Source organism: Bacillus coahuilensis m4-4 (assembly GCF_000171615.1).
In the GTDB taxonomy this organism is placed as follows: Bacteria; Bacillota; Bacilli; order Bacillales; family Bacillaceae_K; genus Bacillus_T; species Bacillus_T coahuilensis.
On record NZ_ABFU01000058.1, the window covers coordinates 1 to 57,671 of the forward strand.

Below are 57,671 nucleotides of genomic sequence, written 5' to 3' on the forward strand. Positions count from 1 at the left end.
GAGCGGCACGCTTCACCGGTCGCATCTCCATCCTCCCCGCTATTCCTGATAAGTGGCGCGCTTTCCAAAACGCGTCACGATCCTCCCATTTTATCCTAGATAAGTAAGTGGCGCACTCCCTTCCATGACCACATACCCACAACACTCCCAACCATATATGGTATGGTTTAAAAAGAAACCCATCCGCTAGAATAGGAGTCCATACAAGGGTCGTAAACAGAAATCAAACATACTGGAGGTCACCACCATGTTCATTATGGGGTTAGATTTATCAGGACCAAGCAATCATAAGGATACAAGCTTAGCTATTTGCACCAATGAAGAGGGCACACTTCAGGTAATGGAGCTTTTAGAGGGGGTAAGCGATGTTACGATTTTAGAAAGGGTCGAATGTTATAGTCGATTAGGTGAGGTAGCTATTGGGATCGATTCTCCATTATCCTATGAGGATGGAGGTGGTGACAGGCCAAGTGACCGAGCTCTTCGACAATTCATCGTCTCGATAGGGATGAAATCTGGCTCTATTATGCCTCCGACCATGAATCGCATGGTGTATTTAACGTTAAGAGGGATTCGATTAACACGTGAGATTGAGGCGAATTTTACCGGTGTAAAAATAGCGGAGGTTCACCCTGGAGCGATTTTAGGTGCGAGGATAGTTCACGACTCTCAGTGGCATGACCACATTTTAAACTATAAAAGTGAGCCTAGAAGGCTAGGAGAACTACTAGATTGGTTAGAGGATCAGGGACTTCAACATATTCCTAGGGGAAGAGTAACGACAAGCCATTGTTTCGATGCCCTCGTAGCGGCATTTGGGGCGTGGCACTGGGCGGACCCTTCCCTTGGACCTGCTTGGCTGTTCCCAAAAGAATTGCCTCTTCATCCCTATGATTTTTGTTGCTAACGGGAGATGGCTCAGACACCATCAAAGTACAAATGAAGATGTGATTTACAGCCGGGATTAAACGATGAATGGCAAGCGGGACAGGCAGAGTTACTCTGTAAATACTCTCCTATCGTCCATTCTGTTTGACAATGCCCACAAAGCACTACTTTCTCCTGTGCGTCCTGTATAGGATGGAATCGTACAGGCTCATGGTCGGTTAATACTTGGTGACATTCGTAGCATGGGTAATAGGTGTCACAGCACTTAAACTTTAGCGCAATAATATCCTGAACTGTATGATAGTGACGGCAGCGCGTTTCTTTGTCCATATTGATCCCTTTTTAGTTTTTATTTTTGACATGAGCCTTTCTACTCCTTTTCCTTTTATTGTAGCATGTCAGAAACCGAATTCTATTGGAATAACAAAAGAACACCCACAATAGGATGTTCTTCAACAGCAATTATTTAAATAATTTCAAATACTCCCCGTACCCTTCCTCTTCCAATTGCTCCTTTGGAACAAATCGAAGAGCGGCAGAATTGATACAATAACGAGCACCCCCATGCTCCATTGGCCCATCATCAAACACATGACCAAGATGACTATCGGCTTCTGAACTACGAACTTCAATACGTCTCATGCCATGTGACGTATCCAATTTTTCTTCTAAATCTTGTCGCTTCAGCGGTTTCGTAAAGCTCGGCCAACCGCAGCCCGCATCGTATTGATCCGTTGTACTAAAGAGCGGGACACCCGAGACGATATCGACGTAGATGCCGTCTTTTTTATTGTCCCAGTATTCATTTCGAAAGGGAGGCTCTGTCCCGTTTTCTTGCGTAACATACCGTTGCATTTCATTAAGTTTATCTACCTCAGAACGGTAATCCTTTTTCCAGTTCTCACGGATAAATCGTCCTCGCCCTGAGCCTTCACGGTACATTTTATAGTGGAAGCTATTCTTTTTATAGTAATCTTGATGCTTTTCTTCTGCGCGGTAAAACGGCTTTGCCGGCAGAATTTCTGTCACAATCGGCGCATTGAACTTCTTAGATGCTTCAAGTTCCGCCTTCGATTGTTCCGCTAACTCACGTTGTTTGTCATTATGGTAAAAGATTGCGGTACGGTACGAATCTCCACGGTCATTGAACTGTCCCCCTGCATCCGTTGGGTCAATTTGTTGCCAAAACAACTCAAGCAATTTCGTATAGGGAAACACGTCTGGATCGAACTGGATTTGAACCGCTTCGTAGTGGCCCGTTGTATCAGAGCAAACTTCTTCATACGTAGGATTTTCAGTATGACCACCCGTGTAACCTGAGACAATTCCATGGATGCCAGGTAGTTCATCAAACGGTGATACCATGCACCAGAAGCATCCTCCGGCAAAGGTAGCTAACTCCAATTGTTCGTTCTCGTTCATACAACATCCTCCTTATAGTGGAAATACTATGGTACTAAGCTCTTGTAATGATTGTACTTCATCTTTTACACCTAACGCTCGTAAATAGCTTGGAATATCAGCATACTGATGAAGAAGTAGATATCTTAATAATTGATGCTGTAATGCTACTCCAAGCTCCTTCTCATGGAATCCGTAGCTTAGTAAAAAGCGTTTGGTTAATCCTTCTTCTTGGTTTAAATTAAAGACAATAGGCCCAAGCAAATCATAAAGACGGTCTCCTAAAAAACAGTCTGCAAAATCTATTAACCCACTTAACTCTCTAAATCCATTCGAATCGGTCATCATCAAATTAAATGGCGTATATTCACCTGTTAATAGACGCCAATTTTCCTTAGAGTCTACCGTAAAATCTCCCAAAAATGCAGGGATTTGCTCAATTAAATGTGCTCTTAAGCCTGTGTTTCTGTGATACTCTTTTATATTCTCTAGACGGCGCAGGCAAAACGAGTCAAATTCACTCGGAACATGTTTAAAATCTTCACCTGGCTGTGCGTGAACCTTAGAAATAAGGTCTCCTAAATCCTCTGCCACTTGAGCTTTTTCATTCTGTGATAAATCGTCCCAGCAATCGAGAAGTAGCTCACCTCTTAGCTGACTCATCACAATATATAAGAGCTCTTCTTCAAGCTCTCCCGATCCTATAAGCGTTGGAATGGATACAGGAAGAGAGTCCTTATGAAGGTTTAACAGAACATCCACTTCTGAACGGTAAATTTCCCGTTCAAACAGGGAAAATAACTTCACAACAACTCTTCGATCAATGGAGTACACCATCATCGTCCCCGTACTAAATTTCTCTATAGAGGACCAAGTCAGGTGTTCTATTCGCAGCACCTCTTGAACCTTTTGTTCCCACCATCCCCTGTCTTGTTTCTTTTCTTCAAACTCCGTCCAATTTTTCATGATTTCATCTTACTCCCCTACTTTGTTAAGAGAGTTTTCTATACATACTCGTAAAAATCCTTCTTTCATTTACAACCGCTGACAATAAGGACAATAGTAAGCCCTTCTGGAAGCAGCCATCATTTTTTCAATTTCTCTCCCGCATTGAAAACAGGATTCTCCCTCCCTATTAAATACCCAGTGTCGGTACTTTGATCGCTTGACTCCTTGTTTCTTTAATCGTTCAACAAGCTCTAGGTTGTTCGTAATTCCTCCCATTTTATACGATTGGACCATCAGATGAATCGTGGACTCTGCCAAACTTTCTAACTGAGAGAGGGAGCAGTCCACGGGGCGAAGTGTGGGATGAATTCTCGCCATATAGAGGATTTCAGAGCGTAGGTAATTCCCAATCCCCGCTATAAAGGCCTGATCCAAAAGAAGCCCAGACCACATACGCCGGTAGAATCGCTTCTGATGGAAACGCTCCACTAGTTCCTCTGCTGTCACTCGCTCACTTAAAATATCAGGCCCCACCTTCTTGATAAAAGGATGGTTCTCTACCTCCTCATTTCTTAGTACGTCAATATCTGAAGCGCTATATAAAAGTGCTGATTTCTTCTCATTATGTATGGCCATCCGCAGGACCCGATTGGTTTTCGGATAGTTGTAGACATTTCTACTATACCAGCGACCGTACAGTTGATTATGAGAATAAATCGTATAGCCATTGTCTAACCTGATAAGCATGGCTTTTCCTTTTGTATCGACACGAATACACGTTGCCCCGCGAAAAAGTTCTTCGAATTCCTCGAGGTGAGGGAAAGCAAAATACATCTCTTCAATCGTTCTTCCTTTGATGGCTTTTTCCACCTGATCTGCTGCTCGTCTAATTTCAGGACCTTCCGGCATAAAACCTTCCCCTTTTTACCCGTATCTTCCCTTTCCTTTACTCCCTTAACCATTTATCCGAGCTCATGAAGAATAAGTGAAATCAATATCCCTACAGCTGTAAGCAACCCTACCAAAGGCCCTCCTTCTTCATGGGCTTCAGGAAGCATCGTAGAACTCACCATCGCTATAATCCCTCCACCTGCAAAGGCACTAAGTAGACTCTTCACCGTACTTGAAGCATAGTCATGTAAAAGGGCTCCCCCTAAGGAGCTAAAGGCTGAAAGAAAAAGTACAATGCTCCATAAGAATAAAATCTTCCTTTTACTGTATCCGTTTCTTGCAAGTCCAACAGAGCTTGACAGACCTTCTGGAAGATTACTAATAAAAATGGCTGTAACAAGGGCAAAGCTAATGGAACCACCGCTAATAAGGCTAAGCCCTATCATGGCAGACTCTGGGATGGCATCTAGTAACGTACCAAAGAAAATGGCGAGACCACTTTGATCTTCTTTTTCCTCTACCTCCTTAGATCGCTTACGCTTTCCTCCTCCTCGGCTAGAAATCCAAGTATCAAAAAGCGTAAACACCAAGGCTCCACTTAAAAAGCCAATGGAAGAAGTTACAATTCCATCTTCCCTAACCGCCCCGCCTAGTAGCTCGTAGGCCGTTGCCCCAATTAATGCGCCTGTCCCAAGTGCCATAATCATCGCAATCCACTTTTTAGGGAGATGAACATATAAACCAATCCACGAACCAATAAATGTAGCAGAACCTGAAATTGCTCCCCACATTAAGGCATTCCACATCGTGTTGCCCCTCCTGTATAGATGGTCAGACGTATCTTCTTTATCTTCTATCTACTTCTCCAAAATATACGAAAGGAACAAGGTCAGGAAAACATCTTCTTTACCAGTTCTGCAAACTCGTCAAACAAGGAACCTTGTACCCCTCTTTCTTTCATAGCCTGTACAAGGGATTCATAGTACCACTGTTGCTGATCCTTCCCCCTATTGAACCGGTCCCAAATTCTGTCTCCTACAACTAAATAATCTTGATACGACGAAGATAAATTATGTATTTTGTCAGCTAAAATAACGGGAATCGCCTTCTCATCTACATGTTTCATCTTTAGAATGGTTTCTTGTTTTCGCTCCTCCTACGAAGCTGACTTATCCGATTCAGAGCAAGCCCTGACTAAGTTGGCAATCTCTTCTCCAAATTCCTTCTCTACTATGCTATAGGTTACGTCTGTATCCTCTACCGTATCATGTAAAAATCCCGCCACAACTTGCTCGACCGTTGCCCCTTCTTTTTGGAGCATCATACTAACGGTAAATGGATGGGTGATATACGGGATATCCGTTCCTTTTCGGTACTGACCATCGTGGGCACAGGCTGTAAATTGAATGGCTTTGTCCACACTATTCATGTTGATTTTCCCCTCTCTAAGCAATGTATACTTTATAATAGGTTGAGTCGGTACGATAATGTACAGGAGGAGGTGCTCTATGAAAGAAATTATTTTATTTATTGCTGAGGTTGTAAATGAGCTTCATGACTTTTTTATTTATTTTACCAATAGTCTCGGTCTAGAGTTAAATGATAAGCAGCTGCATTTGTGGATTATGGGGATTATCGGGATCCTTTTCTTTTTTGGAGTACAAATTGTGTTTAAATGGTTGTCCAAGTGGAGTATTACGGCTATTTCGTTTATTTATACATTTACAGTTATGGTGGTCATTGTCTTTGCCATTGAAATTCAACAGAAGATCACGAACCGTGGAAATATGGAGTTCGCAGATGCCGTTATTGGCCTGTGGGGATTTTTATTGTTTTTCATAGCCTTTTTAATCATCAAAGGGCTGATGGCACTCGGAAAATGGATGGTTAAAAAAATGCGTGTTCGATATGATGGAAAGCATTTTAAAGGGTAAAAAGGAAGAGAATCCAGGGGTCTCTTCCTTTTTTTCTATCTACTATTAAACCCCAACGACCGTTCGTTCTACTTGCTTAAGTTCATAAAAAGCCCCTTTTTTCTCCATTAGTTCAGAAAAGGTTCCAACTTCCTTCACTTTTCCTTTTTCCATCACAATGATTCTGTCCATTTTTTCAAGCTGTGTTAAACGGTGACTAATGATAATGACCGTATTCTCTTCTCCTTGATGGAAAAGTTCATGGTATATCTTTTGTTCTGTTAATAAGTCTAGAGAGGAGGTTGGTTCATCAAGGAGCCAAGTGGATTCACCTTTTAGTAACGCGCGAGCAATCGCTACTCTTTGCTTTTCTCCACCTGATAGATTCCCTCCTTTTTCTAACACCCGATTGTCTAATGAGAAATGCCCTAGATTGACTCGTTCGAGTGCAACCTTCATCTCTTCAGGAGATAGATTCTCTTTTGCAATCCTCAGATTATCTTCAAGTGTTCCATGGAAGAAGTGATTTTCTTGCAACACTACATTGGTCAGAGCCCATAGTGACTCACGGTCAATGTCCTTAACATTCTTGCCGTTTATCTTCATCGTTCCAGTTGTTGGCTCAATGATTCCAAGAAGAAGTTGAAATAATGTGGATTTACCCGAACCACTAGGACCCACGATGGCCGTTTTACTTCCTTTCGGCAATCGAATCGTTACATCCGAAAGAGCTTCTCTCTCTTCCTCAGGGTAGGTATAGTGAACATGATTCAGTTCGAATTCAAAGGCTGTACTAGCAAGCTTTTCCGTCCCTTTCACTCCTTCTTCACCTTTTACTACTGAGTATAATCGGTTGGCTGCATGACGATTATCCTCTAAATGGATGGGAAGTATGGCCATCGGGACGGCATTCTCAAATACAGTAAGAGAAAGCATCACAAGCATGGCAAGAAAGACGCCATTTAATTGTCCAGTACTGACTAAGTAAGCACCAACCAATAACATGGTCCATGAAATGAGTAACGATACCCCTAGGTTCATTGTCTGATTGGCTACAGATTGAATGCTTTGTTTTTCTTGTTCTTTCACATAGCTTTGGCCAAGCTGCTGTACTTCCCTTTCCTTCGTGTCTAACTTTTGATAAATTTTTAGCTCCCTAAACCCGTAAAGTAGCTCCGTTGCCTCCGTTGACAGCTCACCACGACGAATTCTCATCAACTCCTGCACTCCTCTTTGTCTGAACGCAAAATAAGCAGGAATAAGAAAAGACGTCAGAAATAAACCAGCGAGTAGGACTAGCGCTAAATATAGACTGTAAAAGGTAGTAAAAAAGATGGTGCTTAAAAAAACAAGAACTAGCACGATCGGTGGATAATAGACGCGTAAAAAGAAGTTTTGAAGACTGTCTACATCTCCTACGATTCTAGATAATAGATCCCCACTTCGGTATTTTCGGAAAATCCCTGGCGCTAACGGTTCAAGCTTCTCATAAAAGTTCACACGCAAATGACTTAGGATGGTAAATGTTGCTCGGTGAGAGAAATACCGCTCACCATACCGGCTCACGGCTCGCGCTATTCCGAATAACTTTAATAAGGCGATAAGAACCGTCAATGTATATAAGGGAGGAGTTAACGCTCCCTTAGAAATAAGATAACCACTGGACGAAAACAGCCCCACAGCTGTAATTCCAGCGACAAATCCGCACGCAATGGATAGGAGGACATCTCGTTTTTCTCTTGCAATAAGCTTCATCATGATGTGTACATCTCTCACAACGCCACTCCTTCCTGCTGTGTACGAATCATCTCACGATAATCTTGAACCGTCTCTAGTAATTCTTCATGTGTTCCACATCCAAGCACTTGACCATTCTCAAGGAAAAGAATCCGATCCGCTTCTTGAATCGTATGAAGACGATGGGCAACGGTAATGACCGTCGAATATTCTGACAGCTCTTTCATGCTTTTTTGAAGGATCCTCTCTGTTTGAAGATCAAGACCTGTCGTGGGTTCATCAAATAAGATAAGACTCGGTTTCTTTAAAAAGGCTCGGGCTAAGGCAACCCGCTGCTGCTCTCCTCCTGAAAGACCTCGACCGCCTTCTCCAATCTCTGTCTCCACCCCGTGCTGAAAAGACTCAATCATCTCCATTAGTCCTGCTTTTTTACACGCTTCAAATAACTCGGTATCAGACACTTCACGGTCTGTTCCTATCACAATATTCTCCCGAATTGTTCCTGAGAATAAATAAGGAGATTGAGAAATATACGTAATACGACGGAACCACTCAGACTCCCTGTAATGGGATAAGGGAATACCGTTTACAAGTAGCGTCCCACTAGTAGGTGGAAGGAGGCCTGCAATTAGGGATAATAGTGTGGTTTTCCCTGAGCCTGTTCTTCCAACAACGGCTATATTCTCATACGGCTTCAGCTCGGCTCCCACTTCTTTTAACTGAAATCCATCTCCGTACTGGAAGGATAGATCTTGTATTTCAATGGATAGTGGTGAAGTAGCAACCATGACACGATCTCCCCAAACAGGCTTATTCACTGGAACTGAAAACTGTTCTGATATCTTTTTCGCAGCACCCATACTCCCGCGTCCTGTATGAAAGGCGCTGCCTAACTCTTTTAACAGCTGATAAAATTCAGGGGCTAGAATTAAAATGAAAAAAGCTGTTGAAAACGTAACGGTTTGAAACACGACAAGTCTTAGCGCAATTTCAAGAGCAATCAAGCCTATACTTAACATGGAAATAAACTCAAGCTTCAATGAAGAGTTGAAGGCAACCTGAAGAACCTTCATCGTTGAATCTCTAAAGCCTTCACTACTTTTTCGAATCTCATCTCGTTGCTTTTTCCCTTGTCCGAACAATTTTAATGTCGACAGACCTTGAAGGGTATCAAGAAACCTACCAGAAAAAAGCGTCATTTGTTCTAGCTGTTCCTCTGACTTCTTTTGCGTATTAATTCCTACAACAATATAAAAAATAGGAATAAACGGTGCTGTTATCATCATGATAAGTCCAGAATAGATATGCTGAGTCGACACCGCCACTAGGATCATCAGAGGCACAATGGACGTTTGAATCACTTGTGGTACATAGCTTTTAAAATAACTATCGATCTCATCCACGGCATCCACAAGTAAGCTCACTTTCTCTCCTGATTTTCCTTCTAGGGCTCCTTGAAGTGGATTATCTTTATAGGAAGATAACAGCTTCTCACGAAACTGATTTTTCACCTTTGAGGCCATCTTAATCCCGATATAGCCATTTCCATATGAGAGTGTAGCCCGCAATAAAAGTACACCCAGTAAACCACCTAAATACGGAACTACTTCTTGAATAGAAGCCCCCTCTAGGAATACAAGCTCAACGATTCTCATAAAGAAATAGGCTTGGGCAATAATGGTAGCACCTGATAAGACAGCAAGGCACATGAGTAGCCATCTCGCCGCTTTTTGAGATTTAGCAATCGTCTTTAATGGGTTCAAACTAGGCACATCTCCTTTTAATCAACATGAAGTGTATTATAATTGTGAAAACATTCACATGTAGTATTAAATGAATATACAACTATAGTACCCTTTTACACACAGTACGACAACTAATAATGCTTAAGGAATCTTTGTAAAATATGGTAGTGGTAGATAGGCATTTGACAGATACCCTTGTAAACTAATAGAAAAAAGGAGTGAGCACGATGAAGGCAGTTCAGTTTAGAGTGGCAAGACCAACAAATCAAATGGATAAGCTCATCACATTTTATGAACAAGGATTAGGGCTTTCGTGAGTAGGTGAATTTCATGATCATAATGGATATGACGGGATTATGTTTGGGATCCATGGGACTCCCTATCACGTTGAATTCACCTCTCATAAAGATGGAAGTCCATGCATAGCACAGACGAAGGATCAATTACTCGTATTCTATATTGAAGAATTGAGAGACATTGTCTCCATCACAGCGCGAATGAAAAACATAGGTTATGACCCATGCACACCAGAAAACCCCTACTGGGAAGATAAGGGAATTACATTTGAAGATGACCATGGTTTTCGAGTGGTGCTAATAAATACAGGGGGACTCTCTTACTAATTTTGGACGGACAGGTTTTAAATAAGAAGAAAGTGGGCAAATGTTATCCAACGATAACATTGAAATGAGGACGTATCTATGGAAATGAACAGCTTACTTTTCACTCTTATTACCTGTGTATTCTTCATGGGGTTAGTAGCTTGGATCTCCTATCAAAAAACGAAGGGATCTGTCAATGATTCCACTGGCTACTTTTTAGCAGGTAGGGGATTAACGGGAACGTTTATTGCTGGTTCCCTGTTACTCACAAACCTGTCCGCTGAACAATTAGTCGGGTTAAACGGACAAGCTTTTCGTACGAACCTGTCCAATATGGCGTGGGAAGTCACGGCTTCCTTCGCCATTATCATTATGGCGTTATACTTGCTACCAAAGTATTTAAGCAGCAATTTTACCACCATTCCAGAGTTCTTGAGTAGACGCTTTGACGAAGGGGTTCGTCGTTACACGGTAATCCTATTTATGCTAGGGTATGTATTTGTGACCATTCCATCCATGCTGTATTCAGGTGCTCTAGCTGTTTTAAAGCTTTTTGATGTTCCTACTCTACTGAATATTTCCTATACCGGTTCTATTTGGCTGATCATTTGGATTATTGGAATTATTGGAAGTATTTATGCGATCTTTGGTGGGCTTAAAGCCGTTGCCGTTTCAGATACGTTAAACGGAATTGGGTTATTAATTATCGGAATACTTGTACCGTTTCTAGGATTTTATGCCCTAGGCAGTGGCGATATTTTATCTGGAATGAAAGAAATTACGGTATCCTCTCCTGAGAAATTAAACTCCATCGGAGACAGCTCTGATTCTGTTCCGTTTCTGACCATTTTTACCGGTATGATATTCGCCAATCTTTTCTACTGGGCGTCTAACCAGTACGTTATTCAACGTACTCTAGGGGCGAAAAGCCTTGCCGAGGGACAAAAAGGGGTTGTCATTTCAGGGTTCTACAAGCTACTTGTACCCTTTATGATGATGCTTCCAGGAGTCATTGCCTTTCATCTTTACGGAGACTCTTTACGCAGTGTAGATTTAGCTTACCCTGCCTTGATTGCGGATGTACTTCCGTGGTATTTAACTGGATTCTTCTTAGCTGTATTACTTGGTGCTGTTTTAAGCTCGTTCAACTCCCTTTTAAACAGTGCAGCTACATTATTTGCGTTAGATATTTATAAGCCTGTCTTCAATCCGAAGGCAAATGATCAACGATTGATACTTGTGAGTAAGTGGTTTGGCGCATTTTTAGCCGTCATTACCATGTGTATCTCCCCCTTATTAGTCAATGCCACAGATGGACTATGGGATTTAATTCGACGATTCACAGGGTTTTTCAACATTCCGATTATCGCGGTTTTACTCGTAGGATTGTTAGCGAAACGAGTGCCTCCGTTTGCAGCCAAGCTTGTCATTGTTCTTCATGTATTTACCTATTACATGATTGTTTGGGGAACAGAGCAATTATTCGGATTAGCACTGTCTATTAACTTCATTCACGTATATGGAATTTTATTTGTGGCAGAAGTTGCCTTAATGCTACTTATTGGATGGATTCGTCCAACTGAGAGAGCGTACGTATTTAAACCAGATGCACAGGTTAGCTTAACACCATGGAAATATGCATTACCAATGAGCATTGTGTTACTTTCTGCCGTTACAATCACGTATGTATTGTTCTCTCCGATAGGTCTTGCCGCTGAAGGAACTATTGTCTCTACTATGTTCTGGCCAGTTGTACTTGGAATCATCATAATCACGGTATTGCTGTATTGGTTATCTCTCGCAAGATGGAATCAACACTATGCTACGTATTTAAAAGATGATACGATTCCAAAGGTAAATGGCACTACGAAAGTAACAGCTCAAGGAAAATCTGTTGAGCAGGTATAAGAAGAAAAGTAACCCAAAGAGGTAGCCTCTTTGGGTCTTTTTTGTTCGCTCGTTCACCATTTTTAGGAGGGAATTTCATGGAGGTTCGAGGTTACAGTTGCAGGTTTTGGGTAATCTTTCATCTATTAAATCCAGCTTCCACGGCGATGATGACGCTTGCGTCCGTTATCATCGTCCATTGCTCCAGCTACTAAATCGTTAATTAAGCAGCGACGGACCCCACGACAGAAATCTTCACCATCAATAAAGGCGTTAACTTTCACTTTGAAATTCTCATCAAATGCGCCTAATACATCATTGTTATCATTGTTTCGGTAGCATCCCATTATTCTTTCACCTCCTTCTCTATTACTATATGAGGTAGAGTAAAATTTGAATGGTTGAATATACTCACGCTAGTAAAATATGCTATACCCTAGTAAATTAAATCCAGCTTCCACGGCGACAATGACGCTTGCGTCCGTTATCATCATCCATTGCTCCAGCTACTAAATCGTTAATTAAGCAGCGACGGACTCCCCGGCAGAAATCTTCACCATCCACAAAGGCGTTAACCTTTACTTTGAAATCCTCATCAAATGCTCCTAACACATCTCCACGATTATTTTGGTAATTACAGCATCCCATCAGTTCTTCACCTCCTTAACTTTATAGTGCAATATATGCAAGACTAGTAGGAAAGGAAGGACAACTATACTAGATACTTAAAAAATCCACTAGAATACTAGAATAGGAGAATCAATCATTCTTTTTTCTTTTGATTCAGAGATTCTTTTTCATGATTTGATAATTTCTCTCACTATTTTGATAATTCCTTGAGGTTTTAAAGGTTGTCTCGAACTTCAAACCTATTCTGCAAGATCTCATTTGGAACACTGGCTATGCCGCTTCTCTCTACTTTTACATCCTCTCTTCAACACAAAAACCCCGCCTCAATAGGCGGGGCACACATGATCATGATTTCTACTACAGTTTTCTAGTCTTTCTCTTATTTCCACGATACTTCTTATATAAAGGGTAAAGAATAGGTCCCCATTTCATTAAGCGCTTGAAAAGTTTCGCCATGGGATTACCTCCTTTTATTCTTCTATATACCTCTTTAGCACTATACCCAAACTATGTTATCCATATCTTATGACCCGTAGCTGCACAATTTAAAAACATCATTTCTATTTTCTTTATAGCCCATCCAAATTATATTTTAGTTGACCCTATCCTTATAATACATACAACAGAATTTAACATTGAAGGTGAATAACATGAGCTTACAAAATCATAGCTACTATTTTGAAGAGTATCCCCTTCTCGCCATTGTGCCCATAGGAAAGAAGAACAAGCGTATTCGTTCAATAGGACATAAAACAGAGCGAGCATTTTTAGAGAGATTTCAAGAGACACTCCGAGAGCTATCTCTACAAACAGCACAAAAACAACAAATCCAACGATTTTTATCACTGGAAACGGAAGCCTATTTTCCTCTATTCTTCACAAGTGAAGAGAAGCTTTTGCCTACCATCCTGAAACCTGAGCACATACTTTGGACGTACTTTTCCCCTCAGCACGGGATTCCATTGAAGAGTGAATGGATGTACCCAGTGGATCTCACTACCCTGTCTCGTCCTAAAATGAAAGAGTTCCTTAAAAGCGCACTAGAGGAATATACTTTTTGTGCCAATCTTTCTTTCCTATCAAAAGAAGATTGGGTGAATAAAATCGTTGACGCCTATCACAACCACCCATTTGTTCAGCTAGCTGAACAGAAAAAGACGGTCGTAAATAGTGTAGAGAACATGAATCGCTCTTCCTTATTATCATTATTGTCTCCTCCAGAAGATGTAGCCTTCTGGAGACAGCGGGTGGACATTATTATGAGACCTTATCGCATGATGCCCGTTTGGTGCCATCATGAAAAGAACCTTACACCACGGTACGTCGATCAGGCGATACAGTGCGAATGCGTGGAGTGCGGTAAGGTATGGATATATGATGTAGAGTCAGGAAAGATAACGTTCGAAGGTGATCCTCCCTTTGAACAGGCTGTGAAAAGAATTCATACGGTTGAACGTCAATTTAATGAATTGGCAGAGAAAAACGGTGAGATCATACTGACCCTGTTCAAACTTTCTCATATAAAGAAACTTCCTTTAATCAATCAGTCCATGTCTTTACTTTCGCAACGAGATAGCTTACCAACCCAACAGCACTACAGTGAGCAGGTGGACGAGACACTGGTCTTAGAGCTCTTTCATAGTAAGGTACCTGCGAGCCCTCATCCTTCTTACTTATTGTGGATGAGTCAATTTTCCTTGCCTTCATTAAACGTATTTGGAAGACTCAGAGAAACGTCACTTGATCAGGTAGAAAAGGAGATTCAGCAAACCATAGAAACCCTGAAAGATCAAATCGAACAGTTCCATATTGAAAAGAAAGAGATTTCTTTTTCAATCAACCATCTTCCCGTTACCTACCAAGAGATTCTAGGAATATTAAACGGAATTCAATCGTTAACCAATCACCCTATTCATGTGTTGACTAAGTTACTCTCTGGAGGGACATCTTCTTCCATTAGAAAACAATCATTGGATCAATCGTCTATTTTTGGCCTTTTCAGCACTTTAACAGAAAGAGATTGTTTTAAACTAATTAAAAAAACTAGAACAAATGGAATGGATTACAAAAGATAGAAAAGGATATCGTGTGAGTGAAAAAGGAGAGAAGTTGTTGACATATTTTCGTTAAAATCTCAACATGAGGATATTTCTGGTTTCCCCTAACGCAAATTAATTTTGCGTATAAACTTTCGACAGAATCCGATATAATTATAATAGGAACATTATCCTATATACCGAAATTTTTAGGGGGACAAACTATGGAGAATCGTGAAGAATTCACCTCAATCAACGAAATGAACAAACGAGATATAAGAAAGAAAAACTTATTAATGTTTATCACCTTCTCCCTCTCGTTAGTAGTAGCTTTAGGAAAGGTCATATCATCATCTGATTATGACAAAATTTGGTTGTATGGAAGTGAACTGATTCTGTTTTTCTTTTTTTATTTTATTTTGTTTCAAGTTGTTTTAAAAAAAGCTGAGCTGTTTCCTATAACTAGTATTATCGTCCCATACGGATTTACCATTGCATCCCTTTTTATTTTTGAAACAGGCTTAGACTTAATTCCTATGTTTTTATTTTTAATGCTCATTTCTGGAATTCATCTTAAGCGATCCATCTTTATCGTTGGGTACGTGTTAGGAGCTATTGGTTTATTTTTATCCTATAGTACCATGTCACTAGATGACAGCACTCGCTCTCTGTACATTGTTACCTTCCTTGTCTACTTGTTAAGTGGAGTTGTTTTAGGTGTCATGATTTACTTAAATCGAAAACAAAACGAGTCTCTTCAGCACTTAATGGAACAAACTCTAGCAGAAGCTGCCACTCAGGAAGAACGCCACATTCAATTAACAACAGATGTCACAAATATTTTAGATAACTTATCCACAGTGAATGCACAAGTTCAGACTGGCCTATCCTCACAAGAGGAAATGCGCATCGCTATTAATGAAGTGGCGACTGGTAGTCAAACTCAATCGGAACAAATTAGTGATATTGCCGATCACGCTAAAAGCACTAAAAACTCTATGAAAAAATTATTCGAAGTATCATCAAGCTTGGGTGAGAACGCTACGTCAGCTAAAGTCATGGTTAGTGAAAGTGAAGAGAAAATGACAAGCTTAACCGTAGATATGAACTCTTTAGCAGCCATCCTTCGCGACATGAACGCCTCGTTCAAAGAATTAACTGAAACGATTCAAGAGACAAATTCTTTTACCGGTAAAATTAAAGAAATCACCGATCAAACCAACTTACTTGCATTAAATGCTTCCATTGAAGCGGCTAGAGCGGGTGAAGCAGGAAGAGGCTTTGCTGTTGTTGCAGAAGAAATTCGAAAGCTTGCAGAAATGAGTAGCCTCACTACAGATCGTATAAATGAAAATCTTTTAAAATTAAACCAAAATAATGAAGAAGCGTTGGAAAAAATGAGTACAAGTACGGAGTATATTGAGAAAGGTCAGGAATCTACCAGAGCTGTATCCACTGCCTTTGGGAACACAGTCGCGGTGTTTGAGAATCTCTCTTCTCATGTACAGACCCTCCTCTCTTTAGCAGAGCAGGTGAACGGCGAAACCGTTAGTGTAGAGGCTTCAACCAATGAGCTAGCCGCCATCATTGAACAGTCTACTGCTAGTCTTGAAGAAATGACGGCAACCATTGAAACATTAACCAATGATCAACAATCGATTGCTCATTTAATGGGAGAAACCTCTCGTCGAGCAGAGAGCATTATTACGTAACCCACTACAAAAGTGACCCTAATCATGGAATAGGGTCACTTTTTTCGGTTTCCATTCTATTTCTGGTAGTTGATTAAACAGTTTCTTGATGGCTTCTCGCTTATCCTTTTGCAGTAGAACATAGACGATATCGTCTCTACATAAACGAGTTTCACCCACGGGTGTAATCAGCTTACTGTCTCGAATGACAGCTGTTATAAGGGTAGAATCAGGTAAGGTGATATCCTTTAATTCTTTTCCTACCACGCTCGAGTAATCACTTATTGTAAATTCAACAATTTCATTATTTGTTTTCCCAAGAGACACTAGCTCTAAGCTATAATTCGATTGCTGTTTTTCTCCTTTGGACAATCCCAGTCGCTTGGCTATTGGATTGATGGTAGCTCCTTGAACAAGGGCAGATAAGAGGACAACGAAGAACACAACATTGAAGATGAGCCCACTATTCTCAATTCCTGCAAGCAGGGGGAAGGTAGCTAGAACAATCGGTACCGCGCCTTTTAAACCACCCCAGGAGATAAAGATTTTCTCTTTTAACGAATACGGGAAAAAAGCTAAACTGGCAAATACCCCGAGTGGCCTTGCGACAATCATAAGAATAAGGGCGATCCATACCCCCTTCCCATGCAACATCAAGTAATTGACCAGGGAATACTAGTAATCCAAGCAACACAAACATTAAGATTTGCATCATCCAAGCAAAGCCTTCATTAAATCTAAAAATAGAATGGCGATACGTTAAATCTGAATTCCCTAAAAACACGGCCATCACATAAACAGCCAGAAAGCCGCTCGCCCCCAATAGAGTCGTAACCCCGTATGTTAATACGGCAAGTGAAAACGACAAGACAGGGTATAACCCTGACGAATCTAGATTTATCTTATTAATAATCCAAAGAGAACCTTTCCCAAACAAAATCCCCATCAAAACACCAAACCCCATTTGCCAAACAAAGGAGAAAGCTAATCCAATGCCATTGAATTCAGTAATTTGAATCAAGCTAATAAATGTTACGGTAAGAAAGATGGCCATCGGATCATTCGTACCCGATTCTGCTTCTAAAGTGTTCGTTAATCGTTTTTCAATATTCTTATTCCCTAGAACTGCAAATACGGCAGCCGCATCGGTTGAACCTACAATAGAACCGAATAAAATCCCTTCAAGCCACGTTAAGTCTAACGTGAATTTTGCAATCACTCCGATTAATAAGGAGGTCACCACAACCCCTAGTGTGGCTAAGGTGACAGAAGGTGCCAACACTTTCTTCATAGAGGTCCACTGTGTTTGGAGACCCCCTTCAAATAAAATAACAATAAGAGCCACGACACCAAATAGTTGAGTTAACGCTGCATTATCATAGTATATGTAATGACTTAACGCCATTCCAACAGCAATAAAGAGAACAAGAGAAGGAAGGCCAAGCCTAGTAGAAAACTTGGTGGTCACCACTCCTATAAGTAACATCACTGAAAATAATAATATAGCACCATCTATCGACATGATTGCCATTCACTCACCTCATTCCGTTATATGAGATCATAACGAATCCCATGATTTCATATTGCCTTTCTATAAAATACCTTCACAAAACATGAATTATTCCTAATAGGGAAGCTTAATAAAAACTATCTGAAAGGAACGTTGCCACATGAGCTTTCCCTTTACGGAAGAACAAGTAACCCATTATATAAAAGAAAATAGGTCCCATACCATTCTAGGTCAGACCGCTCAATACATTCCCGCACTAGCTAGGCAGGATTCATCCAAATTAGGCATCGTAGTCATGGATCATCAAGGAGAAACTGTGTGTTCTGGGGATTGGGATGTCTCCTTTACCCTTCAGAGCATCTCGAAAATCCTTAGCTTTATTTCCGCTTGCACGTATTATGGTATTGAAAGTGTGTTAGAAAAAGTCGACGTCGAGCCAACAGGTGAAGCCTTTAATAGCATTATTCCATTTGAGATTCATCGTCCCGGCAAACCCTTTAATCCACTTATAAATGCAGGTGCTATTACAGTATCCTCCATGCTACCTGGTGAGACGATTGAAGATAAGTTTCGCCTGTTTTTAGTATTTTTTAGAGAAACTCATCGGTAAACGGCCCCATCTAGATGAAGAAGTGTATGAATCAGAATGGAATACGGCTCACAGAAACCGTGCACTTGCCTACTATTTAAAAGAATCAAACCTTTTGGAGCTTGAAGTGGAAGATGCTCTAGCCATTTATTTAAAGCAATGCTCCATTACCGTTCGATTAGATGAATTAGCTAAGATCGGACTAATCATCGCGTATAACGGTGTGAATCCGATAACTGGAGAAAAGATATTTCCCAAAGAGGTCGCCCGTATTGCAAAAGTATTAATGGTTACGTGCGGTATGTACAATTCATCTGGTAAATTTGCAGCGAATGTAGGAATTCCAGCAAAGAGTGGAGTGTCAGGTGGTATTGTTGCTTCCGTTCCGCCAACTTGTTTAGACGATCACTCTTGCCCAAATCAAGGGTACGGGATTGGTGTATATGGACCTGCCATCGATTCAAATGGCAACAGTACAGCTGGTACCATGTTGCTTTCCCAGCTATCTAAAACGTATGACTTCAGTATATTTTAGAGTTAGATTTAATAAAAGTATATCACTTTGTAGAGTCATCCTGTACGGATGTGCTCTACTATGTTCACCCTTCTTCATTTTAGGGTAACCCTATACTTAAGAGAGGAACTGTCTAAAATTTGTCACATTCTCCCTTATCACGGATAACTTTTCCGAAATATACTAAATTAAAGAGTAAAACACATCGGGATAGTGTAAAACCTTTGCACATTCCGAACATATGTTGTACAACTATAAGTGTAAGAATAAGTAAGCTTCCTTCCCTTTCATTTGAACAGGGAAATTATTTTAGACAATAATGTGAACAAATTCACAAAGTTGTCACATTTTAAAAGGAGGAGTAAAAATGAAGTCTTTTTTAAAAAATAGTCTCCTTGTCGCATGGGCTTTTGTGATTGTTCGTGTGTATTTAAGCTATATGTGGTTAAGCAATGCGGAAAACAAACTTGTGTATGATTTTAATATAGGACCGATGCTTGAGGGACAAGTGAACAGTGGTCAGCTACCTGGATTTTGGGCAGGTTTTATGAAGATCTTTGTGTTACCTTTTACGGATATTTTTGAAGCGCTAGTTACCGTTGGAGAATTATGCGTAGGGATTGCCTTGTTAGCTGGTATTTTCCTCCGATTCTCTGCCTTGATGGGTGCCATTATGAACTTTTCGTTCCTGATGACATTTCAAGCAGGACTTGACTTACAAATGATGATCTTACAAGTCATCCTTATCGTTTTTGCCACTCAAGCAGGAAGAATTGGTCTTGATCGCTACGTGCAGCCTGGTCTTCGTCAACTATTCCGTCGTCAGACGAGAAAGGAGAGCTATGCATGACCTTAATGCTTATGTCGTTTACCGTTACCATCGGTCTTGCTGTTGCCATCTATACAGAAATGATTGGGAATGGAAAGTAAAAATGGTAGTTGAATACGTGGGCGGACCGTTGTCATGGCGGCTCCGCTCGGTCACTAGACACTTTTTATACGATGAAAAGGATGGGGTTTCCCATCCTTTTAATGGTGATAGGTTCCCACCCTATTCAGCGGAAAGATCCTTACATCAAGCGTATCTGAATAATGCACGTGTTCTGGACTTTCCGGCAATCTTACACCTATACTCTCTGCTACTGTGTGATGATAAAAGGTAACCTCTGCCTGTTGAAGCCGCCAAGGTGGATGGTCCACTTTTCCTTCAAAGATGCTTTTTCCTTTCACAACAAATAGCGAATACCGCTCTGTTAGCCAGTAAGGGAGGAATCCTCTTTTACTCTTAAATGGTTCACCTACGGGAGTATAGTCTGCTTCAAACCTACCTACACGTTCTCTCTTGTCCGTTCGAATGCTGTTAAACAAAATGGTATGAGACTTCTCTATGGACATATCCGCATGTAAATAAGGTAAACCGTACGTAACGTTCGCGAAGGTGACGGCAAGAGGATGGTTCGCATCTAAGCTAAAGAAATACACTCCTGGCTTCTTCCCAAATTTCACATAGGTTCGAACGTTCAATTCTAAAAAGCTCTGAGCGAATATGCCGCCCGTTCCTCGTATCTGAACATTATTCATTTCAAAAGGAACAACGCTCACCCATGCACTCGCATCAAAGAGGTCCACTTCCAAGCAAGATGGAAGCAGGCTTTGCAAATGTTCTGAATCCACACGATAATGAGCAAACAACAAACTGCTCCACGTTTGTTTCATAATCCAAGGCATTTTCAATCGGCCCATCACCCTACCCCCATTTTACTTTGTCGTACTGTTCATCATACTCTCCTTGACTGGCTTTTTGATGGCTGCCTTTCTACTTGATGAACTATTTATTGTAACGGTACGGTTGCACATGATAACGTTCAAATTATTTTAATTGAAACACTAAGATACCACCGATCATCATCATGATTCCTGCCATTTTACTAAAGCTAAAAGAAACGGGCTCGACCCCGAACCATCCGAACGTATTCACTACTACAGCAAGTAGTAATTGGGCAATTAATAAAATCGATACAGAATACGCTGGACCAAGTATGACAATTCCCTTCATCACACTGAACACAATGACTACACCTAGTGCTCCACCTACAAGATACAGTTTATTGGTTTCTTGAACATCCTTCCATGTTCCGTCACGTACCATCATAAAAATAATAAGTGATACGACAAGACCTAATCCATGTACAATCGTATTCGTTTGCCAAAGACCAATCTTCTCACTCGCATTGGCATTAAACACGCTTAGGATTGTAATAAACATTCCAGCTAATAAAGAAAATAATATTCCTGGAAGCATCACACTTCCCCCTATCTATATAGATTTCCATCTGCTAAGGTTTCTAACCGAACGGGATCTAATATGGACACGACCCCTTTTTTACGCTGAATCATTTTTTTCTCACATAGTTCTTTAATAACTCGATTAAGATGACGATAGCTAGTACCAAGAAGCTCCGCCGTTTCTGTTAAGTTAGCTGTTTTGATTTCTTCTACTAAGCTACCTTCCTCTGGGTTATATATACTCATCAAGTAACTGGCAAATCGATTTTCAACAGTTGTTAGTAGATTTAAGCTTGAACTATTGGATGCTGTATACAACCGATAACTCAAATGATGGAGTAAATAGCGTAAGAACGCTGGGTGCTGATAGTGGTGTTTGTAGATGTAATCATACTGCACAGCAAGTAACACAGACTCTTGAACCGTTTCGACACTGTGCTTCGCTGGCTCCTTTGTCACAAGTTCAAGCTCCCCTATAATGGAAAGAGGTTGATTAAACCGAATTAAAAGCGAACGCCCATTTGGTAAATTCGTATAGACTTTCAACTTTCCGCTAACTAAAAAATATAAGTGATGGATGTCTTCTCCTATCGAGCAAAGGTGTTCTCCTTTGTTTACTGTATGAATAGAAAACTCTTCATAGTTCGGAGAAGGAAACAATTTATCTAATTCATATTCCTTTAACCACTTTTGAACCACTTGGGCGTCTTTTTTCATGTGCATCGGTACACCTCCTATAGGCGTTGGTAGAATTTTGTTGGGTGATTTTCTTTATGAGTTTAATTTAACCTGTTTTATATAAGGATTAAAGGACATATGTCCTTCTATGAGCTATTTTAGAACAACGGATACAGGATGACAAAGATGGAAAGTCACGTAGACCTCAAAAAAACAAGCCCCCGATACCGGGGGCCCACTATATAAATTTCATGAATTTCTGACCTGTTCACGCAGCTCTTCCAGCTCTTCTAATAGTCGTAAGACCATTTCGTCACTGCGCCTTAGCTGTTCATTTAAGAGGACGATCGTCTCTTCTTCCCAGCGGAAGGGATCCCCATTATCTGGAGTTCGGCGTAAATTCTCATACGTTTCGCCCTTCACATATTCTAGTGTCCCACTTCCTGTCGGTTGAAAATAAATGGCAACCTCACAGCCGGCATCACCTACGGCGATTCGTTTACGAAGAAAAACTTCTGCATAACCAAAGTTACGCGATGCAATACCACCAAACACACTTGAGGTCATATTACAAAGGTGAGGCGCATCTTTCACCACGTCTCCAAAGGGACAGGCAGTCGCTTTTACAACTACATGATCTTCATGAACAGATGAAATGGTAAATCTTCCACCAATCGAGTTCTTCAGGTCTACAATCACGTCTGCATATTGGTCCACTGTAAATGGTCGACCCTCTTCTTGATAAAAGCTTTCGATCCACTCCCCCGTTCGAAGTCCGATCTGGCGAATATACTCTTCTGCTGTCTTTCCGACAGTCTTCCCATGAATGTAGGCGTATTGCGTAATAAGCTTTGATAAAAATATAGGAGCAGATAGCTTTGTTTGAGTATCCATGGTCTTCCTCCTCTAAATAGATTGATAGATTATATGGAGCTGGTGCTATCACGTATTCCCTAATTTTTACGTTTTCTTACTTATAAATATTGTTAAAAATAGTATAGTAAATTCCTATACATTTTTGCTAGTAAAAAGATGGAAGTTTCGATACACTTTGACATAAAGAGAAACTGGAAAAGAGTGGGTGTTGTTGTATGTTTCGAATACTTTTAATAGAGGATGATGAGTCATTATTTAAAGAAATCCAAGAAAGACTCACTTCTTGGTCGTACACGATAGATGGAGTTCAGGATTTTTCAAACGTGATGGAAGAGTTCCAAGCCTTAAAGCCTGATTTGGTCCTGATAGATATTCAGCTACCAAAATATACTGTCCTATATTGATTGTTTGGAATATTATCCATAAGATATTACAAAAACGTGATTAGAGAAGCATTGTAACGGGGAAGTACAACTAACAGTAGATTACTGATTGGCACGTTCATCAGTAATCTGCTGTTTTTATTTCGTGATGTTGGTATTTTTCAAAAATGTAAGCGTTCACATTTATGTCACAGTATTTTCCATCTCTTCGTGTTATACTATGGGTGTAAGAAAGAGAGAGACAAAAACAACTCACACTTTCTTACACGGTTAACAACACAGGAGACTCAACCATCCTAGTTGGTTCCGACTAAAACTGAATAGTTTGTTGAAGAACTAGGACAAGGAATAATCGCGCAATGGAACATAAGGCCAAGCTGAACAGGAAGTCTGCTGCTACCATTTTCAGTATAGGTCCACTTCTTTTAACAGTGACTTGCTAAAGTCAAATGACGATTGTTGATGCCTAACAGAACGTAGAGAACCTACTGTCATGTTGTCTCCTTGGAAAGGATCATTCTTGTAAAATATACACGGTCCACGTATTTTACAAAATCCAGTACACTCTACAAGCTATTTCGCATCATCTAGAAAGAGTCAGGCGAGCTAAACGCAAGGATCGAATAAAAGAAAAACTTGCGGTGAGAGTCTTACGGTAGGTATGGTAAAAAATACTCGGGAGTAGAATAAATACGGAACTGGCACACATCCAGATCTCGTTGAGGTGAACACTCTATATGTTGTCCAGTAGGGACAAACACATGATGATGATGAGTGATTTCACTATTCCAAAAGGGGTTAATATGTTACCTGATGGATTCAGGTTGAACATCCCCGCCTTTAAGGATGTGGCATGGTTGGGTCCCCTGTTGTGTTAACCCAAAAAGATACATGTCGTGACTAGCGAATTTTCGCTAGTCTTTTTTTCATCCACTTCTCATTGAATTCTAAATGGGTGGTTAGAACAAGAACATGGAATCGTTGACCACTTAACTTTGATTGAATGTTTTAAAGGATTGCCGATTGGTCAAAGTTGTCCTATCAAAATAGAAGGTAGATGACACAAAAGAGAAAATCCCCATTGTCCTCCCTTCTTCCCTCTCTATGGTAAACTAGCAAAAAAAGGAGGTTTTCGATATGATAATGTACCATCAAGGAAAATGGATAGAATCTGCCGATGCTACCGTTTCAATACACGACCGTGGTTTAGTGTTTGGGGATGGCATTTATGAAGTAATACGAGTTTACAACGGCGCTCCTCTTCAGGCCAATGAGCACATGCACCGTTTTTTTGAAAGCGCAAAAGGTCTATCGTTACCTCTGCCCTATAATGATCTTCAGGATTATCTTTTCATCTTTCAAGAATGCTTGGAGCGTAATACTCTGACTGAAGGGTTCTTATATGTTCAGCTCACTCGCGGGGAGGCTCCTCGATCTCACGTGCAGCCGGCCAACCCTACCCCCACGTTTACCGTCTACACCCAACCCTTTACGCGCCCTATCCACCTACACGAAGAAGGGATTCGTACCATCACACATCCTGATGAACGGTGGCTTCGCTGCCATATTAAAAGTTTAAATCTGCTTCCTAATACATTGGCCCGAACGAAAGCAGAAGTCGCTCAAGCAGGGGAAGCCATTCTTTTACGAGACAATACTGTCACGGAAGGATCCTTGAGCAATGTGTTTATGGTGATCGAGGGAACACTCGTCACCCATCCAGCCAACACGCGTATCTTAAACGGAATCACCCGTCAAACTGTCTTACAATTAGCAGAAACCGAGTCCCTTCCGATTTCCATACGAGCAGCTTCTTCTGATGAATTGTTTCAGGCCTCTGAAGTCTTCATTACCAGTACGAATATGGAAATTGTACCAGTGAACCAAATCGACCAGCATGTGGTCGGCGATGGGAAACCTGGACCGCTAACAAGGAGGTTGCAACACTCCTACCAAGCGTATTTAGGACTGTGACGAAAAAAGAGCACCGTGGTGCTCTTTCGTTCTTTTGTTAAAGGAGGAACCCCTTTGAAACCATTCAAAAACGGAAGATTTCCCCAGTATTTTTTCTCATCGAACTCTTAGGTTTTACCGTCCCATTTAAAAGAAGGATCCTACCCATTTTTTAATTAATTTGTTCTGAGCTACATGGATAATCAGTTAACTTTATTTTACATACTTTCCTGTAGCTACGTTTCTCTTGTTCGAATAAAGGGAACGGTTTTATAACAAATCCATTGAAAAGGAAGGTCGTTCTATGGTGAAATCTATGCCAAAAGATAAAGGACTAGACCATACACTAAAGATATTAAGTGAAGGCTATCCGTACATATTGAATCGACGAAATACACTACAGTCTAATGTATTTGAGACCAGACTTCTAGTCGAACGCGTTATTTGTTTAACAGGAAAAGAGGCAGCGGAACTCTTTTATTCTAACGATAAATTTAGAAGAAGCGATGCAGCTCCTCCTCGAGTAAAGAAAACCTTATTCGGTGAAGGCGGAGTTCAGGGGTTAGACGGAGATGCACATCATCACCGTAAAGGGATGTTTATGAGTATGATGTCTAAGGAGTCCCTACAAGAGATTGTTGAGCTCACAGATGTAGCATGGGATAAATTCACAACAAAGTGGGAGAAGATGGATTCTGTCAAGCTATATGAGGAATCTAAAAAGCTCTTAACATTAGTCGCTTGTCATTGGACTGGTGTCCCTGTTAAAGACAGAGGAGTAAAGGAGCTTTCACAAGAGCTTGGTGATATGTTCGAGTCTGCGGCCTCTGTTGGAGTTGCTCACTATAAGAGTCGACGTTCTAGATCAAACATAGAGAAGTGGTTAATAGAACTAGTTGAAAAGGTGAGAAATGAAGAAATTCAAGTTGAATCACACAAAGCTCTTTATGCTTTCTCAACTTATCGGGATCTAGAAGGAAACTTATTAGACTCTAAAGTAGTAGCCGTTGAACTGTTAAATTTACTACGTCCGATTGTAGCTATTTCTGTATATATTACATTTACTGCTTTAGCCCTTCATCACTATCCGAAAGAAGGAGAGAAACTAAAAGAAGGGGATTCATCGCTTCAGCTCTTCATTCAAGAGGTTCGACGGTACTATCCCTTCTTCCCGTTTACTGCTGCTCGGGTGAATCAAGACTTCGAATGGAAAGGCTATTCATTTAAAGAAGGAACACTCACGTTACTGGATCTTTACGGAACAAATCACCACCCAGAGGAGTGGGAAAATCCGGATCGTTTCTCCCCAAGTCGCTTTGCTGACTGGACGGGTAACCCCTTTGATTTCATTCCACAAGGTGGTGGTGAGTTTGATATTGGTCACCGCTGTGCCGGTGAGTGGATAACCATTGACATTTTAAAAGTGAGTCTAAAACATATGGTCCATCATATGACTTATACTGTTCCTGATCAAGATTTAGATTACTCCTATAGCGATATTCCAAGCCTGCCGAAGAGTGGGTTTATGATGAAGAATGTTCGGCATGTACAATAGGTAAGATCACTTCAACTTTGGTTCCCTCTCCTACCTCACTCGTGTAGGAGAGGGTTCCTTTATGTTGTTGAATGATCCTATGGCACATCATGACACCAAGACCCGTTCCTTTTTCTTTTAGACTGTAAAAGGGCTCTCCTAATCTTGAAAGTACCTCTTTTGGTATGCCGCATCCCGAGTCAATAATAGTCATTACACATTGGTTATGCTCTGAACTAATATGACAATAAACAGTTCCTCCCGTTGCTTCCATTGATTCCATTGCATTTTTAAAAAGGTTCAAGAATACTTGCTTGAGTTGATTTCTTTCTCCGTAAATCAACTCTTTACCTGTATCAACATTTTTTGTTAAGACAAATCCTATATTCAACAGCCTCGCTTGAGGAGTAAGAAACTCGACTGTTTCCTTAACTACTATTTCAATATCTAGGTTTTTCAAATGATGGGCTTGAGGCTTTCCAAGTGACAGCATTTCGCTTGTAATCATTTCAATTCTTCCAAGCTCCTCAAGAATTAAGGAATCAAACTCAGAGTACCTTTGTTCATCTTTATATAATTGAATGAACCCTTTTATAGTTGTTAATGGGTTTCGTATTTCATGGGCTACACCAGCGGCGAGTTCACCGACGACTGAAAGCTTTTCTTTTTGAAGTAAATATTCTTCTGCTTGTTTACGTTCTTCGATACTTCGTGTGGTGACAATAATATGTTCAACTTGGCCGGCATCATTTTTTACTCCCATACATTTTGACTCAAAATGAGACCATGTCCCTTGCAAATTTAAACGAACCTCTGCTAATTTTTCACCCTCCTCATCGAACATACTAGAAACCACACGTCCATATTCTTCAATATCATCTGGATGGATGATTTTTCTAATTTCCGTAAGGAAGTCTAAATTCCCCTTTAATCCTAATACTTTTTTATGAGATGGGGATACATACGTTATCCTATGTGCTTTATTGACAACCACAACTAAATCAGACGTATTCTCTGCGATAAGGCGATACTTATCTTCGCTAGATTCTAATTCTTGCTCCATCTTATTTTTCTCCACGATCACTCTAGACATCTTTTCATAGGATTCTATTAACAAAAATCCTATGAAAACCCCAAGGGAGATAAATGAAAGATACACTAGATGAAAAAAGAGCTGGTCACTCAAAATATTTAAAAGAAGAGGTACAATGACAAGGTAGGCAACTATATACGAACCACTTAAATAAAGGATTCTGTGAACTAGCGGTTTCTTTGCTGTGATATTCGCCACAATGGTTAGAATTGCAAGCATGAGCATGCCGCCTACTATAACGGCAAACCATTCTTCTCCTACAACTAATCGTGTCATGATAGAAAATAAACTCGTGATGATTCCACCGACAGGTCCAAAATAAGCGTAGGCAAGAATAACAAGAGAATAACGAATATCATAATTATAGCTTTGAACATCAAATGAAAAATAGACAACGATTACAGACACAATACCTAGATAGACACTTCCGATAGGACCGTAATGGTCAAGGGGCTTTACATTTAAAAATGAGCGGAGAATAAAGGGCAAACTAATCAGAAGAGAGAAAATAGAAAAGTTAACTAAAAAAATACATACAGACCCATAATGTTTACCAGTATTTTTAAAATACTTCCTTTTAGTTAGTAGATTGGTTTAGTCTCTATTATACTCGATTAGGAAAAATATTCCGATGGTTTTCACAAAAAAATAAGAGGTACTTGACCTCTTATTTTACACTCCTGGGAACCAACCAGGTGTATGAATGATTGCGTTCCACAGTGGATCTGGAACGACTAGTTCACCTTGTTTCGTTTTATCAATTTCTGTCACAATCTCGCCTTCTTGCCCAGCTTCAATTTTTTGTACCCAATCTGGGTCAATAATCAACTCACGACCTAGAGCCAACAGAGGTACTCCTGTATGAAAAGCGTTTATGGCATCATCAGCTGTATAAATAGACCCTACTCCAATTAGAGGAACTCGACCAGCGATGGTTTCTTGAATGTATTCAATTCGAGGCTTTTCAAGGTCTTCTACCCCTCTTCGCGGCTTCGATGAGAATTCAAACAAAGAAACATGCAAGTAGTCTAAGCCTTTATCTGAAAGAGTATCCACTAGCTTGATTGTATCCTCCATTGTGATACCGGGTGTTTCTGGCTCTTCCGGAGAGAATCGGTAGCCTACAATAAATGACGGGTCTGCTTTTTCCTTGACCACGCGTTGTACTTCATCGACAACAGCAAGGGGGAATGCCATTCTTCCTTCTACACTGCCACCAAAGCGGTCTGTGCGGTTATTAGAATGCGGGGAGAAGAACTGCTGAATCAAATAACCGTTCGCTCCGTGAATCTCCACTCCGTCAAAGCCTGCTTCGATCGCCCGGCGAGTAGTTTCTCCGAATGCGACAATGATTTCTTCAATTTCACTTTCTGTTAGGGCTCTTGGTGTCACTCCTTTGCCTGCTCCACTTTCTGCTGGAATCGTACTTGCACTCACAACATCTCCATTTGGTACAAGTTCAGGAGGGCACATTCTTCCCCCATGGAAGATTTGTAGAACAGCTTTTGCTCCCTGCTCTTTAATTCCCTTCGCTAGCTGTGTAAGACTTTCGATCATACTATCAGAATCGCCACCAAATTCTCCCTGGAATCCTTTTCCGTTTGGTGTTACGTATGTGCATGCAGTAATCACCATACCTACTCCACTTGAACGGCGAGCGTAGTAACGGACCTCTTCATCTGTAACCGTGCCATCTTCGTTTGATGAAAAGTTGGTCATTGGTGCCATCACGATTCTGTTCTTTAACTCTACACCGTTACCGAAAGTAAACGGGGTAAAAAGTGGTTCATATTTTTTGTTCATCCTACCTATTCCTCCCTTACCTGAGATACTTGAATCTTACAAAATCAGACGAAGGGTTTGCGAGTCATTTGCTTAAGGGATGGGCTCCTCCTTTCGAATTTGGGAAAAGTGTTGTAAAATCGTACTAGAATTCATGCTAGTAACAGGAGTTTTTTAATTGAAATTAACTATAAGGAAGGTTCGAATATGCGAATTAATAAATATATAAGTGATGCGGGAAAAGCTTCTCGTCGTGGTGCTGATAAATTAATTGAAGAAGGCCGTGTTTATATTAACGGCAGACGAGCGAAAATTGGGGATCAAGTCAACCCTGGTGACGATGTCCTTGTGAACGGGAATCATGTTCGCTTGGCTCGAAATAATGTATACATTGCCCTTAATAAGCCTGTTGGCATTACGAGCACAACGGAAAAAGGAGTAAAAGGAAACATTATTGACCTTGTGAACCACCCCCTTCGAATTTTTAACATTGGGCGACTTGATAAAGAATCCGATGGGCTGATCCTACTTACGAACGACGGAGATATCGTCAACGAAATCCTTCGCGCTGAAAACAAACACGAGAAGGAGTATTTTGTATCAGTAGACAAGCCTATCACTCAAGAATTTTTAGACAATATGGCAAGTGGAGTGAAGATCTTAGGAACGAAAACCCTGCCTTGTAAAATAGAGCAGATCTCGAAGTATGATTTTCAAATTACGCTTACTCAAGGATTAAACCGTCAAATTCGTCGGATGTGCGAAGCACTTGGCTATGAAGTATACCGACTTCAGCGTACCCGTATTATGAATATCCATCTTGGCAACCTCCCTGTGGGACAGTGGCGTGACCTTTCCAAAAAGGAAAAAACACAGTTGTTCAAAGAGTTAGATTATGAGCCAAAGGAATGGTAAGAAAGAGGCGCAAGTCTCTTTCTATTTATTTTAGTTTGAATATTCTAACTTCTCAGCTAAAATGGAATAAAGTGAGGTAGAATCTCTTCAGTACCTTTTAACACCGAGTTAGTTTGTTGCTAAATGATCCTATGTTTTGCTTTTGGGGTTGGGGATACGCGAAGACCTTGCGGGGGCGCGACTCCCTTACTCGTGATTATTCGTTGTTCTGGCACGCGCGCTACAGGAGGCTCAGGGCCGAAGAAGCACACCTCCCAAATTTGAAAGGAGCATACTATGCCAATTTCCACACAACCCATCCAAAAGGTTCACCAAATCGGAATGAATGTAAAAGATATCAAACGTGCTGTTCACTTTTACCAAGAAAAGCTTGGATTATCCTTGTTATTCAAAATGGATACAATGGCGTTCTTTGAGTGCCAAGGACTTCGATTGATGCTAACCCTACCTGAAAAAGAAAAATATAATGGGCCAAGCTCCGTTTTTTATTTCCAAGTGGAGGACATTGAAGAAGCCTCACGCCTTTACCGCGAGAAGGGTATTCATTTTGTCGACACTCCTCACCTCATTGCGAAGATGGGAAACACCGAAACGTGGATGACATTTTTCCATGATTCTGAGGAGAATACACATGCTTTAATGAGTGAAGTAACTGTTACAGAGTAGCTTTTGGCTGTCTTTAGGTTCAATTCGTATTTTTGGGGGAGAATTTGAGGTAAGGTAATAGGGAGCACGATTAACTATTACACTCAAACCAAAACGAAAGGTGATTTCACATGGGAGAAAAGCGTTATATGAAAGATACAAAAACGAGCATAACCACCCACGTACTCCCTCCGGATACGAACCATCACGGAACGTTATTTGGCGGAAAGCTTATGGCTTATATTGATGATGTTGCTTCAATTGCCGCCACTCGCCACGCAAGAAAGCCCGTCGTAACCGCTTCTACAGATTCAGTAGATTTCCTCGAGCCCATTAAAGTGGGCGACGCGGTAACATTAGAAGCAATGGTGACCTACACAGGGCGAAGTTCTATGGAGGTTTGCGTAAAAGTAACTTCTGAAGTGCTGCTAACAGGCGAAACGAGTGTTGCAGCGATTTCCTTTTTAACCTTTGTCGCTCTAGACGGAGATAAAACAGCTGAGGTACCAGAGATCATCCCTGAAACAGAAGAGGAAAAATGGCTAAATGAGACAGCTGAAAATCGTGCCGAACATAGAAAGGCCCGTAGATTGCATAGTAAGGAGTTAGCGGAGTTTTTCAAGAAGGCTTATTAATACAGGTAACGAGAGATTCTTGGTTCTTTAAATAGGATGAAACGTCACTACAACTAGATTGTAGTGACGTTTTTGTATAGTACGAGTTTCACTGCTACCCGCACCCCTTCCCCATCAACAGCACGATTTACTCTATTTGGTATCCTCATGTTCTCATTAAAAAATAACATAGGACAAATTACCTTTTTTACCTAATTGCTCAAAATGGCTCTAGTAACCTCTTGTAAAATATCCCATAATGGATACCATATATTTCAAACACTTTGTCTAAGCAACGAGAAAAGGTAGGGTCAACCACTCACTCGATCCAATTTTTAACAAACAATTTACCTTATCTATACAAATATCAAGAATATTCTAGGTCGTTTTGTATTAATATGTGTTAAGTTAGTTTTCGTTTGGAAAAATTGCAGAAACGTTCAATAGGAGAAACTATGAATAGTTTAAAAAGATACTCTAGTTTAGAGTTCAGTATTTTACTATGTTTCATATTGCCACCGATTGGAATAATATTAGTACTGGCTAGTGGGCTGAATACTCTATGGATTTTTATAAAAGAGAAAAACCTTTACTCCGTTCGTTAAATTCTTGGTTCTTCTCAATGCTGTTGATTGCTTCACTGGGAGCAGCATTATCGATGAGAGAGTGGGCTTTTGTTGGTTCCTCTCTATTAGTTCTCGGATACTGGGGTGTTTATTTACGTGTGGTAGACGGATCGTTTCAGCCTTTTACAGAGAAGTTTAGAAATCTAGTAGTGTTTGGAGGAGTATATAACTGCTTCATAGGGTTAGCATTCAAAGGGGAGAGCTTTCCTTTGTTGGTTAGTTTGTTCACTGGGAATATTCATATTGCCAATATGGACGAAACTCGCTTAGTAGGAGCAGCGTATAATCCAAACTTTGCGGTCTATCTTTTACTAATGGCTGTTGCCTTTCAATTAGCACAGATTTTTCACACGGTACAGTATAGGAAATTTAGTTCATTATGGTGGCAGCTACTTCTATTGTTCTTCCTAAGCTATGGTGTCCTAGAAACAGGCTCTCGCGCTGGATTTTTCACACTCATCATTCTTTATATGATTCTAGCGTTTAGATTTGGGAGGATAGCGATAGTAGCAGGGATTTCTACGGCTATTCTTGTGTGTCAGGGTGCTTTAAGGTATTTACCCCGATTCTCCAGGATGGACGATTCGATGGACGGAAGACAAGCGATCTGGAGAAAGAGTATAGAAATTTGGGAACAACACCCTCTTTTTGGTGTGACTCCAGTTGGCTTTGGTCAAGAATATGTAAATGCCTTCTATGAATGGAAGCCACATGCTCATAATATCTTTATCGGCATGTTTGCTGAATTTGGAATGCTTGGCGGTGTGGCTTTTCTGATTATGGTTATCCACCATAGTTTCAAATGGAGTCGATTGTTTGCATATGAGGTACGAGACAAGCAGGAGTCGGCTTTATACATGCTGGTTCTCCCCATCATCCTGTTAACCGGCCTTGTCGACCAACCTCTATTTTCTCCGCAGCTTGGCGTGATTACAGTTGTGCTGCTAGGGTGCTGGGACAGGTATTCAAGCGGCCTTCAGCTTGAATGGTATAAGAGAGTTTTGTCGGTTAGTAGTTCAGTAAAATAAAGATAGGATTGCCCTCTTAGAAGGACAATCCTTTTTTGGTGTTGAAGGTTTGCATCAAGGGTGTGTCGGTTGAACTCCTACCCCCTCTGCTTACGTGTCATCACATCAAATATAACCGCAAGCGCGAGTACGCCTCCGCGAATAATATATTGAGGAGCAATTCCAACACCCAATAGGTTCATCCCATTAGTTAAGGAGGCCATCACAACGGCTCCAATAATGGCTCCTGTTACTTTCCCAACACCACCAGCGGCCGATACCCCACCAACATAGGCTGCGGCGATAGCATCAAGCTCAAATAATGTACCGGCAGTCGTTGTTGCTGATTGTAGTCGAGCTGTGAACAAGATCCCCGATAAAGCAGACAGCATGCCCATAGAGCCGAACACGATGAACGTAATTTTACTTACGTTAATTCCACTTAAATGGGCTGCCTCAGGGTTACTTCCCACTGCGTAAATATGACGACCCAGGACCGTCTTAGTGGTGAGAATATGATAGACAAGAACCACTAGAAGGATAATTATAACCGTCCAAGAAAACCCGTTGTATCCTGCTAATATCCAAGTGATATAGGCAATAATTGCTGAAACAAATAGTAATTGTAGGATGAAGATTTCCTTTGAAATCACGTCAAAGTTGTATTTCATTTTATTACGGCGGTTAGATATCGCACTATAAATATAAAAGACAATTCCAAGGGCTCCTAGAATTAAGGAAAGTAAATGCAAGCCCCCAACCTCTATAATAGAAGGAATATATCCATTCCCTATCGCGTTAAAGGCGTCATTCTGGACAATAATCGTCCCTGTTTCTTCCGTGACGAGAAGGATCGCGCCTCGGTAGATTAACCAGCCAGCAAGGGTAGCCACAAAGGAAGGAATCCCAACCTTCGCTACAAGAAAGCCTGTACCTAAACCAGCTACAATCCCAAGACCTAATATGATAGGGATTACGATATAGACCGATAAGCCCCCTTGCATTAATAAAATCGCTGCAATAGCCCCTAGAAAGCCAGCTAAAAACCCTATGGATAAATCGATATGACGTATCACGATGACAAGCATGACCCCTACTGCTAGAACAGCAATATAGCCGGCTGAATCTAGTAAGTTACTAATATTACGAGAAGACATGAAAAGACCGTCTGTTAAAATCGTAAACGTAATCATAATGACGATTAAAGCGATATACATCCCGTAATCACGGATATTGTGTTTAACTAATTGTTGTGCCTCTTGAACCAACTTCATGTGTTTTCCCTCCCTACTCTGTTGCGAGCTGCATAATAGTTTCTTGGTTCGCTGCTTCGGTCATCATTTCACCCTTCAGCTCTCCTTCTGCCATAACATAAATTCGGTCACTCATTCCGAGCACCTCGCCAAGCTCTGAAGAGATCATAATGATGGCCATTCCTTGCTCAATTAACTCATTCATCACCGAATAAATTTCAAACTTTGCTCCAACATCAATTCCTCTCGTTGGCTCGTCTAATAGTAAAAGCTTAGGTCCAACGAACAGCCATTTTCCTAATGAAACCTTTTGCTGGTTTCCACCACTTAGCTTGCCAACAATCTGCTGAATCGAAGAAGCCTTAATCCCTAATGATTCTTTATAGCCTTCTGCCACTTTAATCTCTTCATTGTCGTTAATCATGCCGCCTTGTGAAATTCCCTTTAAATTAGAAGCAGATATGTTTTGTTTAATATCCTGTAAAAGGAACAGTCCGTCACCCTTTCGGTCCTCTGTCACATAGGCAATGCCAGATTTTATGGCCTCACTCGTATGCTTAAAGGAGGTCGGAACTCCTTCTACTAGTAGCTCACCCTCTAGTTTGTAATTTCTAGAGTTTCCAAAAATACTAAGAGCGAGCTCCGTACGCCCGGAACCCATTAATCCAGCAATCCCGACAATTTCGCCTCGTCTCACATTTAAGTCAATGTGTTTAGCTACATATCGTCCAATTTTCGGATCATAGGCAGACCAATCTCTTAATTCTATTATTTTATCTCCTAACGCTTTTTTCTCGCGCTTTGGATAGATATCTTCAATTTCACGTCCTACCATGTTTTTAATAATGACCGCTTCATTGATTTCTCCTTTAGCGGCATCCAATGTACAAATGGTCTTTCCGTCACGTAAAACGGTCGCTTTATCCGCAATGGAAATGACTTCTTTTAATTTATGGGAAATCATGATACAAGTAATGCCCTGCTTCTTTAGCTCTCGCAAGAGCTCTAGTAAGTTTTCACTGTCATCTTCATTTAGCGCTGCTGTTGGTTCATCTAAAATGAGCAAACGTACTTTCTTACTCAAGGCTTTAGCAATTTCTACTAACTGCTGCTTTCCTACTCCTAATTCCTTAATCAGTGTCTCTGGATTAACCTTTAACTTTACCTTTTCAAGCATCTTACCTGCTTCGACGATAGTTTCATTCCAATCCACCATGGCTCCATTTTTAATTTCGTTGCCCATAAAGATATTTTCATAGACTGATAAATCAGGAAATAGCGCCAATTCCTGATAAATAATAGCAATCCCGGCATCTACACTATCGTTAATTCGTTGAAACGTTTGAACCTGCCCGTCAAATACAATGTCACCCGTGTAGGTTCCATGAGGATACACACCGCTTAACACCTTCATTAATGTGGACTTTCCTGCCCCGTTTTCACCAATTAGACAATGAATCTCGCCTTTTTCCACTTGGAAATTTACATCGCTTAAGGCTTTCACTCCCACAAACTCCTTGGTGATGTTTTTCATCTCTAATAATGTGTTCATGCCAAACCTCCTCCCTTTCATGCTGATAAGTAAGAAATAGTGATAGACGAATCCATCACTATTTCCAGAAACGGCTACTTACAGACCAGAGAACTCGCTCTCTTCATAGTATCCTGATTCAATTAGCTCTTGTTTCACGTTCTCTTGATCTACCACAATGACATCTGTTTGCTTCGCATTCACGTCCACCGCACCATTGTTGTAAGAACCTGTTGTTTCAGGTGTGTTCCCGTCAAGTACGTCTACTGCCATTCCAATTGCATCTGTTACTAGAGTACGAACATCTTTAAATACCGTCATGGATTGCTTTCCATCAATGATATATTGAATGGAAGCTTTCTCAGCATCTTGACCAGAAATTACATAGCTTGATACTTCAGGGTCTTGAGCGAATACGTCAGCAATCGCACGAGATGTCCCATCGTTTGGCGCTAATACCGCCACATCCCCTTTTGCATCTGCTCCAACTGCTGTTAAATGAGTTTGGGCTTTATTCTTTGCTTCATTCGGATCCCAGTTCGTTGTAACTTGACCTAAAATTTTGCCCATTTCGTCACGCGTTAATTCCGCTTTGTCTTTTAAGCCTTCTGCTTCACTAGAGTTCGCGATAACAAATGTTCCATCTGCAATTTTAGGTTGAAGTGTTTTCCAAGCTCCTTCGAAGAATAGGAATGCATTGTTATCAGAAGAAGCTCCTGCATATAGGTATAATGGAATGCCGCTACCTGAAGCATTATCCACTAAGTACTGAGCTTGAGCAGCTCCTACTGCAATGCTATCAAACGTTACATAGTAATCTACCGCTTCTGTTTCTGTAATCAAACGGTCGTACGAGATGACCGTCACACCATCTTTTTTCGCTGCTTCTACTGCTGCTCCCGCTGCCGCACCGTCATGAGGAGCAATGATTAAAACATCAATACCTTTATTTAAAAGTGTTTCAACATTTTCTTTTTCTTTTGCTGAAGAACCTTGGCTGAATAGAATCTCCGTAGTATAATCAGAATCCGCTAAGGCATCTTTAAAACGTTGCTCATCTTGTACCCATCTTGGCTCATCCTTTGTTGGTAAGACAATTCCAATACTTACTTCCCCGCCACCAGATGTACTGCTGCTACATCCAACAGCACTTACGACAAGCATCATGATGAAAAATAAAACAGGAATAAATTTCAGTTTTCCTTTCATAAAGCGCACCCCTTTTTTTTGTTGGCTCTGTTAAACAACGCTGTTGATTTCCGCAACATTTTTTAACAAAAGCCTTTTTGTTTTTACAACTCAACTATATCAAGAGGGGTATTACATGAAAGCGTTTACTTTTAGTTATTTTTTTAGTTTTAACTGGAATTTTTTAAGGTGAACTAGTAATAGAGAGCGACCGGAATCAATTACAAAGGACTAGATGTTTCAATCTACTACTCTAGAAAAAAAGACGCCAGATATCCTGGCGTCCCGCTGTTATTCCTATTCACTTAACCCTTTAAACACATCTTCCTCGGAATGAAATCCATCTGCAATGATGGTCTCTTGAATGTTATGCTCATATACCGCGATAGGAGAAAGGAGTACAGAAGGTACATTCATCTTTCCGTTATTCACATATTCCGTGACTTCTATCTCTTCACCTGCTGCAAGCTGAACCGCAAGCTTCGCCGCTTCACGTGCAAGGGATTGGATCGGCTTATATACTGTCATCGTTTGTTCTCCTCTCACAATGCGCTGAATAGCCGCTAATTCAGCATCTTGACCTGCTACTGGTACTTTTCCTAAAAGACCATACTCTAAAAGCGCAAGGGACGCTGCACCCGCAGTCGCATCGTTCGCAGCAATCACGGCATCTATTCCTTCTGGATTAGCTTCTAAAGCTTCCTTCATATTATGGTAAGCGTTCGTTGGAACCCAATCCTTTGTCCATTGATCATATACAACCGAAACATCTCCCGCATCAATGTAGGATTTAAGAATTCGGTAGACCCCTTTTTCGTTAAGTGAGCATTATGGTCCGTTTCCGCTCCCCCTATATAGACATATTTTCCTTTAGGAGCAACAGAGGCAATGGCCTCCGCTTGAAGGCGACCTACTTGTTCATTATCATAAGACACATATAAATCAATCTCGGCATTTTTAACTAACCGGTCATAGGCAAGAACTTTCACTCCTGCCGAATGGGCTTTTTTCACAATAATGGCTGTGGATTCCGCGTTATGAGGGACAATGACTAGAACATCTATCCCACTTCGAATGAGGGATTCTGCTTGAGAGATTTGCAAAGCATCATCTCCGTTCGAGGTCTGAATATCCACCTCTGCTCCTAACGCTTCGACTGCTTCTTTAAAGTACGTCCGGTCCCTTTCCCACCGTTCCTCTAGTAAGGTATCCATGGAGAACCCTATCTTCATTGGACCTGGCTTCAAAACCATTTCTTCCACCTTTTGATCCACCTCAGACGTGGCTGCTTGTTCCGCCGGCTGATTCACACAGCCACCAGCTAGCAACGCAATGAAAAGAATAAGCAAATTGCGGAATGGTCGTTTTACTCTTATCCCCACTCTCATCACCTTACCCCTTTACACCCATTAGCGTTTTTCGGTATTCCTTTGGTGTTACTCCATAAAGCTTTTTAAATACTTTACTAAAATAATTAGGATCCTGATAGCCTACCTCAAAGGTAATTTCTTTCAAACTTTTCTCTCCGTCTGTCATAAGTTTCTTCGCCTTCTCAATACGGCACTCTGTCAAAAAGGTAATATAGTTAATTCCTAGCTGATCTTTAAATAGTTTACTAATATAGATGGGGCTAAGATTGACCTTAGCCGCAATCCCTTCTAATGATATGTCTAAGTGAGAGTTATCTATAATATATCGTTTGATTTGTTGAATGCTATCATTCTCTAACTGCTCATAGTACTCCTCGTATACTTGCTGTAAAAGCTGAAGTAAAAGGTTGGTTTCACGCATAAGCTGTCCATACGAGCGCACCTCTGCCGAGTATAATGGCGGCTCCGCCTCTATCCCTAACTCGTGTAATACTCGTGAAGCGATCCACAGTAGTTCGAGAACACGCTGCTGTGCATGATTAAGGTTTGTCTGTTCTTGTTCAAACTGGTGAATGAGCTTAACGAGACTGTCTGACACTTCTGTCCATTGCCCGTTACGAATTTGTTCGAATAGTCTTTTCTCCATCTCTTTATAATCACGGTTACTGCCCCCAGCACTTACTTCAGGCAGGTCGGAGTAAAATCGAAAGCTAACATGAAGGGATGTATCCTTTGTAGCAATTAATGATTCCTGGTAGGATTTTCGAATCTGTTCAAAACTGTCATAACAGTTACCAATTCCGATAAACCACTTTTTTCTTTCTCCTTGAGGGGCAAGAGCTAAAAGTTTTCGTGCAAGGGTAATAGCTTGAGAGCGAAAGGATAGACTCCTATCACGCATCACAATAATCGGTAATTGCCTTCCGTATAGTGCCCCCACATATCCTGCATCTTGAACGTGCTCTTTTATCTTTGTATAAAAATGCTCTGAACCTTTAGGAATGAGAAGACTCATAACAAATTTCTGCCCATCTCCTTGTATGCCAAGTAGCTCAATTAGTTCCTCTACTTGAATGCCATGAACATGGTCAAATAATAGCTGGGTAACAATATCCGCCTCCATGATAGGTAAGGCCTTTTGCCATGCTTGTTCCTTCAAGGACCGCTCACGCCTCTGTGCCTGCTCCGCTTCAATTTCTCCCATCACTCTCGCTACAGTTTCAATGATCTCACTTTTTTTGCTTGGCTTTAATAAATAATCCTTCACCCCTAGCTTCAAGGCTTCATGGGCATAATCGAATGTGGCGTACGCAGTAATCATAATATATTTAATAGTCGGATAGCGTGAATGTAAGTGCTCAACCGCTTCTAACCCACTCATACCTGGCATCTTAATATCCATAAAAATGAGTTCTGGCTGAAAGGCTTCTGTCATCTCAATGGCTACTTTTGCATTTTTTGCCTGCATAATTGTTAAGCTCGGGAAGTTTCTTAATAGAATGGTACTTAGACCAATGCGTTCAATTTCTTCATCATCTACAATCAGAACCTTCATCGTTATCCTCCCCCTTCATCGGAATCATGAGAATCACCCTTGTGCCCTTTTCGCGGTCACGCTCAAACAGTAGGATGTTCGTCTCGTTATAAAACAATCGTAGGCGATTGACTACATTACTCATTCCAATCCCTGTAGAATGCCCTTCTGTGTCCCGTGATTCCCCTTCTAATATGGCTCTAATATTCTCCTCTGATATTCCGTCTCCATCATCCTCTATTTCTATTCTAATTCTCTCGTTTTGCCGATACACACGAAACCAAATATGTCCGCCATCCTCGTTCGGCTCAACAGCATGAATGACAGCGTTTTCAACAATGGGCTGAAGCGTTAATCTTGGGATTTGGACTGATAGGCAGTCTTCTTCAATGTCCATATGGAAGTGTAGCCGATCGGTGAACCGTGCTTTTTGAATGTCCATGTATTGCTTCAGTACATGGACTTCATCTAAAAGGGTAGTAGACTTATCTAATCGCTTTAGATTATAGCGAAGGAGCCCAGCCACGCTTACTAATAAGTCACTTGTCTCTTCTGATCCTTCTAAATACGCTTTTTTGGAAAGGGTATTTAACGTATTGTATAAAAAATGCGGATTGATTTGACTTTGCAAGCTAATCAACTGACTTTCTTGAAGAAGAAGCTTATTTTGCTGAAGCTCTCGCTCAAGCTGTGCTTTTTGCTTAATTTCAACTAAGTAATTGTTAATATTAATCCTCATCTGATCAAACATTTTAGCTAAAAATGAGATCTCATCATCGCTTTTGACTTCAATCTTTAAATCAAATCGACCCTTAGATAACTCTATGGCGGCCTCTGTTAACTGCTTTACAGGACCCGAAATTTTTCTTGAGAACCAGTAGGTAGCGAGTACTAGTAGTAGAGTAATGAGAAGAAACATCCAAACACCTAGTATCCTAAGCTCTTCTGATTGTTCAATTATTCCTCTATAGAACGAATCATACGTCTTTAACTCTTGATCAATTAACGTTAAGGACATCTCAGACAAATATTTCGAAATACGAGTCGCCTCGTTAAACGCCTCTACATAATCCTCTGAGTCTTGCTTCGTTCTAAGCGTCAGCGTACGGTCCGTCGAATCAAGTAAGCTATCCATAAGATGCTCGTAGTTCGTTAGAGTGAAAGCGTTTTCTTCATGACGAAAGCCTTCTATTTGGTAGCGAATTTGCTTGATTTGATCTTTGCTTTCATTTAAGCGAGAAAGGTTGTCCACGGATGGGGTAAGCAAATAGTTATTAAGGTCCGTGATAATTTGAGAACTATCCGTCGCCACTTGATTCATCAGTAGATATCGTTCCAAAATATCATTATATTGATCTTGCATTTTATCATTATAAAAGGTTAAGGATGTCCAAATGGCTGCCATAATAAATACAACGACTGTTACTAATAACCAAATCTTCTTTTGTAAGCTTGTCATTTTTCATCAGGCACCTTTACCATTTGAATGTCTGTTAAATATCCTTCCCAGTTTAAGGGAGCTGTTTCGTTTCGCAGCAGTTCCATCATGAGCCCGACGCTAATTTCTCCCATATCCTGAGGAGATTGTTCGAGGATGCCATCCAGCTTCCCTTGTTTTAATAAGGTTAGGGATTCTGGCGTATCGTCAAAGGAATAAATAAAATAGGGTTCAATTTTCGATCGACTTTCGATTTCTCTTACCATGTCCCCCGTTAGGTTCGCATCAACCGCTAGCCAGCCTTGAATACCCGGATATTGATTCAGCACCTCTTTTGTCGTCTGCCGAATCTCTTCTCGTTTTATAACGGTCTCAAATTCAATCAACTGGATATCTGGGTATACTTTCAAAACATCCTTCATCCCGTTCAATCGTTGCTCCTGATAGTAGTGCCGGTCGCTACTGGTCATGAGCACCACTTCGCCTAAGCCGCCCATATCTGAAACAAGCTCTTTCGCCATTAATTGTCCAGCATAATATTGATTAGATCCCACATAGGTTCTTCTTAAACTATCCTCAAGAGGAATATCATTTGCTATCGTGATAACAGGGATACCATAGGAAGAAGCTTTTGTTTTAATCAACTCCGCAAACTCTTCTGTTTCTAATCCCTGCACAATCACTCCATCCACTTGGGAATAGATAGCAATCTCCATATTCTTTAAAAATTCTTCCTCATTGCTTCCGTAGCTTCCCCAGACTTCTAGAATGGCCCCTTCCTCCATTGCTTTTGTACTAGCACCATAGGCTACCTTATCCCAAAACGGCGTTTCTAACTCCTGGGTAATTAAAACCAATCGAATTTGATCGTCGTCTTTCTTTTTCTTTTGGGGCAACTGCCAATCGGTTTGAAACACATGAACAGCAGAGGTTAGGGTGAAATAAAAGAGAATACCACATACGATACTAAGAAGAGTGATGATGACTTTAGGCACACGGCTCGTCTCCTTTTCAAACTTTACTGATAATTTTATTTTATCATAGAGACGATGCCGCGAGATAGAAAATTTGGGAGAGTGAGAGGGGGATTCTGAGGGATATTGCCTACTAAAGAATCATTAAGATTCCAAAACTTATGACCCATAACATGGGGACTAAACTCACCCATATCGCTTGTTGCTCATTTTTTCTAAGCAAAAGCCACGAGAGAATCGAACATAAGATAACGGCAGCAGGATAGATGGTGATGATCAAGACAAATAGGCTATTCCATACACCTACTCCCCCATCAAAGCTCATAAAGGACAATCCCCAAATTGCCACCCACGGAATAAACGTAAAAAAATAGAGACATTGTAAACTAATCAGGTAGATTTTCAACTGACTCCCTCCTTTATTATGTATATATTCAATGGAATGAATGGTCATGATTGATTAAATGAGGGATTTTCATTCACATTTCTGTGTCTGTACTAGGGTTCGTCTTACTTTTAAGCCTATTTGTATACTATAATGATATAGATTAAGGAAAAGATCTCCTTTACCTGAGGTCTTTTCCTAAAATACTTCTTTAAAGGAGCATCACCTTATGTTAAATACTATCGGGGTTATCGGCCTTGGCGTTATGGGTAGCAATATTGCTTTAAATATGGCGAGTAAAGGGGAAACCGTTGCTGTCTATAACTACACGCGAGACCTTACGGATCAATTAATGGAAAGAAGAGACGATCACGCTCTTCATCCATATTACGAAGCACAGGATTTCATCCAATCCTTAGAAGCACCGCGAAAAATCTTTATGATGGTAACAGCCGGCAAAGCGGTTGATTCTGTTATACATTCTATTCTTCCTTTCCTTGAAGAAGGAGATATTATTATGGACGGAGGAAACTCCTTTTATAAAGACAGTGAGCGTCGATACGAAGAGCTACGCGACAAAGGGGTTCACTTCCTAGGGATCGGTATTTCTGGTGGAGAGGTAGGAGCTTTAACGGGACCTTCCATTATGCCCGGTGGAGATAAAGAAGCGTATGATGAAGTGGCAAGCATTTTAACGAAGATTTCGGCTAAAGTAGACGGCGAGCCGTGCTGTACATATATTGGACCTAAAGGAGCTGGCCATTATGTGAAAATGGTTCACAATGGCATTGAATATGCTGATATGCAGCTCATTACAGAGGCGTATACCTTTTTACGTCAAAACGTAGGGCTTTCCATTGAAGAAATTGCGGAGATTTTTGATACATGGAATCAGGGGGAGCTTCAAAGCTATTTAATTGAAATCACGGCTAGCATTTTAAAGAAGAAAGATGAAGTAACCGGTGCTCCAATGGTCGATGTGATTTTAGACAAAGTCGGTCAAAACGGGACAGGTCAATGGACAAGCATTCAAGCTATCCAGGACGGAATCCCCTCTACTATCATTACAGAATCCTTATTTGCTCGCTATATCTCCTCTTTAAAGGAAGAGCGTGTTCAAGCAGAAGATCTATTACACGGACCGAGTGGGGAACGCGATGAGCTAAACAAAGAGAAGTGGATTGAATATGTTAGACAGGCTCTTTATATGGGGAAGGTTTGTGCTTACGCACAGGGATTTGCTCAGTATAAAAAGACGTCTGAACTGAATGGATGGAATCTTCCACTAAAGGATATAGCACTTATTTTCCGAGGCGGCTGTATTATCCGTGCCCAGTTCTTGAACGTGATCAGTCAAGTGTACGGAGAAAACAGCGAGCTTGCAAACTTACTCGTATCTCCATTCTTTGCTGATAAAATCAAAGACTATCAAAAGGGACTGCGTAACGTTGTATCAACAGGTGTCCTAACAGGAACAGCCTTCCCTTGCTTAAGTTCTTCTTTAACGTATTACGATAGCTATCGTAAGGGTGAGTCCAGCGCAAGCCTACTACAAGCACAGCGTGACTACTTTGGTGCCCACACGTATGAACGGAAGGATATGACAGGAAAGTTTCATACAAATTGGTAGATGGTTTAGAGTAAGTCATGTAGGTGACTTGCTCTTTTTTAAAAGGAAAGATGAAGGCTATGAGCTAGATGTTTTTCCTAATTGCTCAGATGACGATGAACATACTGAGTTTTGACTGTTTTTTATCCAAAGACCTGATTATCCTCACTTTGTCTTTTCCTCACACGGCGCGAAACATACCTGACTTTGTTTTATTTGAACTGGTTCGTTCAATTGCATGACCAGTAGTACCATTCCCTTTTCGAAACACAGATAAAAATGAATGGCTAGATAGCGAATTTCTTGTAAATGGAAATATAGTTGGAGTATTCTACAATAGGTACTTCAAAGTTCCTACTTTACACTATTATTACTGAGGTTCATAATCAAAGGTACTCATTCAAATGGATGAGGTTTGACAATTTTACTAATAAGGAGAAGTGAGTAGAATGGTACAAGCTTTAACTTTAAATAATGGGATAGAAATGCCCGAGATTGGCTACGGCGTGTTCCGTGTAGAGGAAGGATCCGCATTAGAAGATGCTATCGTAACAGCGATTAAGCTTGGTTATCGCAGCATTGATACGGCGGCCATTTATGGAAATGAAGCAAGTGTTGGAAATGGGATTAAAAAAGCCATTGAACAAGGTCTTGTAACACGTGAAGAATTGTTCGTTACATCAAAAGTATGGAACGACGGGCTTACGTTTGATGAAACCATTGCGGCCTATGAGGAAAGTCTTGAAAAGATGGGGTTAGAATACCTTGATTTATATTTAATTCACTGGCCTGGAGACAACAAGTACTTAGAGCCGTGGAGAGCCCTTGAATCTCTTTACAAAGAGAAACGCGTGAAGTCTATTGGGGTTAGTAACTTCCAGGTTCATCACCTTGAAGATTTACGAGAGAACGCAGAAATTACTCCGGTTGTGAACCAGATTGAATTGCACCCTAAATTAATCCAAGAAGAAGTAAGAGCGTATTGTCAGGAGCATAACATTCTTGTAGAGGCTTGGTCTCCACTTATGAATGCCGAGCTTTTATCCGATGAGACAGTAGGAAAGATTGCTTCTACTCACGGAAAATCCGCTGCACAAGTAATTTTACGCTGGGACCTTCAGCAAGGAATTATCACGATTCCAAAATCAATGACCCCTTCACGTATGGAAGAGAATATCTCCATCTATGATTTTACTCTTTCAGAAGAAGAATTGGCGCAACTAAATGCGTTACATGAAGGACGTCGTATTGGTCCGAATCCGGATGAGTTTGATTTCTAAATTTACTTCATACTTTTGCATCCGCACGAGCATATGGCTGTGCGGATGTTTTGTTTATAAAATAGTGAGATGATTTTCCATTCCCGGGCATAAAATATGTTGATAAACCTATAAAGGGGATGAATGGAGAATGTACAACACGGCAGGGAACGGCTCATATCCTTATCATTCAGTGGGATACCAAGTAAATGAAGCCTATTCGTGGGAGCAAGTCGAACAGCCTTTAGAAGCACTGCAGCATGCTATCCATCACGAAATGACTTGTGTTGATCGCTATTATCGACTATCGACCGTTGCACCGAATACACAACATCAGCAGCAGCTAGTCTATTTAGTAGAAACCAAAAAGGCACAATTGAAACAGTTTACTGATTTATATATCGCTTTAACTGGAACGGAGCCTCAGTATTATCGATATCAAACACCTTTTACAAGCTACGGGGAAGGGTTAGAGCAAGCGTATCAATCAGAGGTGTATGGCTATCACTATTATAATAGGAGCAGTACGACGTCTACTCACCCTACTGTTCAGTATATATTTCAGGCTGCTGCTAGTGGAGAAATGGAGCATATCGCACGTGTGGATTGGTTACGGGCTGAAGTATCCAATGGCTCCTCAGATTTCGGAGGAAAGCCTTTTGTTTTTAATATTGATGAAGCCACTACCTCTAACGATACATACCGAACAGCGGTATGGACAGGAGAGCACCTCCAAGTTACATTAATGAGTATAGACGTTGGAGATGATATTGGACTTGAAGTTCATCCAACTACAGATCAGTTCTTAAGAATAGAAGAAGGTCAAGGTCTTGTTCAAATGGGACCAACTCAAGATAATTTGAATTTTGAAGAAATGGCGTTTGATGATTATGCTATACTCATTCCAGCTGGCACGTGGCATAATGTGACAAATACAGGGGATATCCCGATGAAATTGTATGCTATCTATGCCCCACCTGAGCATCCTTTCGGGACTGTTCATAAGACGAAGGCTGAAGCGATGGAAGCGGAAAGAAACCCTTATTATGGCTAGGTAGTAGAAGAGGTCGCGAGGGCGGCCTTTTTTTATTGGATTGCTTTTTATACGCGTGGGGGGATTTGCCCATAAATGACGATCATTTGCCCGTAAGCCGTTCAAAATTGCCCGTTATAGATGGAATCTCTGTCGATGTACGCTTCATATTTATTGTTATTCTTTTTAGGATAGGCAAAATACACGTAGCCATTGTCCTTTACAAGCTTCTGTTCTATGATCTTTTGTAAGTGATCTCGAAATTCTTCAAGAGAGAATATAAAAAATAAAAAGCAAGTCGTACTCTTTCTCTTGAATAGAGGAATCATAGGTTACCTCTGAAAATCCCTCTACTCCTTCTGGAAGGTTTATGACTAGTTTGTTCGGATACTTCGCAAAGTTGAGCTTATCGCTAACACTTTTTGTTGAGTTCATCCACTCTCACCTTTCCTAATTACCTATTAAAGTCCTTCTACAATGCGTTGTTTCTTTTGTTGAACGGTTTGAAGCTCTTCCGAATTGGTGCGGTATTCTACATCAAGCTGATTTATGATTTGAGCTACATTTCGATACTGATCCTTTGTTTGCTTTAAGGATTCTGTGATTTTTCCTTGAACGATAAAGTCCATAAAAAATCCATCAAAGAAAAAGTCCGCAAACACTAGCAGACCAGATATGTCCATCGTAAGGTCCGTTCGCTCATTCACATCCACTAATTCTTTTTGAAATTCTCTCATTCGCTTCTGCGCTTGATGAAGATGGTGCTCAGCCTGGTCCATATGCTGATGCTTGACTAAACCAGAAACCGTTCCACCCCCGAACATATCAAGTGTTCCCCAGGATTCGGCCTTCTCTAAATCGCTAATGGCGTTTGAGAGCGCCACTTGTACTTGCTCCCCTACCTTGATCGCCTCTTCTACCTCTTTGACATAAGCCTTTAATAGTCCTTCTTTCTCACTTAAAGCAAATACTTCTTCAGTATAGACCGTATCAGTAGATTTAATCAGACTCTCTTTTTCTAGTAAAATGTCTTGATACGCTTGTTCTGCAAATTTGACGCTATCTAGTTTTTTAATAAGCTCGGTAATCTCTTCATCTATCTCTTTTTTTGTACGCTCCACTTTTTCAAGTTGATGACGTGCAACGACTGCTTCTTCTTTTTCTTTTGAAAGCTTCTCATCCTTTTTCCCCGTGACTGTCGCGAAGAAATTGGTTAGCGATAAGCGCTCAAGCTTTTCTACATCTCTTTCTTCCGTCTCAACACGCTTTCGTAAGTCCAATAATCTTTGTTCGATGCTTTCTCGTTCACTATCATAATCCTTTAATTGTCTCTCATATTTTTCTTTTTTTCGGTATTTTATCTTTTAAATTGATAATCTGTTCATTGATATCGGTAAACATCTCCATGCCTCCCAGAAGTTCTTATATCCTCATTTACGAAATAGGTAGTGGAAAGTTTCAGATTATTTTTACAGAAGCACCTTCTCCTGACTACTCATTCATCTGATTCCCAACAAACTAGCAGAATATGTGGTATGATAATCTAATTGTATTTGAAGAATAGGAGAGTAAAAGACATCATGAATCATACGTTATCAACGCGCCACTGGCTTCTTATCTTTACGTTAAGCTTATTAACTTTTGTACTTGGCACGAGCGAGTTTGTAATTGTTGGGATTTTAACAGAAATCTCTTCTAGTCTAGGGGTGACCAATGCGAAGGCCGGGACGCTTGTTTCTGCTTTTGCGATAACATTCGCGATTACGACGCCACTTGTCATGTCTGTAACGAGTGGGTTTCCTAAGCGTAAGTGGATGTTATCACTCATTGGCGGATTTATTTTATTGAATGCCCTTTGCGTCGTTACGTCAAATTTCTCCGTGCTTATGGTGCTACGGATGCTATCAGCCACTGTAACCGGCGTTTTGATTTCCCTTGCTATGATTGTTTCAAGCGAAACGATGCCAGCACCGAAAAGGGGGATAGCCATTTCCTTTGTGTTTGGTGGTTTTACCTTAGCCAATGTGGTAGGAGTTCCAGTTGGGACTGTCATTGCTCAAAGCTTTAGCTGGAACGGGACCTTCGTTCTTACCACCCTGCTAGGCGCTTTAGCATTTAGCTTCTGCTATTTTGTGTTACCTAGTAAGCTGAGTCAGGCAAAAAGCTCGATGAAAGACCAGCTTCCTTTGCTTGCTCAACCGAGAATATTGCTTGCCTTCTTTATTCCAGCATTAGGTTTTAGCGCAACATACGCCGTCTTTACGTATTTAGTGCCTATTCTAAAAGAGATGGGGATACCCGGTGGTTCCATTAGTCTCGTTTTGTTAATTTATGGATTTATCTCGATTTTCAGCAATATTTTAGCAGGGAAAATTGCGAGTCACAATCCTATTGGAAGGCTGCGCTGGGTCTTTCTTTTACAAGCTGTCGTCCTTATGAGTCTATTCTTTACAACAGAGCATCTCATTCTTGGACTTGTAAATATTGGAATCATGTCCTTGATGGCGATTCTCTTGACTACGTCCACTCAGCTGTATTTAATTGACTTAGCTAACATGTATCAACCGAAAGCAACGGGGCTTGCTGCCTCCCTTATGCCGGTCGCAAGCAATGTTGGAATTGCCTTAGGCTCTGCACTAGGAGGCCTTGTGTACCATGCCGGAAACTTATCATTCGTACCGTGGGTTGGTGGAGTTCTTGCTATAGTAGCCAGCGCGTTAACCTTCATCAGCTTTTACTTTGATCAAAAACATACGAGAACAGAAAACGTCGCCATGTAAGCGAGGTGGTGACGGTCTGATGCTCTTTATTGCTAAAGGTCCTAGCTCCCCTTGAAAACGTACATCTCAAAATGAGCTAGGACATTTGCGATCGATAAAAACATGCTCTTTAGACGCCTATACGGCTGGTAAAATCGTGAGGTTTCTACAGAATCCTATTACCTTTTCATCATATCAAAGAAGCTTGGAAGGTCCTCTACATTCTCCTCTTTCACCTTTTTAAGCATCTTCAAATATAACTCCTGCTCTAAGTCCTTCCGATGCTCAGGAGGAGTTTGTTGTAGCGCTTTTCTAATAGAGGGTCTCAATTCTACCATTAACTCCTCCAATAGGATTTGTTTGTCTACCATACCTTCACCCCTCATTTCGAACGACTGAAGTTAATTCATGAATCTCATCTTCAAGTCTTTCTAAACGTTTTTCAAATCGATGCAGCAAATACACCGTCATGACTATTGGAAACCCAACATTGCCAATCATCTCAATAATGGTTAGCTCATCCAACTTTTAATCGCCTCCTTAATTTTTTTAGCGCTGATTGCCTTGTTTTCGATACTGCTTGCTGAGAGATTCCAAATTCTGATGCAATCTCCGTGTCCTTCATGTCCTTTATATAGGCGTATTCAAGCGTTCGCTTTTGATTTTTCGTTAGTAGCTTCATCGCTTCCCAAACATCCTGACGATCTAGTACATCCTCTAAATGTAAGGAATGCTCATAATAGGAGGGCGTTTCTCCTACAATCCACTCCTTATACGTTTCCATGTTCTCATCCTTAATTGGCGCATCTAACAGTAAGCTATATCGATTTTCATGCTGTCTTCTTCGTTTATCATAATCCATAGCCTCAAAAGACAGGCTTTTTGCAAAGTATGCAATCATTTTTACTTTCACATAATACAACTGAAAATAGCGGTTCAAGATTTCTTCATTGGATTTTGTTGGACATTTTCTATACAGTGCGTAGGCAGCACGTCCTTTTTCACTTTCAAGAAAATGCACCATGATAGGATTAGTTGTCATGATACTCACCTCTCAGACGGAATGAAGTAGAAAATATACGAATATATGTTCGGTTTTTAGGTAAAAAAAGAGATTGTTTGTTGGGCTTACTATATAAAGGGGATTCCTTGGACAAAATTACAACCTATTTTTTACATTGATACGTTCAGTATAACAGGTTTCGACTAGGAGGATGGACGGATTTTTCAGGGAAAAAGGAAAGGTCGTCCCGTTCTATTTGGACGACCACGACCTTCCCGAATTGTATAGGTTACACCTATTTATATAGTCTTTCCAAAACTTCTTTCATTTCAGGCTTCACGTTAATTTTAGGTCGCGCTGCCTTCGCTAATTCTTCAGCTTCTTCTATTGAATGAGCTTTGTCTAGTGCTAGTAATGTACCAATGGCAACTGTTCCTGTTCGGTTACTTCCACCTTGACAATGAAAGTAGACATTCTGCCCTTTGTTGTAAGCGTCCACCACTTGATCAATCGCCGCTTTCACTGTTTCATCTTGTCGTTCTTCGTCATCGACAATTGGACTATGAACTCGGTTGTACAGTGAATCTGTCACATCGGATTCTGCTCGTAAATCAAAGGACACATCGATCTTCTCTTCTTTTATAACATCTTCAAAATCATCGGCACCACCGATAAATATTCTACCTTCAATAAGTTCCTGATACTTTTTCATCTGACGATTTTCCTCCTATGTGTACCCGTGTAGGTTCATGTGAATCCACTTTATTTTGACTTAATCGTACGAGAGATACAACTTTCTTGTTTAGGATTTTTGTAAAGAAAGCATAAAGAAATAGGAGTTAGAAACACTAAGAAAAAGAAACGTCTATGGGGACATGACGATTGAGGTGAAGGCATGAATCATATGAATCAGCAACTAGAAACGAATGGGTCCCACATTAATTTAACCGCAACAGAATTATCCAATGTGTGGGCTTCCTATTTGAAAAATAGTATGGAACGTAGATTCTTTGAATACTTTTTAGCCAAAGTGGAGGACGTACGGATCAAACAAGTGATAGAGAAAATGTTAGCCAAGAATATAAGCAATATGGAAGAGTTGACGGTGTTTTTTCAAGAGGAAAATATTCATATTCCACGAGGGTTTACGGAAGAAGATGTCGCGGTAGGGGCAAGTAAGGTTTTTTCTGACACCTTTATGCTGTACTTTTGCTATGACATCACAATGCTATCGATGAGTACATATCCTAGCGCGTTAAGTGATAGTTCAAGGAATGACATACGGGCACATTTTCAAGGGTGCTTAGAATATTCCACCCATATTCAGAATGAACTAACCGACCTCATGCTGTCACTCGGCGTGTATTTAAAATCACCACAAGTGACAGTTGATAGTCAGCTGGATTTTGTTGGACATTATGTGTATTTAAACGGGTCGATAGGCGAGCCTCGTCCGTTAAATACAGCTGAAATTGCCAATCTCACAAGAATTCTACATCGAGCTAACTTTTCCAAGATGATATACGTGTCGTTTAGTCAGCTGGCGAAAACGAAGAAACTAAAAAAGCATTTTAGCAGAGGGCGTGATGCTCTTCAAAACGTCATCGACATGCTCGACCCTATTTTAAAGGAAGAGGATATTCCACTATCAGCATCAGGTGATTATAAAATGTATGATGTGGAGATGCCACCTTTTAGCGAAAAGTTGATGCTCTTTTTCGTCAACACCTGTTTAGGAATGTTTTGCTTCACGATGATTAGTCAAGCGATGGCATCGAGCTTGCGTTCGGATATTTTGTTAGCACTGAACCAAATCACTAAGGATATGAAAAAATTTTATGGCTCAAGCTTACTCCTTACGATTCAAGAGCAATGGTTGGAGCGTCCACCGCAGAGTGTAAATAAGAAATAAAAACATTTCAGGAGGCAAGAGTAAAGGTGTACCCACTCTTGCCCCCTGGTTTATTCGAGATATGTTTGATGTTCTTTTTTTATGTCTTCTAACAGCTCTTGGTTTGTAAACAAATCTAGTGCCGTTAAAGCAAGTGCTTTAGCTCCTTTTAATAGAGCTGCATCCCCTTTGGGCGAGGCTGCTGCTTCTCTAAATTCTACAGTATGGGCAACTAAGGAACTCGGCCCAATTTTAATATAGGGATGGATAGTTGGGATCACTTGACTGACATTCCCCGCATCCGTTGACCCTATCCCTTGCTCACGATCTTGGTATTCTTCCCCCAACTGTTCAATTCTTTTCCGAAACACTCCGTCAAACTTTGGTGTTCGGTGAAAGTGATCGACTCCGTTTTGGATGCGTGTCATCTTCATGGTCGCTCCGCAGGATAAAGCAGCGCCTTCTGCTATTTGAAAGACGCGCTTTGTTATTTGATCACAGGTTGAACGATGGGCAGCTCGAATAAAAAATCTGGCTCTTGCATAATCAGGAACAATATTGGGTGCTTGCCCCCCGTCTAAGATGATGCCGTGAATTTTCACATCAGATGTGACATGTTGACGCAGTGCATTAATTCCGTTATACAACTGAATAACCCCGTCTAATGCATTTATACCGGCTTCTGGATTGGCTGCCGCATGAGCAGGCTTACCAAAGAACTCAAAGTCAACTGGATCTACCGCAAGTGAGGGCGCCGTTCCACTGGTGATTCCTAAAGGATGCACCATCATACAAGCATCTAAATCTTGAACGAGTCCGTGCTGAACAAACGTTGCCTTAGCACTTCCATTCGGCCCTCCTTCCTCAGCAGGTGTTCCAAGGACGACCACTTCCCCTCCTATTTGATTAATCACTTCACCAATCGCAATGGCAGCAGCCACACTCGTTGTGCCAATGATATTATGTCCACAAGCATGACCTAACCCAGGTAGCGCATCATATTCTGCTAGAAATCCTATACTTGCTCCAGGTTTAGTAGACTTCTTCCTAGCGATAAATCCAGTCGGGTGTTTTAGAATATCACGTTGGATACCAAATCCTGCTTCTTCTAAAATAGATGTCAATAATTCAGAAGCAAATACCTCCTCATTTCCTATCTCAGGATGCTGATGAATTTTGTGACTAGTCTCAATATACAATGCTTGATTATTATCAATCGATGTAAAGATAGCTGATTCTAATTGGATGATGGTACTAGCTAGCATGGTCGTCTTCACTCCTTACCATCCGATTTGCTCTAGAGGTACAAACGTTGGAATAAGAGAATTGTTGTATACTTCGTTTATATGATTCGCTACATCTTGTTGCTGATAGATTTCTACAATTCTTTGGAACACTTTATTATCCACTTCGTCAGATCTTGCTGCAATGATGTTGATATAGGGTTCCGCTGTGTCATCTTCAATAAAGATGGCATCTTGAACAGGGATGAATCCTGCCTCAACCGCAACTCCATTATTTATGACTGAGGCTGCTACATCTGGAAGCACCCTTGGCGTTTGAGCCGCCACAACGGTTTCAAATGTTAGATTTTTAGGGTTTTCTTCTATAGCACTAATATCTCCATTGCCATCAAAGTCCTTTGGAAGGGTAATTAATCCAGCTGATTGGAGGAGTAAAAGAGCACGACCTAAATTGGTCTCTTCTGAAGGTAGAGCAATCGTGCTGCCATCTGGTATATCTGCTACATTGGAATACTCCTCAGAATACACACCCATTGGGGCTATAATAGTTGTTCCAATTGGTGCTAAATCTAAACTATGCTCCTTAATAAATGCATCAAAATACGAAACGGTTTGGAACGCATTTAAATCTACATCCCCATCAGCTAAAGCCATATTAGGACGAACATAATCCGCAAACTCCACTAACTCTATCTCAATCCCTTCCTCCGCTGCCTTCTCTTGAATCTTCTCCCAGATCGGAACGCCCGATCCATTCAGTCCGACCTTAATCACCTTAGATTCAGAGGTCGCTCCCTCACTGCACCCTGATACAAGTAAACTTATTAGGGCAAGTAGCCAAATCCATTTCTTTTTCATCCTTCTTCCTCCTTAATGTCTTCTAATTTTTCTTGATAATCCATTTCCAATGGTTTGAATCAGTTGCACGAGAACGACTAATAGAAGCACGGTAATGACCATGATTTCTGTTTCAAACCGCTGATAACCGTAGGCAATCGCTAAATCTCCAAGACCTCCGCCGCCAACAAACCCAGCCATGGCAGAGGCCCCAATTAATCCGATGGTCGCTATGGTAATATTGAGTACAAGAGAACTAAGCGCTTCTGGCAGCAATACATAAAGCACAATTTGCCACGGGGTCGCCCCCATTGCTTCAGCTGCTTCGACAATACCTGGCTTCACCTCTAACAAACTACTTTCTACTAACCTTGCAATATATGGACCTGTGAAAAAGACCAATGGTACTACCGCTGCAGCCGTTCCGATAGATGAACCAACAAGAAGTCGCGTAACCGGAAGAATGGCAACGAGTAAAATGATAAAGGGTATGGAACGAAAGAAATTAACGACTGAATTAAAGACAGAGAAAATCCACTTATTCTCCAGTAACCCTCCTTCTCTCGTCACCACTAAAGCAATCCCTAAAGGGAGACCAATTAAGGTAGCAAATACGAGTGAAATCCCGACCATCAATAAGGTTTCTACCGTGGCATCGACAATTCGAGGCCAAAATGTAAGCAAATCAACTTGCAATGGAAGCAACCTCCTTCACTTCAACGAATCCCTGCACATATCGGACCGCTTCCTCAATCTCCCTACTCTCTCCCCTTAATTCCACTAGTAACCGACCAAAAGGAATTCCTTGAAGCTCCGTAATCTGACCGTATAAAATATTGACCTCAATTTGAAATTCCTTCGAAAGACGAGAGAGTACCGGCTGTCCGGCTGAATCTCTTTGAAAAATAAACTGATAGAGATTGTTTAATCTCCCTTCCCCTTCGAGTTGCTGTAGGATAGACGGTGGAGTTACGTCCTGCATGACCGTCTTTACAAAGTTTTTCGTAGTGTTATGACCAGGCTGTGAAAAGATATCAAACACACTCCCTGATTCAATCACACGCCCCTCCTCCATCACAGCCACTCGATCGCACACCTCTCGGATGACATTCATTTCGTGGGTAATCATTAAGATGGTTACACCGTATTGATCACGCACCCGTTTCAATAAGGCTAAGATAGATGAGGTCGTCTCCGGATCCAAAGCTGAAGTGGCTTCATCACACAGCAGGATCTCAGGAGAAGTGGCAAGGGCCCTTGCAATTCCCACCCTCTGCTTTTGCCCACCAGATAACTGGGACGGGTAATCATTTGCTTTATGTGATAACCCGATAAATTCAAGCAATTCTCGAACTCTCGTCTCTTTCTCCTCCTGATTCACACCCGTTAGCTTTAACGGGAAAGCAACATTTTGAAAGACAGTCTTTGATTCTAATAGATTAAAATGCTGAAAGATCATGCCAATTTTCCTTCTAGCATTTCTAAGTTCAGCGTTCGAGAGATCTGTCATATTTTTACCTGCCACAGTCACCTTCCCACTAGTAGGCTTCTCTAATAAATTTACTAAGCGAATCAGTGTGCTTTTTCCAGCACCACTAAACCCAATAATTCCAAATATCTCTCCCTTTTGGATTAACAGGTCGACTTCGTCGACGGCCTTCACGCTCACTTCTATTTTTTGGTATTCCTTTGATACATGTTGAAAATGAATCATAGGTGAACTCCCTTCTTTTTCTCACACAAAAAGCCCCTCTTCTTGAAAAATAAGAAGAGGGGCTCATATCTAAATCGCTAGAATCTATGTAGGGCCTACTCTCCTTATCTTTCAAATGCACGCATTTGCTGGAATTGGCACAGTGTATTATCACATGATAAAACCCGCTGCCGAGGTATCGTAGGGCCAGTCCCTCCACCTCTCTAGATAAGAAGTAATATTATTCAATTTTGGGTATTTGTGTTAGTAAGAAGCATACTCTACTTCCCTGTTTTTGTCAAACACTTTTTCTTTTTAATTTACTTGAATGTGCTACACTTATTTTGTGAGCCGAAGAAACATAATTAGAAAATACACGTAAGGGATGTGAAAAAGTGAAAAAAGTGATGCGTGAACGTTTTACTACACCAAACTCTAAGGATGTAGTGGTTTTTATCATTGGTATGAGAATCAACAACCCTTTATCTGTACATAAATGGCTACCTGTTTTTACTGCAATGCCCGGAATGATTCGTGAACTGTACACCCACAAGGAAGAGCTTGGTTTTCTTTCCATGGAAAGCTACTTTGGACTCCGCACGACCGCAATGATTCAGTATTGGCGTACGACTGATGATCTTCTAGCTTATGCAAGACAAGAAAAGCATATGAAGGCTTGGCGAAACTTTAATCAGAAAGCAATGAACAATAGCTCCGTCGGAATCTACCATGAAACCTATCCATTGACATCTGGACAGTATGAGTCCATCTATGTGAACATGCCTCCGTATGGACTCGGAAAAGCATTTACGCCAGTCCCAGTTTCTCACCACCAACAATCTGCAGCCGAAAGACTCAACTCTACTACATAATATTCTATAATAACAAAGAGCCTAGAATTTAGAAGTCACTAGGCTCTAACACTTTATCGTTACCTCTAACTCAACTGGCCACATCACTTGTTCTCTTCCTATATCTGCGATAACTTCGCACAGCATACACAACTCCCATATTCACATACAGCACGAGTAGTCCTGGCCATAAATAAACATAATCAAACGGTATAAGACTTCCTAAAAACTGATAAGCCGGATTGGTCGGAGCAGAATACTCGATGATCGTGAAAAAATAATTCACTCGTAGTCCTGTTGCAGCCCCAACGAACAAGTTCACGACATGGATAACTCCCGTCAGAATTAAACCCGTTACACTGACTCGAATCGCTTTTTTAATAGAGGGAGCGGGATCATATACACCCCAATAGCTTGCCAATATCGGGATGGCCAGATTTAAAAA

At 40.9% G+C, this 57,671-nt stretch carries 52 protein-coding genes, 6 pseudogenes and 1 riboswitch (1 of these 59 running past the window's edge); of the genes and pseudogenes, 21 read left to right on the forward strand and 37 right to left on the reverse strand.

Annotated features, from left to right (window positions below):
• Positions 1–247 precede the first annotated feature (247 nt).
• Entirely contained in the window at positions 248–907 is a 660-nt protein-coding gene (locus M44_RS14495; RefSeq protein ID WP_010174667.1) for a DUF429 domain-containing protein, read from the forward strand.
• Between the two features lie 11 nt (positions 908–918).
• On the opposite strand, the gene M44_RS26400 is transcribed toward M44_RS14495, so the two are convergent.
• From M44_RS26400 to M44_RS25525, 7 genes are all read right to left on the reverse strand, one after another.
• Complete coding sequence (locus M44_RS26400) at positions 919–1,218, reverse strand: CHY zinc finger protein (protein WP_010174668.1); 300 nt, start codon at positions 1,216–1,218, stop codon at positions 919–921.
• A gap of 132 nt (positions 1,219–1,350) precedes the next feature.
• Positions 1,351–2,310: a peptide-methionine (S)-S-oxide reductase MsrA gene (msrA, locus tag M44_RS14500; RefSeq protein WP_010174669.1), complete on the reverse strand. Its 960-nt coding sequence runs from the start codon at positions 2,308–2,310 to the stop codon at positions 1,351–1,353.
• Between the two features lie 12 nt (positions 2,311–2,322).
• Entirely contained in the window at positions 2,323–3,255 is a 933-nt protein-coding gene (locus M44_RS14505; RefSeq protein WP_010174670.1) for a phosphotransferase family protein, read from the reverse strand.
• 69 nt (positions 3,256–3,324) lie between these two features.
• Entirely contained in the window at positions 3,325–4,146 is an 822-nt protein-coding gene (gene nei, locus M44_RS14510; protein ID WP_010174671.1) for an endonuclease VIII, read from the reverse strand.
• Between the two features lie 53 nt (positions 4,147–4,199).
• Positions 4,200–4,934 (reverse strand): ZIP family metal transporter, encoded by a 735-nt coding sequence (locus M44_RS14515; RefSeq protein WP_010174672.1) that lies wholly within the window; start codon positions 4,932–4,934, stop codon positions 4,200–4,202.
• Between the two features lie 83 nt (positions 4,935–5,017).
• The gene (locus tag M44_RS25520; protein ID WP_010174673.1) at positions 5,018–5,254 is read right to left on the reverse strand and encodes a hypothetical protein; all 237 of its coding nucleotides are present in this window, start codon (positions 5,252–5,254) and stop codon (positions 5,018–5,020) included.
• A 30-nt stretch (positions 5,255–5,284) separates the two neighbouring features.
• The gene (locus M44_RS25525; protein ID WP_010174674.1) at positions 5,285–5,557 is read right to left on the reverse strand and encodes an HD domain-containing protein; all 273 of its coding nucleotides are present in this window, start codon (positions 5,555–5,557) and stop codon (positions 5,285–5,287) included.
• A 79-nt stretch (positions 5,558–5,636) separates the two neighbouring features.
• On the opposite strand from M44_RS25525, the gene M44_RS14525 reads away from it, so the two are divergent.
• Positions 5,637–6,062, forward strand: coding sequence for a hypothetical protein (locus M44_RS14525; protein ID WP_010174675.1), 426 nt, complete (start codon positions 5,637–5,639; stop codon positions 6,060–6,062).
• Between the two features lie 45 nt (positions 6,063–6,107).
• Here the strand turns inward: M44_RS14525 and cydC are convergent, their stop codons facing one another.
• Both cydC and cydD read right to left on the reverse strand, forming a co-directional pair.
• Positions 6,108–7,817: a thiol reductant ABC exporter subunit CydC gene (gene cydC / locus M44_RS14530; protein ID WP_010174676.1), complete on the reverse strand. Its 1,710-nt coding sequence runs from the start codon at positions 7,815–7,817 to the stop codon at positions 6,108–6,110.
• Complete coding sequence (gene cydD / locus M44_RS14535; protein ID WP_010174677.1) at positions 7,814–9,541, reverse strand: thiol reductant ABC exporter subunit CydD; 1,728 nt, start codon at positions 9,539–9,541, stop codon at positions 7,814–7,816. Before cydD ends, cydC begins: the two co-directional genes overlap by 4 nt.
• Positions 9,542–9,750: 209 nt before the next feature.
• Here cydD and M44_RS23535 point away from each other — a divergent pair.
• Positions 9,751–10,146 (forward strand): annotated as a pseudogene (locus tag M44_RS23535) (VOC family protein).
• Between the two features lie 78 nt (positions 10,147–10,224).
• Positions 10,225–12,033 carry a solute:sodium symporter family transporter gene (locus M44_RS23540; RefSeq protein ID WP_010174680.1) on the forward strand — a complete coding sequence of 603 codons (1,809 nt, stop codon included), beginning with the start codon at positions 10,225–10,227 and terminating at the stop codon, positions 12,031–12,033.
• Positions 12,034–12,158: 125 nt separating this feature from the next.
• Here the strand turns inward: M44_RS23540 and M44_RS14550 are convergent, their stop codons facing one another.
• Together M44_RS14550 and M44_RS14555 are read right to left on the reverse strand one after the other, a co-directional pair.
• A complete protein-coding gene (locus tag M44_RS14550; protein ID WP_010174682.1) occupies positions 12,159–12,359 on the reverse strand; it encodes a hypothetical protein in 201 nt (66 codons plus the stop codon).
• A gap of 97 nt (positions 12,360–12,456) precedes the next feature.
• The gene (locus M44_RS14555; protein WP_010174684.1) at positions 12,457–12,660 is read right to left on the reverse strand and encodes a hypothetical protein; all 204 of its coding nucleotides are present in this window, start codon (positions 12,658–12,660) and stop codon (positions 12,457–12,459) included.
• A 632-nt stretch (positions 12,661–13,292) separates the two neighbouring features.
• Between M44_RS14555 and M44_RS14565 the strand changes: the two genes are divergently transcribed.
• Together M44_RS14565 and M44_RS30025 are read left to right on the forward strand one after the other, a co-directional pair.
• Positions 13,293–14,717, forward strand: a complete 1,425-nt coding sequence (locus M44_RS14565; RefSeq protein ID WP_010174688.1) for an RQC-minor-2 family DNA-binding protein — start codon at positions 13,293–13,295, stop codon at positions 14,715–14,717.
• Positions 14,718–15,880: 1,163 nt separating this feature from the next.
• Positions 15,881–16,390, forward strand: a pseudogene (locus M44_RS30025) (methyl-accepting chemotaxis protein); the annotation flags it as partial.
• Between the two features lie 18 nt (positions 16,391–16,408).
• Here the strand turns inward: M44_RS30025 and M44_RS23545 are convergent.
• Positions 16,409–17,900: pseudogene (locus M44_RS23545) on the reverse strand (potassium/proton antiporter).
• 139 nt (positions 17,901–18,039) lie between these two features.
• Between M44_RS23545 and M44_RS23550 the strand changes: the two are divergent.
• A pseudogene (locus tag M44_RS23550) lies at positions 18,040–19,003 on the forward strand (glutaminase).
• Between the two features lie 346 nt (positions 19,004–19,349).
• Positions 19,350–19,832, forward strand: a complete 483-nt coding sequence (locus tag M44_RS23555; protein WP_010174692.1) for a DoxX family protein — start codon at positions 19,350–19,352, stop codon at positions 19,830–19,832.
• 179 nt (positions 19,833–20,011) lie between these two features.
• Here M44_RS23555 and M44_RS14595 read toward each other — a convergent pair whose 3' ends face one another.
• From M44_RS14595 to M44_RS14610, 4 genes are all read right to left on the reverse strand, one after another.
• On the reverse strand, positions 20,012–20,725 hold the full coding sequence (locus tag M44_RS14595) for a YqjF family protein (protein ID WP_010174694.1): 714 nt from the start codon (positions 20,723–20,725) through the stop codon (positions 20,012–20,014).
• Between the two features lie 127 nt (positions 20,726–20,852).
• The gene (locus tag M44_RS14600; protein ID WP_010174696.1) at positions 20,853–21,284 is read right to left on the reverse strand and encodes a DMT family transporter; all 432 of its coding nucleotides are present in this window, start codon (positions 21,282–21,284) and stop codon (positions 20,853–20,855) included.
• A gap of 11 nt (positions 21,285–21,295) precedes the next feature.
• Positions 21,296–21,991, reverse strand: a complete 696-nt coding sequence (locus M44_RS14605; RefSeq protein WP_010174697.1) for a Crp/Fnr family transcriptional regulator — start codon at positions 21,989–21,991, stop codon at positions 21,296–21,298.
• Between the two features lie 204 nt (positions 21,992–22,195).
• A complete protein-coding gene (locus M44_RS14610) occupies positions 22,196–22,840 on the reverse strand; it encodes a methanogen output domain 1-containing protein (protein ID WP_010174699.1) in 645 nt (214 codons plus the stop codon).
• A gap of 197 nt (positions 22,841–23,037) precedes the next feature.
• Here M44_RS14610 and M44_RS14615 point away from each other — a divergent pair.
• The 3 genes and pseudogenes from M44_RS14615 to M44_RS14630 all read left to right on the forward strand — a co-directional run.
• A pseudogene (locus M44_RS14615) lies at positions 23,038–23,211 on the forward strand (response regulator); the annotation flags it as partial.
• 1,137 nt (positions 23,212–24,348) lie between these two features.
• Positions 24,349–25,179: a D-amino-acid transaminase gene (gene dat / locus M44_RS14625; protein ID WP_237705304.1), complete on the forward strand. Its 831-nt coding sequence runs from the start codon at positions 24,349–24,351 to the stop codon at positions 25,177–25,179.
• Positions 25,180–25,462: 283 nt separating this feature from the next.
• Complete coding sequence (locus M44_RS14630; RefSeq protein WP_010174706.1) at positions 25,463–26,713, forward strand: CYP152 family fatty-acid peroxygenase CypC; 1,251 nt, start codon at positions 25,463–25,465, stop codon at positions 26,711–26,713.
• On the opposite strand, the gene M44_RS14635 is transcribed toward M44_RS14630, so the two are convergent.
• A complete protein-coding gene (locus M44_RS14635) occupies positions 26,682–28,193 on the reverse strand; it encodes an ATP-binding protein (protein ID WP_010174707.1) in 1,512 nt (503 codons plus the stop codon). The two genes, M44_RS14630 and M44_RS14635, sit on opposite strands and share 32 nt — an antisense overlap.
• 264 nt (positions 28,194–28,457) lie before the next feature.
• Positions 28,458–29,588 (reverse strand): NADH-dependent flavin oxidoreductase, encoded by a 1,131-nt coding sequence (locus M44_RS14640; RefSeq protein ID WP_010174708.1) that lies wholly within the window; start codon positions 29,586–29,588, stop codon positions 28,458–28,460.
• 186 nt (positions 29,589–29,774) lie between these two features.
• On the opposite strand from M44_RS14640, the gene rluF reads away from it, so the two are divergent.
• The 4 genes from rluF (at position 29,775) to M44_RS23560 (ending at position 33,395) form a co-directional block, all read left to right on the forward strand.
• Complete coding sequence (gene rluF, locus M44_RS14645; RefSeq protein WP_010174709.1) at positions 29,775–30,482, forward strand: 23S rRNA pseudouridine(2604) synthase RluF; 708 nt, start codon at positions 29,775–29,777, stop codon at positions 30,480–30,482.
• Between the two features lie 282 nt (positions 30,483–30,764).
• Entirely contained in the window at positions 30,765–31,148 is a 384-nt protein-coding gene (locus tag M44_RS14650) for a VOC family protein (RefSeq protein WP_029326911.1), read from the forward strand.
• 110 nt (positions 31,149–31,258) lie between these two features.
• On the forward strand, positions 31,259–31,762 hold the full coding sequence (locus M44_RS14655; RefSeq protein ID WP_010174711.1) for an acyl-CoA thioesterase: 504 nt from the start codon (positions 31,259–31,261) through the stop codon (positions 31,760–31,762).
• 541 nt (positions 31,763–32,303) lie between these two features.
• Complete coding sequence (locus M44_RS23560; protein ID WP_010174712.1) at positions 32,304–33,395, forward strand: O-antigen ligase family protein; 1,092 nt, start codon at positions 32,304–32,306, stop codon at positions 33,393–33,395.
• Positions 33,396–33,472: 77 nt separating this feature from the next.
• Here M44_RS23560 and M44_RS14665 read toward each other — a convergent pair whose 3' ends face one another.
• The 8 genes and pseudogenes from M44_RS14665 to M44_RS14700 form a co-directional block, all read right to left on the reverse strand.
• Positions 33,473–34,648: a sugar ABC transporter permease gene (locus M44_RS14665; protein ID WP_010174713.1), complete on the reverse strand. Its 1,176-nt coding sequence runs from the start codon at positions 34,646–34,648 to the stop codon at positions 33,473–33,475.
• A 13-nt stretch (positions 34,649–34,661) separates the two neighbouring features.
• Positions 34,662–36,179 carry a sugar ABC transporter ATP-binding protein gene (locus tag M44_RS14670; RefSeq protein ID WP_010174715.1) on the reverse strand — a complete coding sequence of 506 codons (1,518 nt, stop codon included), beginning with the start codon at positions 36,177–36,179 and terminating at the stop codon, positions 34,662–34,664.
• Positions 36,180–36,257: 78 nt separating this feature from the next.
• Positions 36,258–37,367 carry a sugar ABC transporter substrate-binding protein gene (locus tag M44_RS14675; protein ID WP_010174716.1) on the reverse strand — a complete coding sequence of 370 codons (1,110 nt, stop codon included), beginning with the start codon at positions 37,365–37,367 and terminating at the stop codon, positions 36,258–36,260.
• 276 nt (positions 37,368–37,643) lie between these two features.
• A pseudogene (locus M44_RS23565) lies at positions 37,644–38,734 on the reverse strand (sugar ABC transporter substrate-binding protein).
• 4 nt (positions 38,735–38,738) lie between these two features.
• Entirely contained in the window at positions 38,739–40,271 is a 1,533-nt protein-coding gene (locus M44_RS14685; protein WP_010174722.1) for a response regulator, read from the reverse strand.
• Positions 40,249–41,709: a sensor histidine kinase gene (locus M44_RS14690; protein WP_010174725.1), complete on the reverse strand. Its 1,461-nt coding sequence runs from the start codon at positions 41,707–41,709 to the stop codon at positions 40,249–40,251. Before M44_RS14690 ends, M44_RS14685 begins: the two co-directional genes overlap by 23 nt.
• On the reverse strand, positions 41,706–42,683 hold the full coding sequence (locus M44_RS14695; protein WP_010174727.1) for a substrate-binding domain-containing protein: 978 nt from the start codon (positions 42,681–42,683) through the stop codon (positions 41,706–41,708). Before M44_RS14695 ends, M44_RS14690 begins: the two co-directional genes overlap by 4 nt.
• Before the next feature lie 112 nt (positions 42,684–42,795).
• Positions 42,796–43,068: a hypothetical protein gene (locus tag M44_RS14700; RefSeq protein ID WP_010174729.1), complete on the reverse strand. Its 273-nt coding sequence runs from the start codon at positions 43,066–43,068 to the stop codon at positions 42,796–42,798.
• Positions 43,069–43,276: 208 nt separating this feature from the next.
• Between M44_RS14700 and gnd the strand changes: the two genes are divergently transcribed.
• From gnd to M44_RS14715, 3 genes are all read left to right on the forward strand, one after another.
• The gene (gene gnd, locus M44_RS14705) at positions 43,277–44,677 is read left to right on the forward strand and encodes a decarboxylating NADP(+)-dependent phosphogluconate dehydrogenase (protein WP_010174731.1); all 1,401 of its coding nucleotides are present in this window, start codon (positions 43,277–43,279) and stop codon (positions 44,675–44,677) included.
• Between the two features lie 428 nt (positions 44,678–45,105).
• On the forward strand, positions 45,106–45,936 hold the full coding sequence (locus tag M44_RS14710) for an aldo/keto reductase (RefSeq protein WP_010174732.1): 831 nt from the start codon (positions 45,106–45,108) through the stop codon (positions 45,934–45,936).
• A 130-nt stretch (positions 45,937–46,066) separates the two neighbouring features.
• A complete protein-coding gene (locus tag M44_RS14715) occupies positions 46,067–46,969 on the forward strand; it encodes a cupin domain-containing protein (RefSeq protein WP_010174733.1) in 903 nt (300 codons plus the stop codon).
• 246 nt (positions 46,970–47,215) lie between these two features.
• Here M44_RS14715 and M44_RS27090 read toward each other — a convergent pair whose 3' ends face one another.
• Complete coding sequence (locus tag M44_RS27090) at positions 47,216–47,383, reverse strand: hypothetical protein (RefSeq protein ID WP_010174734.1); 168 nt, start codon at positions 47,381–47,383, stop codon at positions 47,216–47,218.
• 26 nt (positions 47,384–47,409) lie between these two features.
• Positions 47,410–48,228: a hypothetical protein gene (locus M44_RS14725; protein WP_010174736.1), complete on the reverse strand. Its 819-nt coding sequence runs from the start codon at positions 48,226–48,228 to the stop codon at positions 47,410–47,412.
• A 300-nt stretch (positions 48,229–48,528) separates the two neighbouring features.
• On the opposite strand from M44_RS14725, the gene M44_RS14730 reads away from it, so the two are divergent.
• Positions 48,529–49,728, forward strand: coding sequence for an MFS transporter (locus tag M44_RS14730; RefSeq protein WP_010174738.1), 1,200 nt, complete (start codon positions 48,529–48,531; stop codon positions 49,726–49,728).
• A gap of 158 nt (positions 49,729–49,886) precedes the next feature.
• Here M44_RS14730 and M44_RS14735 read toward each other — a convergent pair whose 3' ends face one another.
• The 4 genes from M44_RS14735 to M44_RS14755 form a co-directional block, all read right to left on the reverse strand.
• Positions 49,887–50,078 carry a hypothetical protein gene (locus M44_RS14735; protein WP_010174740.1) on the reverse strand — a complete coding sequence of 64 codons (192 nt, stop codon included), beginning with the start codon at positions 50,076–50,078 and terminating at the stop codon, positions 49,887–49,889.
• Between the two features lie 4 nt (positions 50,079–50,082).
• Positions 50,083–50,232 (reverse strand): YvrJ family protein, encoded by a 150-nt coding sequence (locus tag M44_RS26405; RefSeq protein WP_010174742.1) that lies wholly within the window; start codon positions 50,230–50,232, stop codon positions 50,083–50,085.
• Positions 50,225–50,749 carry a sigma-70 family RNA polymerase sigma factor gene (locus tag M44_RS14745; RefSeq protein ID WP_010174744.1) on the reverse strand — a complete coding sequence of 175 codons (525 nt, stop codon included), beginning with the start codon at positions 50,747–50,749 and terminating at the stop codon, positions 50,225–50,227. The genes M44_RS26405 and M44_RS14745 overlap by 8 nt, the downstream gene beginning before the upstream one ends.
• 256 nt (positions 50,750–51,005) lie before the next feature.
• Positions 51,006–51,422, reverse strand: a complete 417-nt coding sequence (locus tag M44_RS14755) for a protein-tyrosine phosphatase family protein (RefSeq protein WP_010174745.1) — start codon at positions 51,420–51,422, stop codon at positions 51,006–51,008.
• Between the two features lie 183 nt (positions 51,423–51,605).
• Between M44_RS14755 and M44_RS14760 the strand changes: the two genes are divergently transcribed.
• The gene (locus M44_RS14760) at positions 51,606–52,622 is read left to right on the forward strand and encodes a DUF3231 family protein (protein WP_237705303.1); all 1,017 of its coding nucleotides are present in this window, start codon (positions 51,606–51,608) and stop codon (positions 52,620–52,622) included.
• A 50-nt stretch (positions 52,623–52,672) separates the two neighbouring features.
• Here the strand turns inward: M44_RS14760 and M44_RS14765 are convergent, their stop codons facing one another.
• The 4 genes from M44_RS14765 to M44_RS14780 are packed head-to-tail and all read right to left on the reverse strand — an operon-like array spanning position 52,673 to position 56,396.
• A complete protein-coding gene (locus M44_RS14765) occupies positions 52,673–53,866 on the reverse strand; it encodes a M20 family metallopeptidase (protein WP_010174749.1) in 1,194 nt (397 codons plus the stop codon).
• Between the two features lie 15 nt (positions 53,867–53,881).
• The gene (locus M44_RS14770; protein WP_010174751.1) at positions 53,882–54,703 is read right to left on the reverse strand and encodes a MetQ/NlpA family ABC transporter substrate-binding protein; all 822 of its coding nucleotides are present in this window, start codon (positions 54,701–54,703) and stop codon (positions 53,882–53,884) included.
• A 12-nt stretch (positions 54,704–54,715) separates the two neighbouring features.
• Positions 54,716–55,366 carry a methionine ABC transporter permease gene (locus M44_RS14775; protein WP_029326913.1) on the reverse strand — a complete coding sequence of 217 codons (651 nt, stop codon included), beginning with the start codon at positions 55,364–55,366 and terminating at the stop codon, positions 54,716–54,718.
• Between the two features lies 1 nt (position 55,367).
• A complete protein-coding gene (locus tag M44_RS14780; RefSeq protein WP_010174755.1) occupies positions 55,368–56,396 on the reverse strand; it encodes a methionine ABC transporter ATP-binding protein in 1,029 nt (342 codons plus the stop codon).
• Between the two features lie 101 nt (positions 56,397–56,497).
• Positions 56,498–56,610, reverse strand: a riboswitch (SAM riboswitch).
• A gap of 160 nt (positions 56,611–56,770) precedes the next feature.
• Here M44_RS14780 and M44_RS14785 point away from each other — a divergent pair.
• Positions 56,771–57,247 (forward strand): DUF4188 domain-containing protein, encoded by a 477-nt coding sequence (locus M44_RS14785; protein ID WP_010174757.1) that lies wholly within the window; start codon positions 56,771–56,773, stop codon positions 57,245–57,247.
• A 70-nt stretch (positions 57,248–57,317) separates the two neighbouring features.
• Here M44_RS14785 and M44_RS14790 read toward each other — a convergent pair whose 3' ends face one another.
• Positions 57,318–57,671, reverse strand: the 3' end of a protein-coding gene (locus M44_RS14790; protein WP_010174759.1) for a TMEM164 family acyltransferase. The gene runs 387 nt beyond the window's last position; the window shows 354 of its 741 coding nt (coding positions 388–741); its start codon lies off the right edge, out of view; it ends in the stop codon at positions 57,318–57,320.

Coding starts and splice junctions, on each gene's coding strand:
- M44_RS14755 (WP_010174745.1), bottom strand. CDS start 51,422: ATGAAAAAGTATCAGGAACTTATTGAAGGTAGAATATTTATCGGTGGT.
- M44_RS14550 (WP_010174682.1), bottom strand. CDS start 12,359: ATGGGATGCTACCGAAACAATGATAACAATGATGTATTAGGCGCATTT.
- M44_RS26400 (WP_010174668.1), bottom strand. CDS start 1,218: ATGGACAAAGAAACGCGCTGCCGTCACTATCATACAGTTCAGGATATT.
- M44_RS23560 (WP_010174712.1), top strand. CDS start 32,304: ATGGATTTTTATAAAAGAGAAAAACCTTTACTCCGTTCGTTAAATTCT.
- M44_RS14555 (WP_010174684.1), bottom strand. CDS start 12,660: ATGGGATGCTGTAATTACCAAAATAATCGTGGAGATGTGTTAGGAGCA.
- nei (WP_010174671.1), bottom strand. CDS start 4,146: ATGCCGGAAGGTCCTGAAATTAGACGAGCAGCAGATCAGGTGGAAAAA.
- M44_RS25520 (WP_010174673.1), bottom strand. CDS start 5,254: ATGAAACATGTAGATGAGAAGGCGATTCCCGTTATTTTAGCTGACAAA.
- dat (WP_237705304.1), top strand. CDS start 24,349: ATGTACCATCAAGGAAAATGGATAGAATCTGCCGATGCTACCGTTTCA.
- M44_RS14675 (WP_010174716.1), bottom strand. CDS start 37,367: ATGAAAGGAAAACTGAAATTTATTCCTGTTTTATTTTTCATCATGATG.
- M44_RS14525 (WP_010174675.1), top strand. CDS start 5,637: ATGAAAGAAATTATTTTATTTATTGCTGAGGTTGTAAATGAGCTTCAT.
- M44_RS14745 (WP_010174744.1), bottom strand. CDS start 50,749: ATGACAACTAATCCTATCATGGTGCATTTTCTTGAAAGTGAAAAAGGA.
- M44_RS14685 (WP_010174722.1), bottom strand. CDS start 40,271: ATGAAGGTTCTGATTGTAGATGATGAAGAAATTGAACGCATTGGTCTA.
- M44_RS14565 (WP_010174688.1), top strand. CDS start 13,293: ATGAGCTTACAAAATCATAGCTACTATTTTGAAGAGTATCCCCTTCTC.
- M44_RS14780 (WP_010174755.1), bottom strand. CDS start 56,396: ATGATTCATTTTCAACATGTATCAAAGGAATACCAAAAAATAGAAGTG.
- M44_RS14760 (WP_237705303.1), top strand. CDS start 51,606: ATGAATCATATGAATCAGCAACTAGAAACGAATGGGTCCCACATTAAT.
- M44_RS14640 (WP_010174708.1), bottom strand. CDS start 29,588: ATGAACAAAAAATATGAACCACTTTTTACCCCGTTTACTTTCGGTAAC.
- M44_RS14515 (WP_010174672.1), bottom strand. CDS start 4,934: ATGTGGAATGCCTTAATGTGGGGAGCAATTTCAGGTTCTGCTACATTT.
- M44_RS14495 (WP_010174667.1), top strand. CDS start 248: ATGTTCATTATGGGGTTAGATTTATCAGGACCAAGCAATCATAAGGAT.
- M44_RS14605 (WP_010174697.1), bottom strand. CDS start 21,991: ATGCACATGAAAAAAGACGCCCAAGTGGTTCAAAAGTGGTTAAAGGAA.
- M44_RS14710 (WP_010174732.1), top strand. CDS start 45,106: ATGGTACAAGCTTTAACTTTAAATAATGGGATAGAAATGCCCGAGATT.
- M44_RS25525 (WP_010174674.1), bottom strand. CDS start 5,557: ATGAATAGTGTGGACAAAGCCATTCAATTTACAGCCTGTGCCCACGAT.
- M44_RS14690 (WP_010174725.1), bottom strand. CDS start 41,709: ATGACAAGCTTACAAAAGAAGATTTGGTTATTAGTAACAGTCGTTGTA.
- M44_RS14655 (WP_010174711.1), top strand. CDS start 31,259: ATGGGAGAAAAGCGTTATATGAAAGATACAAAAACGAGCATAACCACC.
- M44_RS14505 (WP_010174670.1), bottom strand. CDS start 3,255: ATGAAAAATTGGACGGAGTTTGAAGAAAAGAAACAAGACAGGGGATGG.
- M44_RS14735 (WP_010174740.1), bottom strand. CDS start 50,078: ATGGTAGACAAACAAATCCTATTGGAGGAGTTAATGGTAGAATTGAGA.
- M44_RS14600 (WP_010174696.1), bottom strand. CDS start 21,284: ATGCTTCCAGGAATATTATTTTCTTTATTAGCTGGAATGTTTATTACA.
- msrA (WP_010174669.1), bottom strand. CDS start 2,310: ATGAACGAGAACGAACAATTGGAGTTAGCTACCTTTGCCGGAGGATGC.
- M44_RS14595 (WP_010174694.1), bottom strand. CDS start 20,725: ATGGGCCGATTGAAAATGCCTTGGATTATGAAACAAACGTGGAGCAGT.
- M44_RS23555 (WP_010174692.1), top strand. CDS start 19,350: ATGAAGTCTTTTTTAAAAAATAGTCTCCTTGTCGCATGGGCTTTTGTG.
- M44_RS14630 (WP_010174706.1), top strand. CDS start 25,463: ATGGTGAAATCTATGCCAAAAGATAAAGGACTAGACCATACACTAAAG.
- gnd (WP_010174731.1), top strand. CDS start 43,277: ATGTTAAATACTATCGGGGTTATCGGCCTTGGCGTTATGGGTAGCAAT.
- M44_RS27090 (WP_010174734.1), bottom strand. CDS start 47,383: ATGAACTCAACAAAAAGTGTTAGCGATAAGCTCAACTTTGCGAAGTAT.
- M44_RS14730 (WP_010174738.1), top strand. CDS start 48,529: ATGAATCATACGTTATCAACGCGCCACTGGCTTCTTATCTTTACGTTA.
- M44_RS14715 (WP_010174733.1), top strand. CDS start 46,067: ATGTACAACACGGCAGGGAACGGCTCATATCCTTATCATTCAGTGGGA.
- M44_RS14765 (WP_010174749.1), bottom strand. CDS start 53,866: ATGCTAGCTAGTACCATCATCCAATTAGAATCAGCTATCTTTACATCG.
- M44_RS14610 (WP_010174699.1), bottom strand. CDS start 22,840: ATGGATACTCAAACAAAGCTATCTGCTCCTATATTTTTATCAAAGCTT.
- M44_RS14665 (WP_010174713.1), bottom strand. CDS start 34,648: ATGAAGTTGGTTCAAGAGGCACAACAATTAGTTAAACACAATATCCGT.
- M44_RS14770 (WP_010174751.1), bottom strand. CDS start 54,703: ATGAAAAAGAAATGGATTTGGCTACTTGCCCTAATAAGTTTACTTGTA.
- M44_RS14670 (WP_010174715.1), bottom strand. CDS start 36,179: ATGAACACATTATTAGAGATGAAAAACATCACCAAGGAGTTTGTGGGA.
- M44_RS23540 (WP_010174680.1), top strand. CDS start 10,225: ATGGAAATGAACAGCTTACTTTTCACTCTTATTACCTGTGTATTCTTC.
- rluF (WP_010174709.1), top strand. CDS start 29,775: ATGCGAATTAATAAATATATAAGTGATGCGGGAAAAGCTTCTCGTCGT.